This is a genomic window from Stenotrophomonas sp. Steno-C17 (genome assembly GCF_056393165.1).
The window spans coordinates 54,650-102,838 of the sequence record NZ_JBWJPD010000017.1 but is presented as its reverse complement, the minus strand read 5'-3'; the positions used below and the strand labels follow the sequence as shown (position 1 = coordinate 102,838).

At 67.6% G+C, this 48,189-nt stretch carries 41 protein-coding genes and 1 riboswitch (1 of these 42 running past the window's edge); of the genes, 19 read left to right on the top strand and 22 right to left on the bottom strand.

What is annotated here, in order from left to right; all coding sequences use genetic code 11:
• Nucleotides 1-13 precede the first annotated feature (13 nt).
• From AC06FA_RS15355 to arfB, 5 genes are all read right to left on the bottom strand, one after another.
• Nucleotides 14-1,270 carry an MFS transporter gene (locus AC06FA_RS15355; RefSeq protein WP_478069069.1) on the bottom strand — a complete coding sequence of 419 codons (1,257 nt, stop codon included), beginning with the start codon at nt 1,268-1,270 and terminating at the stop codon, nt 14-16.
• 119 nt (nt 1,271-1,389) lie between these two features.
• Nucleotides 1,390-2,016 (bottom strand): signal peptidase I, encoded by a 627-nt coding sequence (lepB, locus tag AC06FA_RS15350; protein ID WP_478069068.1) that lies wholly within the window; start codon nt 2,014-2,016, stop codon nt 1,390-1,392.
• Between the two features lie 167 nt (nt 2,017-2,183).
• Complete coding sequence (gene dcp / locus AC06FA_RS15345) at nt 2,184-4,340, bottom strand: peptidyl-dipeptidase Dcp (protein ID WP_478069067.1); 2,157 nt, start codon at nt 4,338-4,340, stop codon at nt 2,184-2,186.
• A 111-nt stretch (nt 4,341-4,451) separates the two neighbouring features.
• Nucleotides 4,452-5,054, bottom strand: coding sequence for a lysophospholipid acyltransferase family protein (locus tag AC06FA_RS15340; RefSeq protein ID WP_478069066.1), 603 nt, complete (start codon nt 5,052-5,054; stop codon nt 4,452-4,454).
• A gap of 4 nt (nt 5,055-5,058) precedes the next feature.
• Nucleotides 5,059-5,490 carry an alternative ribosome rescue aminoacyl-tRNA hydrolase ArfB gene (gene arfB / locus AC06FA_RS15335; protein WP_478069065.1) on the bottom strand — a complete coding sequence of 144 codons (432 nt, stop codon included), beginning with the start codon at nt 5,488-5,490 and terminating at the stop codon, nt 5,059-5,061.
• A 134-nt stretch (nt 5,491-5,624) separates the two neighbouring features.
• On the opposite strand from arfB, the gene AC06FA_RS15330 reads away from it, so the two are divergent.
• Nucleotides 5,625-6,152 carry a DUF2059 domain-containing protein gene (locus AC06FA_RS15330; RefSeq protein ID WP_478069064.1) on the top strand — a complete coding sequence of 176 codons (528 nt, stop codon included), beginning with the start codon at nt 5,625-5,627 and terminating at the stop codon, nt 6,150-6,152.
• Between the two features lie 58 nt (nt 6,153-6,210).
• Here the strand turns inward: AC06FA_RS15330 and AC06FA_RS15325 are convergent, their stop codons facing one another.
• Nucleotides 6,211-6,936, bottom strand: coding sequence for a pseudouridine synthase (locus tag AC06FA_RS15325; protein WP_478069063.1), 726 nt, complete (start codon nt 6,934-6,936; stop codon nt 6,211-6,213).
• An 85-nt stretch (nt 6,937-7,021) separates the two neighbouring features.
• The gene (locus AC06FA_RS15320) at nt 7,022-7,603 is read right to left on the bottom strand and encodes an O-methyltransferase (protein WP_478069062.1); all 582 of its coding nucleotides are present in this window, start codon (nt 7,601-7,603) and stop codon (nt 7,022-7,024) included.
• Between the two features lie 231 nt (nt 7,604-7,834).
• Between AC06FA_RS15320 and AC06FA_RS15315 the strand changes: the two genes are divergently transcribed.
• From AC06FA_RS15315 to AC06FA_RS15300, 4 genes are read left to right on the top strand one after another with little or no spacing between them, the layout of a single operon-like run.
• Nucleotides 7,835-8,446, top strand: coding sequence for a PIG-L deacetylase family protein (locus AC06FA_RS15315; RefSeq protein WP_478069061.1), 612 nt, complete (start codon nt 7,835-7,837; stop codon nt 8,444-8,446).
• Nucleotides 8,446-9,585: a glycosyltransferase family 2 protein gene (locus tag AC06FA_RS15310; RefSeq protein WP_478069060.1), complete on the top strand. Its 1,140-nt coding sequence runs from the start codon at nt 8,446-8,448 to the stop codon at nt 9,583-9,585. The genes AC06FA_RS15315 and AC06FA_RS15310 overlap by 1 nt, the downstream gene beginning before the upstream one ends.
• Nucleotides 9,572-10,177 (top strand): LbetaH domain-containing protein, encoded by a 606-nt coding sequence (locus AC06FA_RS15305; RefSeq protein ID WP_478069059.1) that lies wholly within the window; start codon nt 9,572-9,574, stop codon nt 10,175-10,177. The genes AC06FA_RS15310 and AC06FA_RS15305 overlap by 14 nt, the downstream gene beginning before the upstream one ends.
• 5 nt (nt 10,178-10,182) lie before the next feature.
• Nucleotides 10,183-10,968: a YaiO family outer membrane beta-barrel protein gene (locus tag AC06FA_RS15300; RefSeq protein WP_478069058.1), complete on the top strand. Its 786-nt coding sequence runs from the start codon at nt 10,183-10,185 to the stop codon at nt 10,966-10,968.
• 53 nt (nt 10,969-11,021) lie between these two features.
• Here AC06FA_RS15300 and ubiB read toward each other — a convergent pair whose 3' ends face one another.
• Nucleotides 11,022-12,677, bottom strand: coding sequence for a ubiquinone biosynthesis regulatory protein kinase UbiB (gene ubiB / locus AC06FA_RS15295; protein ID WP_478069057.1), 1,656 nt, complete (start codon nt 12,675-12,677; stop codon nt 11,022-11,024).
• Nucleotides 12,674-13,309, bottom strand: coding sequence for a ubiquinone biosynthesis accessory factor UbiJ (locus tag AC06FA_RS15290; RefSeq protein ID WP_478069056.1), 636 nt, complete (start codon nt 13,307-13,309; stop codon nt 12,674-12,676). Before AC06FA_RS15290 ends, ubiB begins: the two co-directional genes overlap by 4 nt.
• Nucleotides 13,310-13,700: 391 nt before the next feature.
• Between AC06FA_RS15290 and ddlA the strand changes: the two genes are divergently transcribed.
• A complete protein-coding gene (gene ddlA / locus AC06FA_RS15285; protein ID WP_478069055.1) occupies nt 13,701-14,750 on the top strand; it encodes a D-alanine--D-alanine ligase in 1,050 nt (349 codons plus the stop codon).
• A gap of 126 nt (nt 14,751-14,876) precedes the next feature.
• On the opposite strand, the gene AC06FA_RS15280 is transcribed toward ddlA, so the two are convergent.
• The 3 genes from AC06FA_RS15280 to oleC all read right to left on the bottom strand — a co-directional run bounded on the left by AC06FA_RS15280 (nt 14,877) and on the right by oleC (nt 17,795).
• A complete protein-coding gene (locus AC06FA_RS15280; protein ID WP_107231440.1) occupies nt 14,877-15,032 on the bottom strand; it encodes a DUF1328 domain-containing protein in 156 nt (51 codons plus the stop codon).
• Nucleotides 15,033-15,153: 121 nt separating this feature from the next.
• On the bottom strand, nt 15,154-16,140 hold the full coding sequence (oleD, locus tag AC06FA_RS15275) for a 2-alkyl-3-oxoalkanoate reductase (protein WP_478069054.1): 987 nt from the start codon (nt 16,138-16,140) through the stop codon (nt 15,154-15,156).
• Nucleotides 16,137-17,795, bottom strand: a complete 1,659-nt coding sequence (gene oleC, locus AC06FA_RS15270) for an olefin beta-lactone synthetase (RefSeq protein ID WP_478069053.1) — start codon at nt 17,793-17,795, stop codon at nt 16,137-16,139. The genes oleD and oleC overlap by 4 nt, the downstream gene beginning before the upstream one ends.
• 103 nt (nt 17,796-17,898) lie before the next feature.
• Here oleC and AC06FA_RS15265 point away from each other — a divergent pair, with 103 nt between their 5' ends.
• Nucleotides 17,899-18,270, top strand: coding sequence for a YkgJ family cysteine cluster protein (locus tag AC06FA_RS15265; RefSeq protein WP_199933841.1), 372 nt, complete (start codon nt 17,899-17,901; stop codon nt 18,268-18,270).
• Nucleotides 18,271-18,371: 101 nt separating this feature from the next.
• Here AC06FA_RS15265 and AC06FA_RS15260 read toward each other — a convergent pair whose 3' ends face one another.
• The 5 genes from AC06FA_RS15260 to AC06FA_RS15240 all read right to left on the bottom strand — a co-directional run bounded on the left by AC06FA_RS15260 (nt 18,372) and on the right by AC06FA_RS15240 (nt 25,053).
• Nucleotides 18,372-19,259 carry an alpha/beta fold hydrolase gene (locus AC06FA_RS15260; RefSeq protein WP_478069052.1) on the bottom strand — a complete coding sequence of 296 codons (888 nt, stop codon included), beginning with the start codon at nt 19,257-19,259 and terminating at the stop codon, nt 18,372-18,374.
• Between the two features lie 25 nt (nt 19,260-19,284).
• Nucleotides 19,285-20,403, bottom strand: a complete 1,119-nt coding sequence (gene fic / locus AC06FA_RS15255) for a protein adenylyltransferase Fic (RefSeq protein ID WP_478069051.1) — start codon at nt 20,401-20,403, stop codon at nt 19,285-19,287.
• Nucleotides 20,404-20,564: 161 nt separating this feature from the next.
• A complete protein-coding gene (locus tag AC06FA_RS15250) occupies nt 20,565-21,581 on the bottom strand; it encodes a 3-oxoacyl-ACP synthase III (RefSeq protein ID WP_108748081.1) in 1,017 nt (338 codons plus the stop codon).
• Nucleotides 21,582-21,683: 102 nt separating this feature from the next.
• The gene (locus AC06FA_RS15245) at nt 21,684-22,001 is read right to left on the bottom strand and encodes a DUF4156 domain-containing protein (RefSeq protein ID WP_478069050.1); all 318 of its coding nucleotides are present in this window, start codon (nt 21,999-22,001) and stop codon (nt 21,684-21,686) included.
• Nucleotides 22,002-22,203: 202 nt separating this feature from the next.
• Nucleotides 22,204-25,053, bottom strand: a complete 2,850-nt coding sequence (locus tag AC06FA_RS15240; RefSeq protein ID WP_478069049.1) for a M16 family metallopeptidase — start codon at nt 25,051-25,053, stop codon at nt 22,204-22,206.
• A gap of 394 nt (nt 25,054-25,447) precedes the next feature.
• On the opposite strand from AC06FA_RS15240, the gene AC06FA_RS15235 reads away from it, so the two are divergent.
• Both AC06FA_RS15235 and AC06FA_RS15230 read left to right on the top strand, forming a co-directional pair.
• Entirely contained in the window at nt 25,448-25,924 is a 477-nt protein-coding gene (locus AC06FA_RS15235) for an XAC0231 family protein (RefSeq protein WP_478069048.1), read from the top strand.
• Nucleotides 25,925-25,993: 69 nt separating this feature from the next.
• A complete protein-coding gene (locus AC06FA_RS15230) occupies nt 25,994-26,473 on the top strand; it encodes a tRNA (cytidine(34)-2'-O)-methyltransferase (protein ID WP_478069047.1) in 480 nt (159 codons plus the stop codon).
• A 499-nt stretch (nt 26,474-26,972) separates the two neighbouring features.
• On the opposite strand, the gene AC06FA_RS15225 is transcribed toward AC06FA_RS15230, so the two are convergent.
• Nucleotides 26,973-28,136, bottom strand: a complete 1,164-nt coding sequence (locus AC06FA_RS15225) for an acyl-CoA dehydrogenase family protein (RefSeq protein WP_478069046.1) — start codon at nt 28,134-28,136, stop codon at nt 26,973-26,975.
• A gap of 223 nt (nt 28,137-28,359) precedes the next feature.
• On the opposite strand from AC06FA_RS15225, the gene AC06FA_RS15220 reads away from it, so the two are divergent.
• Both AC06FA_RS15220 and AC06FA_RS15215 read left to right on the top strand, forming a co-directional pair.
• Nucleotides 28,360-30,036: an electron transfer flavoprotein-ubiquinone oxidoreductase gene (locus tag AC06FA_RS15220; RefSeq protein WP_478069045.1), complete on the top strand. Its 1,677-nt coding sequence runs from the start codon at nt 28,360-28,362 to the stop codon at nt 30,034-30,036.
• A 65-nt stretch (nt 30,037-30,101) separates the two neighbouring features.
• Complete coding sequence (locus AC06FA_RS15215; RefSeq protein ID WP_478069044.1) at nt 30,102-30,500, top strand: c-type cytochrome; 399 nt, start codon at nt 30,102-30,104, stop codon at nt 30,498-30,500.
• Between the two features lie 11 nt (nt 30,501-30,511).
• On the opposite strand, the gene AC06FA_RS15210 is transcribed toward AC06FA_RS15215, so the two are convergent.
• Complete coding sequence (locus tag AC06FA_RS15210) at nt 30,512-34,129, bottom strand: ATP-binding protein (RefSeq protein WP_478069043.1); 3,618 nt, start codon at nt 34,127-34,129, stop codon at nt 30,512-30,514.
• Nucleotides 34,130-34,204: 75 nt separating this feature from the next.
• Here AC06FA_RS15210 and AC06FA_RS15205 point away from each other — a divergent pair, with 75 nt between their 5' ends.
• From AC06FA_RS15205 to AC06FA_RS15190, 4 genes are all read left to right on the top strand, one after another.
• Complete coding sequence (locus AC06FA_RS15205; RefSeq protein ID WP_108748073.1) at nt 34,205-34,843, top strand: response regulator; 639 nt, start codon at nt 34,205-34,207, stop codon at nt 34,841-34,843.
• 359 nt (nt 34,844-35,202) lie between these two features.
• Nucleotides 35,203-35,985, top strand: a complete 783-nt coding sequence (locus AC06FA_RS15200) for a hypothetical protein (protein WP_478069042.1) — start codon at nt 35,203-35,205, stop codon at nt 35,983-35,985.
• A gap of 104 nt (nt 35,986-36,089) precedes the next feature.
• A complete protein-coding gene (locus AC06FA_RS15195) occupies nt 36,090-38,087 on the top strand; it encodes an XVIPCD domain-containing protein (RefSeq protein ID WP_478069041.1) in 1,998 nt (665 codons plus the stop codon).
• 279 nt (nt 38,088-38,366) lie between these two features.
• Nucleotides 38,367-38,729 (top strand): glycine zipper 2TM domain-containing protein, encoded by a 363-nt coding sequence (locus AC06FA_RS15190; protein WP_478069040.1) that lies wholly within the window; start codon nt 38,367-38,369, stop codon nt 38,727-38,729.
• Nucleotides 38,730-38,784: 55 nt separating this feature from the next.
• Here the strand turns inward: AC06FA_RS15190 and AC06FA_RS15185 are convergent, their stop codons facing one another.
• Both AC06FA_RS15185 and AC06FA_RS15180 read right to left on the bottom strand, forming a co-directional pair.
• Nucleotides 38,785-40,758, bottom strand: a complete 1,974-nt coding sequence (locus AC06FA_RS15185; RefSeq protein ID WP_478069039.1) for a BCCT family transporter — start codon at nt 40,756-40,758, stop codon at nt 38,785-38,787.
• A 62-nt stretch (nt 40,759-40,820) separates the two neighbouring features.
• A complete protein-coding gene (locus AC06FA_RS15180; protein WP_478069038.1) occupies nt 40,821-41,921 on the bottom strand; it encodes a hypothetical protein in 1,101 nt (366 codons plus the stop codon).
• A gap of 157 nt (nt 41,922-42,078) precedes the next feature.
• Between AC06FA_RS15180 and AC06FA_RS15175 the strand changes: the two genes are divergently transcribed.
• The 3 genes from AC06FA_RS15175 to pnuC all read left to right on the top strand — a co-directional run bounded on the left by AC06FA_RS15175 (nt 42,079) and on the right by pnuC (nt 46,292).
• Nucleotides 42,079-43,206, top strand: a complete 1,128-nt coding sequence (locus tag AC06FA_RS15175; protein ID WP_478069037.1) for a phosphotransferase enzyme family protein — start codon at nt 42,079-42,081, stop codon at nt 43,204-43,206.
• 156 nt (nt 43,207-43,362) lie between these two features.
• A riboswitch (TPP riboswitch) is annotated at nt 43,363-43,458 on the top strand.
• 72 nt (nt 43,459-43,530) lie between these two features.
• Nucleotides 43,531-45,711, top strand: coding sequence for a TonB-dependent receptor (locus AC06FA_RS15170; RefSeq protein ID WP_478069036.1), 2,181 nt, complete (start codon nt 43,531-43,533; stop codon nt 45,709-45,711).
• Between the two features lie 8 nt (nt 45,712-45,719).
• Entirely contained in the window at nt 45,720-46,292 is a 573-nt protein-coding gene (gene pnuC, locus AC06FA_RS15165) for a nicotinamide riboside transporter PnuC (protein WP_478069035.1), read from the top strand.
• A 105-nt stretch (nt 46,293-46,397) separates the two neighbouring features.
• Here pnuC and AC06FA_RS15160 read toward each other — a convergent pair whose 3' ends face one another.
• Complete coding sequence (locus AC06FA_RS15160; protein WP_478069034.1) at nt 46,398-47,372, bottom strand: Dyp-type peroxidase; 975 nt, start codon at nt 47,370-47,372, stop codon at nt 46,398-46,400.
• A 158-nt stretch (nt 47,373-47,530) separates the two neighbouring features.
• Here AC06FA_RS15160 and AC06FA_RS15155 point away from each other — a divergent pair, with 158 nt between their 5' ends.
• Nucleotides 47,531-48,189, top strand: partial view of a DUF6624 domain-containing protein gene (locus tag AC06FA_RS15155; RefSeq protein WP_478069033.1) — the 5' portion only. 262 nt of this gene lie beyond the right edge of the window; 659 of the gene's 921 nt are visible here — the first part of the coding sequence; the start codon lies at nt 47,531-47,533; its stop codon lies beyond the right edge, outside the window.

Here is a 48,189-nt window from a genome sequence, read left to right as displayed (position 1 = left end):
GCCCGGCGGGGGTTCAGGCGGTCACCGGCTGCGGGGCGCGCTGCTGCAGCGCCCAGATGATGCCGCCACCGAGCAGGGTCAGCACACCGGTGAACAGGCATACGCCCAGCCAGTCCCACGCGGCATAGGCCAGCCCGCCCACGGCGCCCAGCACGCTGCTGCCCAGGTAGTAGGCGAACAGGTACAGCGCCGACGCTTCGGCACGCATCGACCCGGCACGGCTGCCGACCCAGCTGCTGGCTACCGAATGCCCGCCGAAGAAGCCAAAGGTCACCAGCGCGATGCCCAGCGCCATGGTGGTCAACCACGGCAGCATCAGCAGCACGATGCCGGCCCCGATCAGCGCAAAGGAAATCGTCAGGATGCGGCCACGCCCGTGCCGCATCGCCAGTTGCCCCATCCATGCGGAGCTGAAGGTGCCCACCAGGTACACGCTGAAGATCAGCCCGACCACGGTCTGGCTCAGGTGATAGGGCGGCGCCAGCAGGTGATAGCCCAGGTAGTTGTAGAGGGTGACGAACACGCCCATCAGCACGAACGAGGTGGCGAACAGCCACGGCAGGCCGGGGTCGGCAAACAGCGTGCGCCAGCGCGACGGCAACTGGCGCAGGCCACCACGGCGCGCCTGGAAGTGCCGCGACGCCGGCAGTTGCAGCCACAGCAGCACGGTGCTCGCCACCGCAATGATCGACACCGCGCCGATGCCCCAGCGCCAGCCCCAGTGGTCGGCGATGATGCCGGCCAGCAGGCGCCCGCTCATGCCGCCGATGGCATTGCCGCCGATGTACAGGCCCATCGCCAGGCCCAGCGCGCGGCTGTCCATCTCCTCCACCAGATAGGTCATGGCCACCGCCGGCACACCGCTCAGGGCCAGGCCCAGCAGGGTGCGCAGCACCAGCATCGTGGTCCAGTCATCCACCAGCGCGGTGCACAGCGACAGCAGCGCCGACGCCATCAGGGCCACGATCATCAGCGGCCGGCGGCCGACCGCATCGGACAGCAGGCCGGCCAGCAGCATGGCCACCGCCAGCGTGCCGGTACTCAACGACAGCGACATCGCGCTGCCGGCGGCTGACACGCCGAAGTGGCGGCTGAACTCGGGCAGCAACGGCTGCACTGTGTACAGCAGGCCGAAGGTGGAAAAACCGGCCAGGAACAGCGCCACCGCGGTACGGCGGAACGCCGGGGTGCCCTGCTGGATGCGGGTGTCAGTGCCGGAATCGGGGGTACGGGGGCGGGCGTGGGTGGCCGCCGCGGTTTCGCCAGTCATGGGATCGTGTGGCCGTGGGGCGGCCAGGGTGGGAGTCAGGCGGCCAGCGTAGGTCGCCTTATCCAGTCGATCCATAACCTGATAGGTCAGGATTGATATGCAGAACGTATCAATTCAGTTTACAGGCGCAGCCACTCGAAGCCATCGCCGCGACGGTAGTACACCGAAACGGCGCGCCCGTAGAGGGCATCGGCATCGACGAAGCCGAAGAAGCGGCCATCGAAACTGTTGCCGCGGTGGTCACCCAGTACCAGCACCTTGCCGGCCGGCACCTGCAGGTCGGCAATATCCGGGCCACCGCCCATGTCCAGGTCCAGCTGGGCCTGGCGCGGACCGAAGGCTTCGGTATCGGCCAGGCCGGCCATCTGCAACGGCTGGCCGTTGATGGTCAGGTGGCCACTGTGCAGCTGCACGCGGTCACCGGCCACGGCCACCACGCGCTTGATCAGGCGGGTACCGTCGGCCGGCGAATCGAACACGGCCACTTCGCCGCGCTGCGGCGTGCCGGTGGCCAGCAGCTGCTGGTGGGTGAAGGGCAGGCGCAGGCCGTAGGCGCGCATGTCCACCACCACGCGGTCGCCGGGCTGCAGGGTGGGCTGCATCGAACCGCTGGGCACCACGTAGTGGTTGGCCAGGGTGTCGCGGGCGGCGGCCAGCAGGCCCAGCATCACCAGCAGCGGCAGGGCTTCTTTCTTCAGCCAAAGCAGTGCGCGTTGGGAAAAGGGAGGGCGGGCGACAGCATCCATGACAGGCTCCGGGTGGGTGGTAGCTGGATCAGACCACAGACCGGCGGCAGAGGTTCCCGGTTGGGTCGGGCAAGGGGGTCAGAGCCCTTTCCGCAGTGCGGAAAGGGATCCGACCCCGGTGCGGCGCAATGAAAAACGGCGGGGTTGCCCCCGCCGTTTTCGCTCTTTTATTTCAGCCCGCGGAACTTCAGCAGCGGTTCCACCGACGGGTCCTTGCCGCGGAAATCGCGGTACAGGGTGGACAGTTCCACGCTGTTGCCGCGCGACAGGATCTTGTCGCGGAACTCCTGGCCGTTGGCCGCGGTCAGGCCACCGTGTTCGGTGAACCACTGGAACGCGTCGTGGTCCAGCACCTCGGCCCAGAAGTAGGCGTAGTAGCCGGCCGAATAGCCGCCGCCCCAGATGTGGTCGAAGTAGGTGGTGCGGTAACGCGGCGGCACTTGGGGCAGGTCCACCTTGAACTTCTTCAGTGCGCTGGCTTCAAAGGCGCCCACATCCTGCAGCGGGGCATCGGCCTTCTGGGTGTGCCAGGCCAGGTCCAGCAGCGCCGCCGACAGGTATTCGGTGGTCGCGTAGCCCTGGTTGAAGCTGCGTGCCTTCAGGATCTTGTCCACCAGTTCCTGCGGCATCGGCTCGCCGGTCTTGTAGTTCTTGGCGTAGTTGGCGAACACCTTCGGGTCCAGCGCCCAGTGTTCGTTGAACTGCGAGGGGAACTCGACGAAATCGCGCGAGGTGGCGGTGCCGGCGATCGACGGGTACTTCACGTTGGAGAACATGCCATGCAGCGCGTGGCCGAACTCATGGAACAGCGTGGTGACGTCGTCGAAGCTGAGCAGCGCCGGCTGGCCGGCGGCCGGCTTGGTGAAGTTGCAGACGTTGTAGACCACCGGCTTGGCACCGGTCAGGCCGTCCTGTTCAACGAACACGTCCATCCAGGCGCCGCCGGACTTGGTGTCACGCTTGAAGTAGTCGGTGTAGAACAGGGCCAGCGAGGTGCCGTCCTTGTCGAACACTTCGTACACCTTCATGTCCGGGTTGTAGGTCGGAATGTCGGTGCGCGGCTTGAAGGTGATGCCGTACAGCTGGGTGGCGGCGTAGAAGACGCCGTTCTGCAGCACGTTGTCCAGTTCGAAGTACGGCTTGATCTGCGATTCGTCCAGATCGTACTTGGCCTTGCGCACCTGTTCGGCGTAGAAGTCCCAGTCCGAAGCGGCCAGCTTGAAGCCGCCGTTCTGCGCGTCGATCACCTTCTGGATGTCGGCCGCTTCCTCACGCGCCTTGGCGGTGGCCGCCGGCACGGTGTCGGTCAGCAGCTTCAGCGCCGCGGCCGGGGTCTTGGCCATCTGGTCGCCCAGGTTGTAATCGGCGTAGGTGTCGAAGCCCAGCAGCTTGGCCTTCTGCGCACGCAGCTGGGCCAGGCGCTGCACGGTCTGCCGGGTGTCGTTGGCATCGCCGCGCTCGGCACGGGTTTCCGAAGCCTTCAGCACGGCGGCGCGCTGGTCGCGATCGCTCAGCGAACCCAGCACCGGCTGCTGCGTGGTGTTCTGCAGCGGCAGCAGGAACTTGCCGTCCAGCTTGCGGGCGCTGGCGTCGGTGGCGGCGGTGTTGATCGCGTTCTCGTCCAGACCGGCCAGCTTGGCCTTGTCGTCCACCACGACGGCGGCGGCAGCGGTGGCCGCGACCAGGCGGGTGTGGAACTGGGTGGACAGCGTGGTCTCTTCCACGTTCAGCTTGCGCAGGCTGGCCTTGTCGGCGTCGGACAGCTGGGCGCCAGCGCGCACCAGGTTGTCGTAGTAATGCTCGACCAGGCGCTTCTGCACCGGGTCCAGTTCCAGCGTGTCGCGCTGGTCGTACAGCGACTTCACGCGCGCGAACAGCTTCGGATCAAGGTTGATCTCGTCCTGGTGCGCGGCCAGCTTCGGTGCGATCTCTTCCTGGATCTTCTGGCGCGCATCGGTGCCATCGGCCTGGACCAGGCCAAAGAAGATGCGCGACACGCGGGTGAGGGTTTCACCGCTGCGCTCCATCGCCACCAGGGTGTTGTCGAAGGTGGCCGGCTCGGGGTTGTCGGCGATCTTGCGCACGTCGGCCAGGTGCTGGCGCATGCCTTCTTCGAAGGCCGGCAGGTAATCGCTGTCCTTGATCTTGTCGAACTGCGGCGCCTGGAACGGCAGCGTGCTGGCGCTCAGCAGCGGGTTGGTGGAGGCATCGGCCGGCTGCTGGGCCGGGGTCTGCTGGGCTTCGGACACGGGGGTGGACTCCTTGCCGGAACAGGCCGCCAGCGCCAGGCTGATGGCGGCGGCCAGGACTACGGTACGCGACATGTAGAACGCTCCTTGGGCGGGCGGTAGGGAATGACAGCCCTCCACCCTACTCCTGTCGCGGCCGCCCGGCATGTGCCGGACGTGGCGTGTAAGCGGCCGCTGCGGGGCGTTTCAGACCGTGCCGCGGGTCTTGCCCATCCACGGGCGGTAGAACTCACGGATCGCCGCCATGTCAGCGGCATCATCGCCGGTGGGGGTGAACAGCGGGCCGATGCCGATGGTCTTTTCCGGGTAGTGGAAATAGGCCGCCAGGATCGGTACGTCGGCCATCCGCGCGATCTTCAGGAAACCGGCCTTCCAGTCCTTCACCGCCTTGCGGGTGCCCTCGGGGGTGATGGCGAACCACATTTTTTCGTTGTTGCGCAGCAGGTCCACCGCCTGGCCGACGGTGCCCTGCGGCGAACTGCGGTCCAGCGGGATCACCCCCAGCCGGTGCAGCAGCGGGCCCAGCGGCCACCAGAACAGCGAGGCCTTGCCCAGCACCTTCACCTTCATGCCCAGTGCGATCTTGGCCGCCATGCCCCACAGCCCGTCCCAGTTGGACGAATGCGGCGCGATAATGAAGACCAGGCGCGGAATGTCCGGCAGCGTGCCGGTCACCTTCCAGCCGCCCAGGCGCAGGGTGCAGCGCGCCAGCCAGCGCAGGAAGGCGTTGGGTTTGACCTGCGGCATGCTCGGCGGCACGGCCGGCAGCAACGGCGTCGGGTTGTTCAAGCAATCACTCCCAGTCACGTGATGAGCGCGCGCGCTTGATCTGCGCGCGCCCGCGTTTGGCGTCCAGACGACGCAGTTTCGACCCGAGGCTCGGCTTGGTGGCCTTGCGTGGTTTGGGCACGCTCAGCCCGGCCTGGATGAAGGCCGCCAGCCGCTCGCGCGCATCCTCGCGATTGCGATCCTGGGTGCGGAACCGTTGCGCATCGATGACCAGCACGCCTTCGCCGGTCATGCGCCGGTCGCGCCGGGCCAGCAGGCGCGTGCGCAACGGCTCGGGCAACGTGGGCGAGTTGGCCACATCGAAACGCAGTTCCACCGCAGTGGACACCTTGTTGACGTTCTGGCCGCCGGCACCACTGGCGCGCACGAACCGCTCGACGATCTCGCCGTCGGGGATTTCAAGCTGCGCGCTGATGGTGACCGGTCCCATGCCCATGCGCGCATTGTAGCCGTACCAGCGTTGCCGTGGCCGCCATCGCGTGGCGTATGCCGCCGATCAGGTACCGAACACGCCGCCTTCGCCTGCGCAGCAGGTATGCTGGGGCTTCCATGTACCGCAGGAAGCTTCGCATGACCCGCCTTGTCCCCGCCCTGCCCGCGCGCCTGCGCCGCGCTGCCCTGCTGCTGGCCCTGGCCGCGTGCAGCAGCCCGGTCTGGGCGGCGCCGCCGACCGACAGCGACATCAACCGCCTGCTGGCCGCCTCGCGCGCGCAGACCATGCTCGATGCGGCCCTGCCGCAGATCGAGGCGATGCAGCAGCAGCAGTTCCAGCAGGCCACCGCGCAGCGCCAACTGACCGCCCAGCAGCAGGAACAGCTGCAGCGCATCCAGGCGCGCACCACCCAGACCCTGCGCCAGGCGCTGTCGTGGCAGCAGCTGCGCCCAATGTATGTCGATCTCTACAAGAAGACCTTCAGCAAGGAAGACGTGCTGGCCATGGCCGAGTTCTACGAGAGCCCGGCCGGCCAGAGCCTGCTGGACAAGACCCCGGCGCTGATGCAGAACGTGATGGTGGCCATCCAGACCCGCATGCAGCCGCTCATCACCGATCTGCAGAAAGACCTGGAAGCGATCGTGAACGAGCCGGAAAAGAAATAATCCCGTCGGGGTCGGATCCCTTTCCCAACGGGAAAGGGCTCTAACCCCGGCGTTACCTTCAGACCACCTGCCAGCCGAACAGGTCCAGCGCCTTCTGGAATCCGGCATCCACCGGTGCACGCACATCCAGCACGCCGCCGTCGGGGTGCGGGAAACGCAGTCGTTCGGCGTGCAGCAGCATGCGATGCACGCCCTGCATGCGGAAATTGCGGTTGTGGCGCCCATCACCATGGCTGGTGTCGCCAATCAGGTGGTGTGACAGGTGCTTCAGGTGCCGGCGGATCTGCCGGAAGCGACCGGTCAGCGGCTGGCAGCGCAGCAGCGCGTAACGCGAACTGGCGAATTCCCCCACCGGCACCGACAGCTCGCCGGTAGCCAGACGCTGGAAATCGGTCACCGCCGGCTTCTTCACCGGCTTGCCGGGCCCGCCATCCAGATCGTGGTCCACCTGCCAGGCCTCCTCGGCGGGCCAGCCACGGCAGATGGCCAGGTAATCCTTGCTCACCTCACCGCCCATCAGCGCCTTGCCCAGCACGCTGGCGGTGTCGCGGTCGAAGGCCAGCAGCAGGCAGCCGCTGGTGGCGCGGTCCAGGCGGTGCACCAGGAAGATCGGGCGGCCCAGCTGCTCGCGCAGGCGGTCGGCCAGGAAATCATCTTCGCCGCGGGCCAGCTTGCTGTCATGGACCATCAGCCCGGCCGGCTTGTTGACCACGGCCAGGCGTTCGTCCAGGTGCAGCAGCTGCAGGGGGGCGGTTTCGGGGGCGGATTCGGTATCGGTACTCACCGCCCGATTATACGGGGGCCCCGCATGGGGTCGGATCCCTCTCCGTAGGAGAGGGCTCTGACCCCGGGTATGGGACACGCAGCCGTCAGCCGTTGCGCACCGCCAGCAGTTCGCCATTGCCCACCGGCACCAGGCTGGTACTGAAGTCCGCATCGGCCTCCAGCAACGCGCACAGCGGCTGCATCTGTGCGGCATGCGAGGTGGCGTTGTCCACCACCAGCAGGCCGCCGGGGCGCAGCACGCGGCGCAGCTGCGGCCACCAGCCGGCGTACTGTTCGCGGTCCGAATCGAGGAACAGCAGGTCCACGCTGGCGTCGTCCGCCGCTGCCAGCCAGACCCCGGCATCGCCCTGCACCAGGGTGATGCGCTCGGCCAGGCCACTAAGGGCGAAATTCGCGCGTGCCATCGCCACCTTGTCGGCGGCGTATTCCAGCGTGGTCACGTGGCCATTGATGGCGGCGGCGGCCTCGGCCAGCCACAGCGTGGAATAGCCGTTGGAGGTACCGATTTCCAGCACGCGCCGGGCCTGGCCGAACCGCACCAGCACCGACAGCAGTTCGCCGGTATCGGCGGTGATGTTGAGCATGCGCCGGCCACGCTCGCTTTCGCGCGCATCGTTGTCGGCGCCGTGGCGCGCCAGTGCGTCCTTCAGTGCTGCCAGATCCATATCGCGTCCTGCACGGCGTGCCGCATTCGGCACGATCGGACGATTGTCGCGCGAACCACACCATCGCCGCGAGTGGCGTCATCCACGCGCTGGCTGGCATTGCAGCGTGATCCTGCGCGCTTTTCGGAAATGTTGCATGGATCACCTGCGACAGCACTGCGATAGTCCCGGCCCTCTCGGCGCACGCCCCGGCACACGCGCCTGTTTCCCGAATCCTGCAAGGACCCCGCCATGCCCCTGGATATTCTGGCGATCGGCGCCCACCCCGATGACATTGAACTGGGCTGCGGCGGCAGCCTGGCCAAACTGGCCGGTGACGGCGCGCGCATCCACGCGCTGGTGCTGAGCCGCGGTGGCCGCGGCTGCCACGATGGCGCTGACCGCAGCGGCGAATCGCATCGCGCCCTGCAGCAGCTGGGCGCCCTGCATGTGCAGCAGTGCGACTTCCCCGATACCTGCTTCCCGGCCTGCCGCAACGAACTGATCGCGACCATCGAGCGTGCCTGCGCTGCCGTGGCACCCCAGCGCGTCTACACCATGTGCGGGCAGGACCATCACCAGGACCATCGCACCGTGCATGAGTGCTCGATCATCGCCTGCCGCGGCGTGGGCCAGGTGCTGTGCTACGAAAGCCCCAGCACGCTGCCGCAGTTCGCGCCGCAGGTGTTCGAGGACATCAGCGCACAGCTGGAGCAGAAGATCCTGGCGCTGCGCGAACACGCCAGCCAGGGCGAGCGCCAGTACATGCAGGAAGGGCACCTGCGCTGCCACGCGCAGTTCCGCGGCCAGCAGATCGGCATCGGTCCCTGCGAAGGCTTCCTGGCCCACCGGATGGTGCTGTGATGAAAACCCTGTTGTTCCTGGCCATGTGTGCGTTCATCGCGGTGCGGTTGCTGGTGCACGCCGCGCGCCGGCCCAGCCAGCAACTGCGCAGCATCGACGCCATCGTGCCTGCCTACAACGAAGCGCCGTGCCTGGCGCGTTCGCTCACCGACCTGCTGCACAACCGCTACGTGGCGCGGGTGATCTGCGTGAATGACGGCTCCACCGATGCCACCGCGCAGGTGCTGGACGACCTGCAGGCGCGCTGGCCCGGGCGCCTGGTGGCGGTACACCAGGCCAACACCGGCAAGGGCGGTGCGCTGATGCACGGCCTGCAGCATGTCACTGCCGAACAGGTGTTCCTGACCGATGCCGATACCCGCATCGACCCGAACGGCGATGGCCTGGGCCATCTGCTGGCCGAGATCGAGCACGGCGCCGATGCCGTGGGCGGCGTGCCTTCCTCGTGCCTGCGCGGCGCCGGCTTCCTGCCGCATGTGCGGGCCAGCCTGAAGCTGCCGATGATCGTGATCAAGCGCAGCTTCCAGCAGTGGTTGGGCGGCGCACCGTTCATCGTGTCGGGGTCGTGCGGGCTGTTCCGCACCGCCGTGCTGCGCAAGGTCGGGTTTTCCGATCGCACCCGGGTGGAAGACCTGGACATGTCGTGGTCGCTGGTGGCGCAGGGCTTCCGCGTGCGGCAGAGCATCCGCTGCGTGGTCTACCCGCAGGAATGCAACACGCTGCGCGAGGAATGGCGGCGCTGGCGGCGCTGGATCGTGGGCTATGCGGTCTGCATGCGCCTGCACCGCGGCCTGCTGCTCAGCCGCTTCGGCGTGTTCAGCATCCTGCCGATGATCCTGCTGGCGTTGCTGGGCGTGGCTGCCTCGCTGCATGTCTGGTTCGGTGCGGCGCAGGTGCAGGGGCCCGGCGGGCTGATGCTGGCGGTGATGCCGCTGGTCTGGATCGGCATCGTGATGTTGCTGGCGGTGATCAGCGCGGTGCACCACCGCAGTGCCTGGCTGGTGCCCGCCGCCGCGTTTTCCATGCTGTACGTGCTGCTGGCCTATGCGATCTGGCTGGTGCACGGGTTGAAGGGACTGTGCACCGGGCGCGAGCCGGCACGCGACAAGCCGACCAGGTACCCGCATGTGGTGGAATGACCTGCAGGCGATGGAAGCGGCACTGGCCACGCTGGTGCCTGCCATCGATCCGCGTGCGCAGGTGTCAGCGCGGGCAACGCTGCGGGGTGCGGTGCGCATCGGCGCCGGCAGCCGCATCTGCGATGGCGCGCATGTCCAGGGCCCGGTACTGATCGGTCGCGACTGCCTGATCGGCAACCACGCGCTGCTGCGCGGGCCACTGCAGATCGGCGATGGCACGCGCATCGGCTTTGCCAGCGAACTGAAGCACGCGCTGATCGGCCAGCAGGTCAGCATCGGCCCGCAGTGCTTCATCGGCGACAGCCGCATTGATGACCACGCCTACCTGGGCGCGCTGGTACGCACCAGCAACCACCGCCTGGATGGCGCCCACATCCGCGTGCATATGGGCGGCGAAGTACACGACAGCCAACGCGACAAGCTGGGTGCCTGGATCGGCGCACGCGCCGCGCTGGGCGTCGGCGTGATCATCCTGCCCGGGCGCATCGTCGCTGCGGGCAGCCAGTTCGGCCCACGCATCACCGTGGAACGAAACCTGCCGGCGGGCCGCTACCGGCTGGCGCAGCAACTGCATTCCCAACCCCTGGAGTAACCACCATGCGATTGATCTTCCGTGGCGCACTGCCGTGCGCCCTGCTGCTGGCCGTGTCCAGCGCCCATGCCGGTATCGACCGGGTTGCGCTGCAACTGGACCACGCCGACTACACCGATGGCTTCGGCCACCGCGATGTGCAGACCCTGGACGTGGCCGGGCGCACTGGCGACAGCCGCTGGCAGCTGGGCCTGGCCCATGGCGAGCGTGACTACGGCAGTGCCCGCTTCGGCGGCAACCGGGTGCAGGGCGCGCTGCACCACACCTGGTCGCCACGGTTCTCCACCCGCACCGCGGCCATGGCGTCCAACGACGATCCGGTGTTCGTGAACCGGCAGATCCAGCAGGACCTGCAGTGGAAAGTGGCGCCGCAGACCGTGCTGAGCGTGGGCGGCAAGTACGCCGAGTACCATGCCGGCGCCTATGTCAGTGGCTGGTCCGTGGGCGCGTCGCATTACTTCCCGCGCGTCACCGCGTCGCTGCGGCACGAGCGTCATCGCCAGTCCAATGGCCCCGATGGTCATGGCACCACCGTGTCGCTGCGCTTGAAGGACCGCAGCGGGCGGGGTTCCACCCAGCTGTGGCTGGGCCAGGGCACCTCGGGGTATACCGCCGACTCCGATCCGCTGCTGCTGCGCGAACACGACTCCAAGCGGGTCTTCCTGCGCCGCAACCAGCCGCTGGGCCAGCATCTGATGCTGGAAGCCGGGCTGGGCAAGACGTGGCATTCAACGCGTCTGGATCGATTCCAGAGCGTGCAGTCGCACCTGGGCCTGGGCTACCACTGGTAGCCGCGGAATGGGCTGGCAGCGTCCTGCGCTGCCAGCCACTCAACCGGGTCGGCTCAACGCCACCAGGCGCGGGCCAGCGCGAACGCGCCCAAGGCGGCAGCGCCCAGGCTGAGCATGGGCACATCGCCCCAGTACCAGCCGGGCGGCTGCAGTACATACAACAGCGCGGCAATGGCCAGCAGGCCCACGCCGGTGATCGCGCCGACCGCGCGCTTCTGCAGCTTCTGCAGGCTGGCATCCAGCGCCACCAGATCGCGCGAGCGCATGGCCAGTTCGTGGCGGCCTTCCACCTGCTGGCTCAGCCAGGCATGCACCAGGCGCGGCATGTCCGGCGCGTGGGTCATGATTTCCGGCAGGCGCTTGCCGATCTCGCGCACCACCCTGCGCGGGCTGTAACGCTCGCGCAGGATCTTCGCCAGCACCGGCTTGGCCACCGCCCAGATGTCGATCTGCGGGTCCAGCTGGCGGCCCACGCCTTCGATGTTCAGCAGGGTCTTCTGCAGCAGGATCAGCTGTGGCTGCAGGGTCAGCTGGTAGCGCTGGGCGACCCGGAACAGCTTCAGCAGCACCTCGGCCAGCGAAATCTGCGACAGCGGCCGGGTGAAGTACGGTTCGCACACCGAACGCACCGCCGCTTCCAGATCATCGATGCGCACGTTGTCCGGCATCCAGCGCGCCTGCACGTGCAGTTCGGCAATGCGACGGTAATCGCGGTTGAAGATGGCCATGAAGTTCTCGGCCAGGTAGTACTGATCTTCCTGCGAGAGCTGGCCCATGATGCCGAAGTCCAGCGCGATGAAGCGCGGGTTGTCGCGGCGCGCCGGATCGGTGTCGACCCAGATGTTGCCGGCGTGCGCATCGGCGTGGAAGAAGTTGTCGCGGAACACCTGGGTGTAGAACACCCGCACGCCCTTGGCAGCCAGCGCCTTGCGGTCGATGCCGGCCTGGTCCAGGGCGACGATGTCGTCGGACGGAATGCCCCACACGCGCTCCAGGGTCAGCGCGCGTTCGGCGGTGTGGCTCCAGATCACTTCCGGTACGTACAGGTCGTCGCTGTTTTCCCAGAAGCGGCGCAGCACGCTGGCGTTGGCGCCTTCGCGCTGCAGGTCCAGCTCGGCGGCCAGGGTGTTTTCCACCTCGGCCACCACTTCACGCGGGCGGATCTTGTCGGCACGGGGGTGGGTGCGTTCGACCAGGCTGGCCAGCGAGTTCAACAGCGCGATGTCGGCGTCGATCTGCTTCTCGATGCCCGGGCGCAGCACCTTCACCACCACCTGGCGGCCATCGGCCAGGGTGGCCGCGTGCACCTGCGCGATCGAGGCCGAGGCCAGCGGCTCGGTATCGAAGCTGGCGAAGGCCTCGCTGACCGGCAGGCCCAGCGCTTCTTCCACGATGCGGCGCGCGGTATCGCCGTCGAACGGCTTGACCCGGTCCTGCAGCAGGGTCAGTTCGGCGGCCACGTCCGGCGGGACCAGGTCGCGGCGGGTGGACAGGATCTGGCCGAACTTGACGAAGATCGGGCCCAGGTCCTGCAGGGCCAGGCGCAGGCGCGCGCCACGCGACTGCGCGGCAATGGCGGCCGGTGCACGCGGCACGAAGGGTTTGGCCAGGCGCAGCCAGCGCTCGGCCGGGGTGCCCTGCAGCAGGTCGTCCAGTCGGTAACGCAGAATGACCCGGCCGATGCGGTTGGCCCGCAGCAGCGCCTTCATGCGGCACCCCGCAGTCGCTGCACGCGCACCTGCAATCGTTCAACGTCGTCGCGCAGCACGTCCACGTCATCGTGGAAGGCGTCCAGTTCGCCGCGCGGCACCACATCACGCGATTCTTCGGTAACGAATTCGGCGGCACTGTGGGCCAGGTCGATCGCGCCCTGGCGGGCGTGCTGCAGGGCGCCGCGCAGGGTGTTGGCCACCTGCACGCCCAGCACGTCGCCGAACACGCTTACGAACGGCTGCTGCCAGTCTGGATCGAAACCCTTGGCCAGCTGCTGCAGGCGGCGCGCCAGTTCGGCATCGCCGGCCACGCGCACGCGGCCCTTGCCGTGGTCGTCGCTGCGCCGTGCGTTGGCCAGCAGCGGCAGCTGTGCCAGCACACCGGCCAGGCTGCTGCGCACGGCCAGGTCGGCTTCCTGCGCGTCGACCGGGCCGACCCGCAGCTGGTCGCCTTCCACGCTGATGCGCATTGCCAGCGACGGGGCTTCCAGGGTCAGGTCGATGTGCCGGCCGTGCAGGCTGGCCAGGGCGTGGCGGGTGTCCGGATCCAGCGCCAGGGCGCGGTTCAGGGCGATCTGCAGGGCGCGGCCAGCGACCGGCTTGAGGGACTTGAGCAGGGAAAGAGCCATGTGCGCATTCTACCTGCGCAGGTGGCGGGCTTGGGCCGGGCTGCCGCCCGCCCCCCCTTTGTAGAGTCGAGCCATGCTCGACTGAAGAAGCAACGTCAACAGCGGGCATTCCAGGGGATGGCGGGGTGGGTCCGGTTGCGGGGGACGGCGCAAGTACGTCCATGTAGCCTTGGCCGCGGCATCCATGCCGCGGACACCCCCGCAACCGGACCCACCCCGCCTCTGACAGTCTGCTGCGATCTATCGGAACAAGCAGGGTCGGATCCCGTTGCTTCGCAACGGGCTCTGACCCCTGGCTGGATGAGTCCAAGGGGATTCATCTGTGCCTCACCTGGCCGGCGCGGGAAGGTTCATGCTGTGGGTCCTTGTTGCACAGGACATCGCATTGCCCATGGCACGTACCCGGGTTGGCATCATTTTCGGCGGCACGTCGTCCGAACACGAAGTGTCGCTGCAGTCGGCGAAGAACATCCTTGATGCGCTGGATCGACAGCGCTACGAACCGGTGCTGGTCGGCATCGACAAGCAGGGGCAGTGGCATCTGCTGCAGCCCGATGCGTTCCTGCTCAATGCCGATGATCCGGCGCGGATCGCGCTGCGCCCGACCGGCGCCACCTCGGCGCTGCAGCCGGGTGCTGCACTGGCGCAGATCGATGTGGTGCTGCCCATCGTGCATGGCCCGCTGGGTGAAGACGGCGCGTTGCAGGGCCTGCTGCGCATGGCCGGCCTGCCGTTCGTGGGCTCGCCGGTACTGGGCTCGGCGGCGGCGATGGACAAGGACGTGGCCAAGCGCCTGCTGCGCGATGCCGGTCTGCCGGTGGCACCGTGGGTGTGCATCCGTCGCCACCAGGCCTCGCAGGTGGATGTGGCCGCGCTGATCGCGCAGTTGCGGCTGCCGCTGTTCGTGAAGCCGGCCAACCAGGGTTCGTCGGTGGGCGTGAGCAAGGTGAAGGATGCGGAGGGCTTCGCCGCGGCGCTGGCACTGGCGCTGCGCCACGATCACAAGGTGCTGGTGGAATCAGCGGTGGCCGGCCGCGAGATTGAATGTGCCGTATTGGGCAACGAGCAACCGCAGGCCAGTGTGTGTGGCGAGGTCGTGGTGCACGACGAGTTCTACGCCTACGACACCAAGTATCTGAACGCCGCAGGGGCCGATGTGGTGGTGCCGGCGGCCATTGATGCCGACAGCCAGGCGCGTATCCAGCAGATCGCGCTGCAGGCGTACCAGGCGCTGGAATGCGCCGGCATGGCGCGGGTGGATGTGTTCCTGGGGGCTGATGGGAAGATCACCATCAACGAGATCAATACCCTGCCCGGCTTCACCCGCATCAGCATGTATCCCAAGCTGTGGGGTGCCAGCGGGTTGGGCTACACCGCGCTGATCACGCGGTTGATCGAACTGGCGCTGGAACGGCACGCGGCGGACAAGGCGCTGGTGTAACCCGGGGAACCCGCATGGCGTGCGACATGCGGGGCCTGCTTCTGTAGAGTCGAGCTTGCTCGACTGCTGTTGGAACAGTCGAGCATGGCTCGACTCTACAGGTGCGTCAGTCGAGCAAGCTCGACTCTACCCGCGCTTGCGGAACATCGAGATCACCGCAAGGATCAGGAACACGACGAACAGGATCCAGGCGATGTTGCTGGCGGCGCCGGCAATGCCGGAGAAGCCGAGCACGGCGGCGATGATGGCGATGACGAAGAAAATAACGGCGTAGTGCAGCATGGCGCTCCTCGCGATGGGTCGGGCCGTGGATGGCGTGGGTCCATCCTCCCGATCCGGCGGTGTGCAACCGGTGACGGCCACCTCTGCGCGCGATGAAGCCTTCAGCGCCGTGAGGCCGCCGTCACGATGCGGCGTGCAGGCGGCGCAGCCCTTCTTCGATGCTGACCTGCGGCACGTAACCGAAATCGCGGCGCGCCGGTTCCATGCTGTACCAGTGCGGCGTGCACAGCTGCTCGGCCAGGAAACGGGTCAACGGCGGTTCGCCGGGCAGGCGCAGCAACGGCCACAGGCGCTCGCACACCGCACCGATGCGGTAGGCCGTCTTGAAGCTGAGGGTCTTGTCCACGGCCGGGGCATTCACCGCCGCCAGCAGTTTGTTCAACAGCTCGCGCATCGGCAGCGGTTCGCCGTTGGAAATGAAGTAGGCCTTGCCGGCACAGGCCGCGCCCGGGGCCAGCGCTTCGAAGGCAAGGAAATGAGCCAGCGCAGCGTTGTCGATGTAGGTGGTATCGACCTTGTTGCTGCCATCGCCGACCAGGCGCAGGCGGCCCTGCCGGGCACGCTGGGCCAGCCGCGGCACCAGCTGCAGATCCCCCGGGCCCCAGATCAGCCGCGGGCGCAGCGCCACGGTGGCCAGGCGCGCATCGTTGGCGGCCAGCACGCGCTGTTCGGCAATCGCCTTGGTGGCCGCATACGGGGCCTGGAAGTTTTCGCCGTAGGGCACTTCGTCGGCGCCCAGCCCTTCCACCGGGTGGGTGGCGCGATGGGTCACGCTGGGCGTGGAGGTGTAGACCAGGCGACCCACGCCATGCGCGCGGCAGGCGGCGATCACGTTGTCGGTGCCCACCACGTTGGCCTGGTGGTAGCTGTCATAGCTGCCCCACGCGCCCGCCTTCGCCCCGTTGTGGAACACCGCATCCACCCCGGCCACCGCATGCAGCACGGCCTGCGGGTCGGCCAGGTCACCCCGGATCTGGCCCACGCCCATCGCCTGCAGCGCCGGGTAGTGGCCACGGTTGAGCGCCAGGACCTGGTGGCCGCGCTCCAGCAGGCCGCGGCACAGGGCCTGGCCGAGGAAACCACCACCACCGGTGACCAGAATCTTCATGCACGCTTCTCCAATGCAGCGCTGGCCCAGACGGCCAGCTTTTCACGGCCGATCTTGGCGTTGTGTCGGATGTCCACGGGGAAGCCCGGATGGACCAGGAAGTGCTGCACGCCGGCAGCGGGCAGGTGCGTGGCTGCGTGCGTGCGCAGCGCCTCCTGCAGGGCCGCGCCATCGCGGGTGCCGCGCTGCAGTTCCACGCACAGCACCGGCACCTGTGCACCGGCCGGGCCCACGCCCACCAGTGCGGTGCGGGCCACGCCGGGCAGCGTGTTGAACACCGGCTCCACCTGTTCGGTGTACAGCGGCCCGCGCGCGGTTTCCACGCGGTGGGTCTTGCGCCCACAGAACCACAGTCGGCCCTGCGCATCGAAGTAACCGACATCGCCCATGCGGTGCACGATGCGGGTGCTGCCATCGGCCAGGGTTTCGGCAATCTTTGCCGCCGCCGTTGCCTGCGGGCGGTTGAAGTAGCTGTCGGTGGCGGTCGGCCCGGCTACGGTGATCTCGCCCACTTCACCCACGCCCAGCACGCGCGCCTGCGACCAGTCGGGCAGCGGGGCGTCATCGATGGCGATGATGCGCACTTCGTTGGGTGCCACCACGCTGCCCACGCAGGTACCGGCACCGGCCTCGGTAGCAGCACGGGTACGTTCCAGTTCACGGCCTTCCACCACGGCCACCGGCAGGCATTCGGTCGCGCCATACGGCGTCCAGAACTGCGCTTCGTCGGGCAGCAGGCGGCGGATGGTGGCCACCACGTCCGGCGGTACCGGCGCACCGGCCGAGGTGACCCGGGTGACCGACGGCAGCGGCCGGCCATGGCGGGCCAGCACGCGCATCAAGGCCGGCGAACCGAACAGCTGGGTCACGCCGAAACGCTGGATGGCATCGTGCAGCCGCGCCGGGTCGGCCTGCGCCGGCCGGGTCGGGTCCATGTCCGGAATGACCGAGGTCAGCCCCAGCGCCGGGTCGAACAGCGCGAACGGCGGGAAGGTCGGCAGGTCGACCCCGCCCGCTTCCATGCCGAACGCTTTGCCCAGCAGCGCGATCTGGCCGACGAAATGGCGGTGGCGGTAGACCACGCCCTTGGGCACGCCGGTGGAGCCACTGGTGAACAGGATCGCCGCCGTGTCCTCGCCGTCGGTCGCGGCCAGCATCGGGCCGCTGGCGGCGCCGGCACGCTCCAGCGCGGCCAGGGTGGTGCCGCCCCAGCCCAGGCGCTGGCCCACGGTCACCAGGCGGGTGGCCGATGGTGCCCAGCGCAGCGCCAGACGGGCCACGTGGGCCAGGGGAATGCCGATGAAGGCCTCCGGCTGCGCTTCGTCCAGGCACTGCTTCAGCGCGCGCTTGTCGATGCCCGGATCCACCAGCACCGGCACCGCGCCCAGCTTGAACAGGGCGAACATCAGCAGGAAGAACTCCGGCGAGGGCCGCACCATCACCACCGTGCGCACCCCGCGGCCGATCCCGTAGCCGGCCAGGCCGGCGGCCATGGCGTCGCTGCGGGCATCCAGTTGGCGGTAGTCCAGGGTCACGTCATAGGCGGCCATGCCGTTGCCGGCGCCACGGCGGCCGGGGCAGCGGATGGCGATCTGGTCGGGGCGTTCACGGGCCAGTTCCGGCAGCCGCGCCGCAATATTGCAGGGTCGGTTCATCCGTTCATTGTCGCCGCTTACGGAATTTCTTGCGCGGCGGCCCACTTCGTGGAAAATCCGCAGCCTCGTCCCCCATTCCACTGCCGCCCGAGGCGGCTTGACCATGCAACATCCCTGCATGACCTGCGGCGCCTGCTGCACCCAGTACCGCGTGGCCTTTCACTGGATGGAATCGGACGAGGTCACCCCTGGCGGGGTACCGCACCAACTGACCGAAACGCTGGACCCGCACCGCCTGTGCATGCGCGGCACCCATTCCAAGCCGGTGCGCTGCGTGGCGCTGGATGCGCAGATCGGCGTGTATTCACGCTGCACCATCCACCCCAACCGGCCCAGCGTGTGCCGCGAGGTCGATGCGTCGTGGGAGTACGGCAAGGCCAGCCCGCAGTGCGACAAGGCGCGCATCGCCTATGGCCTGGACCCGCTGACCCCGGCGGACTGGGAAGGCAGCGACGGCAGCCCGATCGCGGCCTGAGGCCCGGGGTCGGATCCGTTTCGAAGAAACGGCTCTGACCCCGTGTCGCACAGAGAGGGTCAGAGCCCTCTCTGCGAGAGGGATCCGACCCCGCACCCCGATCAGACCGGGTTGGCGTCCAGGAAGGCGCGGATTTCCGGCACCAGCACTTCGTGCTTGTCTTCCAGCACGTAGTGGTTGGCATCTTCGAACGCATGCACCTGGGCAGCCGGCAGCGCAGCCTGAAAGCCCTTCAGGAAGTGGTGGTCGAACACGATGTCACGCAGGCCCCAGCCGATGAAGGCCGGGCGGTCGGCGAAGGACGGCAGCGCCTGGCCGGCGCGCTCAAGCAGCGACCAGCCCTTGTCGGCCGGCGACAGCGGAATGTCCTGCATGAAGCGGATCGTGCTGATGCGGTTGGCATAGCTGTTGTACGGCGCCACGTAGGCACGGCGCACGTCGGCCGGCATCTTCCGCTCCACGCCCAGCCACGAGGCACCGGAGGAGAACGCGTTGAAGGTGCGGATGATCCACTCGCCGATCTTCCAGTGCCGGCCCAGCGCGATCTGCCACGGCATTTTCTTCGCTGCCGGCAGCGGGAAGGCGGCGGTGTTGAGCACCACCAGGCGCTTCACCTGGTCGTGGTGCGACAGCGCCCAACCGAAGCCGATCATGCCGCCCCAGTCGTGCACGGCCAGGGTGACCGGGCCGGTGATGCCCAGGTGCTTCAGCAGCGCATCCAGGTCATCCACGCGCGACTGCAGGGTGTACTCGTAACGGCTGTCGTCGGGCTTGTCCGACAGGCCCATGCCGATATGGTCCGGCACGATGCAGCGGTACCTGTCCGACAGGCCGGCCACCAGCGTGCGCCAGTAATAGCTCCACGACGGGTTGCCGTGCACCATCACCACCACCTCGCCATCGCGCGGGCCTTCGTCGAGATAGCTCATCGACAGGCCGGGGCGAACCTCGAAACGCTGCGGGTGGGCGGGGTAACCGGGAAGATTCATGGGCCAGTTCTTCAGTAGGTGAACATCACTGCGCGCGCACAGGCGGCAGTACGTAACGTTGCGGGGTATGCGAATTGTCGGACAGCAGGCGCAGATAGGCAGGATGCAGGAACAGTTTCTCCTTGCCCATGCGTTGTTCCTGCAGCATGCCCACGTCCACCAGCTCACGCAGGTAGCGTGCTGCGGTTTCGCGGCGGGCAATGCCGGCATCCACCAGGTTCTGGATACGGCAGTAGGGCTGGCTGAACAGTACGTCGATCAGCTCGCGGCTGTAGATCTTGGGCCGCTGGATGCGCACCCACTCGCAGGCCTGCTCGTGCAGTTGGCGGATGGCATCGATCTTCGCGCCGGTCCAGCGCGCGGTATCGGCCACCGCATCCAGCATGTAGGCGATCCAGGCCGCCCAATCACCTTCGCGGGTGACCGCCAGCAGCAGCCGGTAATAGGCCGCCTTGCGTTCGATGATGTAGCGCGACAGGTAAAGCACCGGCAGATCGAGCAGATTCTGTTCCACCAGCATCAGCAGGTTCAGCACGCGCCCGGTTCGGCCGTTGCCATCGGTGAACGGATGGATCGCCTCGAACTGGTAGTGCGCCACGGCCATGCGGATGAGCGGATCGATATCCCGTTCATCGTGGATGAAGCGTTCCCAGTTGGCCAGCTTTTCGCGCAGCAGGGTCTCGCCGACAGGCGGCGTATAGATCACTTCGGCGGTCTGCTGGTTGACCAGCGCCGTGCCTGGCACGCGCCGCACCTGCATCTGCGCATCCTTGATGCGGCTGCAGACCCGTTCGGCGGTGTCGGTGCAGAGCGGCCGTTCCACCAATGACTGGAACCCTTCCTGCAACGCACTGCGATAGCGCAGCGCTTCGCGGGTGGCCGGGTCAGCACCGTGCTGCTGGTCGGCGAACCGGAACAGTTCGTCAGTGCTGGTGACGATGTTCTCGATTTCCGAACTGGCCTGCGCTTCGAGCAACGGGATGGTGTTGATCAGCACCGCCGGGTTGGGCAGGTGGCCGGTGGCCTGGCGCAACGACGCCAGTGCCTTGTGCGCTTCGATGCAGGCCTTCAGCAACGGCCGGGTTTCGAGCTCGGCGACAGGCGGCAGCGGCGGCAGGTCGTTATAGGGCGTCTGGGCATCCATACAGCCGCTCATGTCGATGGAATCGACATGATGCCGCCGACATGTCGAAAAATTAATGAATTTCGCACATGAACGCCTCCGAGGGCGCGTTCACGTTGCTCGGATCGCGCCATTGCGGCGCGATCCCAGGCCAGACCCGTCAAGCGACAGGCCAAGCGGTCTTACCAGACCACTTCGGCCATCGAACAGTTCAGGCCCGAACCGATGCCCAGAAGCGCGATGCGATCGCCCTTCTTCAGCTTGCCCAGCTGCTTCAGCTTGCTCAGCACGATCGGCACCGAGGCCGGACCGATGTTGCCGTGCTCGCCGAAGATGGTCATCACCTTCTTCGGGTCGATGCCGAAGTTCTTGATGAACGCAGCGGTGTGCGGCTGGCTGACCTGGTGGATGACGAACTGGTCCAGTTCCTCCACGGCCCAGCCCAGGGCGATCTTGGCGGCGGCAAAGGTCTTCTGCGCCAGCTTGATGCCTTCGATCAGCAGCAGGCGGGTGTCGGTCACCATGCGGTCCAGGTTGCCCAGGCACAGCTGGTTCCACTCGGTGGCCGAGCGGGTCACGCCACCCTTGTAGCGCGGCGCGTCGGGCACCAGTTCCGAGCGCGCCATGACCATGGCAGCGGCACCGGAGCCGGTGGTGAGCGCGGCCAGTTCGTTGCGGAAATCGTCGGCGGTGACGTCCGGGGCGGTCATCCGCTCCAGGGTCTTTTCGTACACCAGGTTGGCGGTTTCGCCATCGACCACCAGGGCGTAGTCGATGTCACCGCGCTCGAGCATGCGCGCGGCGATATCCATGCCGTTGATGAAGGCCAGACACGCGTTGGCCACGTCGAAGGTCATGCATTCGTCGCTGACGCCCAGGTTGCCCGACACGATGGAGGCGGTGGACGGCTCCAGGTAGTCGCGGCTGACCGAGGTGTTGACCAGCAGGCCGACCTGGCCGGCGGTGATGCCGGCATCTTCCAGCGCCTTGCGGCCGGCCATGGTGGCCGCGTCGGAGGCCAGCACACCGGTGTCCCACAGGCGGCGCGCGTGGATGCCGGCGATATCGCCCAGCACGTCGGTGCGGATACCCAGGCGGTCCAGGGTGGGCTGCAGGCGGTCGTTGATTTCCTTGGTCGTCAACGTATGCGGCGCGTCGACGTGTGCGAGGCCGGCGATCGAGACATTCTTGAAGAGCATCGAGGTTAGCGCCAAGGCTCAGGCAAAAGGGGGCGCTATTCTATAACCCCCGCGCCTTCACCGCATCTTTACGAATTCAGCCTTCCCCGTATGGTGAAGGATTCAGCGCGGCGGGCACTGGAAGGCGGCGAAGCGCTGGCTGCCATCGGCCGGGGCGGCGGCGGCCTGCACGGCATTGGCGCCGGCACTGGGGGCCTCGTTGCGGGCCAGGGTTTCCAGCTCTTCCTGCACGCGCAGCGGGTTGCGGTTGTAGAAGCCGACCTTGCTCTTGACCGTCACCACGACCTCGCCCTTGGTGATGCAGGCAGCCGGAACCGGGCCTGCCGGCAGCACGCGGGTCGCCTTGCCGGCCGGTTCGATCGGCACCCAGGTGCAGGCGGTGACGGTGAGCAGCAGGGAGGAAAGCAGCAGAACGCGCATGGGCAGATCCTGGAAGGGTATGGGGGGATTCTGCCTGAACAGCCTGAATCGGGGGTAGCCGGTGATGGGGTCAGATCCCCCGGTAGCGCCGGGCCGTGCCCGGCGAGCGCGCAGCGCGGCATCGCTGGCCGCCGAAAAAACGCCGGGCATGGCCCGGCGCTACCTCGGGAGGCCTGCCCGCCGTGGCGGGCAGGCACACCCCTTACTTCTTCACCGGGTTGCCTTCGGCATCGATCACGGTCACCTCGCCCAGGTTCAGCGCGCGCACGGCGGCCTCGGTCTGCTTCAGGTCACCCACCACCACCCAGGTCAGCGCCTGCGGCTTCAGCGTGGCGGCGGCCTGCTGCACCTGCGCCGGGGTCATCGCTTCGATCTCGGCCTTGCGGCGCAGCACATAGTCGTCGGGGCGCTTGAACTGCACGATGTTGCCGATGGTCGAGGCCACCGCATCTGCGGTTTCGTAGGCACCGGGCAGGCTGAGGGTCTGGATGTTGCGGATGCGGTTCACCTCGGCGTCGGTGGCCGGCTTGCTGCCATCGGCGAACCCGGCGATTTCCTTGCGCATTTCCGCCAGTGCCGGGCCGGTCTTGTCGATCTGCACCGGCGCCATCGCCATCCACGGGCGCTGGCCCACGGTGTTGCTGGCCATGGTGCGGGCGCCGTAGGACCAGTGCTTGTCCTCGCGCAGGTTCATGTTCAGGCGAGAGGTGAAGTCGCCACCGATCACGCCGTTGGCGATGTCGAAGCGGGTCGAACCGGCATCGCTGGACGGCGGCACCACCTGGCCGGCGAACAGGTTGGCCTGCACTGCGCCCGGCTGGTCGATCAGGAACACGCGCGGCGCGCTGGGCAGGGCCACGGCGGTGGTGGCCTTGACCGTGGGCGCATCACCGCTGGCCTTCCAGTCGCCCAGCTGCTTGTCCAGCAGCGGCACGATCTCGGCCAGGGTGGTGTCACCCACCACGATCAGGGTGCCGTCCTGCGGGCGCAGCCAGTCGCGGTGGAAGTCGACCAGGTCTTCGCGGGCCAGGCTGGCGATGGCCGCTTCGTCACCGCTGCCGGTGAACGGAATGGCATAGGGGTGGCCCTTGCCGTACAGCAGCGGCGGCAGCACGCGCAGGGCGACCGCATTGGGGTTCACCTTCTCCTGCTTGATGCCGGCGATCCACGAGGCCTTCACCCGGTCGATCTCGCCCTGCTCGAAGCGCGGTTCGCGCAGCAGGCTGGCATACAGCGCCAGCGACGGCACCAGGTTTTCCTTCAGCGCCGACAGTTCAACGTCCACCGAATCCAGGCCGGCCGAGGCATCCAGGTTGGCGCCCAGCGCGTCGGCGGCTTCGGCGAAGGCCAGCGAACCCAGCTTGCCGGCGCCTTCGGTCATCAGGCTCATGGTGAAGTTGGCGGTGCCCGGCTTGCGCCCCTGGTCGGCGGTAAAGCCGCCCGGGAACTGGTAGCTGAACTGCACCACCGGAATCTCGTGGCGCTCGGCCAGCACGACCTGGGTGCCGTTCTTCAGCGTGGCGCGCTGCAGCGCCGGGAACTTCAACTGCGGGAATTCACGGGTCTGCGGCACGCCGGCCTTGCGGTCGACCTGCTCGGGCAGGGTGCTGTACTTGCTGTCCACCGCCGGCACGTTGAACGGCTTCGGCGTCTGCGACGCCTCTTCCTTCAGCGCCACGCGCTCACCCGGTTCGACTACCAGGGTGTGGCTGCCGGTGTCCAGCCACTGCGCGCCCAGGCGCTTCAGATCGGCGGCGGTGGCCTTGTCGATGTTGGCCAGCGAGGTGCGGAAGCAACCCGGGTCGCCGGTGTAGACGGTGCATTCGGCCAGCGCGTCGGCCTTGCCGCCGAAGCCGCCAATGCGTTCGATGCCGCGGATGAAACCGGCGCGGAAGCCGGTCTTGGCGCGGGCCAGCTCATCGGCGGTCGGGCCGTCCTTGAGCAGGCGTTCGATTTCCTCGTCGATGATCTTCTCGATCCGGGCCGGGTCCTGGCCCTGCTTCACCGTCGCCATCACCATGAAGTTCGAGCCCAGCTGCGAGGCATAGGCGCCGGCGCTGATGTTGTCCACCAGCTTGTCCTGGTGCTGCAGGCGCTGGCTCAGGCGCGACGACTTGGCACCGCCCAGCACTTCGGCCAGCAGCTGCAGCTGGTCGATGTCGGCGGTGCCGACCTGGGCTACGTTCCAGGCACGGTAGATGCGCGCCTGCGGCACCTTGTCGGTCATCACTTCGCGGGTGTCGGTGGCACGCTTGGCCACGTCCACCTTCGGCTGCGCCATGGTCGGGCCGGCCGGGATGCTGCCGAAGTAGCGCGCCACCTTTTCCTTGGCGGTGGCCAGGTCGATGTCGCCGGCCAGCACCAGCACCGCGTTGTTCGGGCCATACCAGGTACGGAACCAGGTCTTCACATCATCCAGCGACGCCGCGTTGAGGTCGTTCATCGACCCGATCACGCTGTGGTGGTACGGGTGGCCGGCCGGGTACAGCGCGCGGTTGAGCTTTTCCCAGACCTGGCCGTAGGGCTGGTTCTCGCCCTGGCGCTTCTCGTTCTGCACCACGCCACGCTGCTCATCCAGCGCGGCCTGGTCGATCGCGCCCACCAGATGGCCCATGCGGTCGGACTCCATCCACAGCGCCATGTCCAGCGCGGTGGTCGGCACGTTCTCGAAGTAGTTGGTGCGGTCGGTGTTGGTGGTGCCGTTCTGGCCCGTGGCACCCACCTGCTTGAACGGCTCGAAGTATTCGCCGTCGTGGTTTTCGCTGCTCTGGAACATCAGATGTTCAAACAGATGGGCGAAGCCGGTGCGGCCCGCCGGCTCGTCCTTGCTGCCCACGTGGTACCAGACGTTCACCGCCACGATCGGCGCCTTGCGGTCGGTATGCACGATCACGCGCAGGCCATTGGGCAGGGTGAACTGCTCGAAGGGAATGTCCACCTTCGCCGGCGCGGTCGGCTTGGCCGCCAGGGCGGTGGTCGGCGCAAGCGTGCCGAGGGCGGTGCTGAGGGCAACGGCGAGCAGCGCGGTGCGCGGGCGCAGGGCGAAAGACATTTCCAGATCCTTGGTCACGTTGGTGAATGCCGATCCTAGCGTGTGTCCCGCCTGCCCGGTATCGGCCAGCAGTCACTGCGCAGGAAGCGTCAGGCAGCCCCGCCGCGGCGGTCACGTAACGCACGCCCATGCGTCCGGACAGTGTCCACGGCGTGCAGAACGGACAGGTGTCCGCCCTGCGGACACCCTGCAGATCGTAAAAAACCCTTTGGAATCAACGCGAAAAAGTTGGCACGGCGATTGCTGTGTAGTTCCTGCGCCGGGAAGGGCTTCAGATCAAAACTGACTGAACGCTGAACACAAGAAGAAAATCGCAAATTCTTCTTGCATGCCCAGAACTGGTGTACTACCTTACTACCACACCACCGCCCAACAACACTAAACAGGCCCCGTCATGAACGCCAAGACCATTGCCATCGCCATCGCCCTGATCGCCGGCACCGCGGTTGTTTCGTCGGTGCAGGCCTCCGAATCCATCACCACCCTGGACACCGTGCAGGTGCGCCCGGCCGCCGACCAACTGGCCCAGCAGGCCTGGGAACAGGCCAGCGGCATTCCCACCCTGGCGGCCGTGCAGGTTCGCCCCAGCGCCGACCAGCTGGCCGAACGCGACGGCTACGTCGCCGCCCCGGTCGCTGCGGCCCTGCCGATCACGACGCTGGCAGCCGTGGAAGTGCGCCCCAGCCTGGAGCAGCGCATCGCCCTGGCCGCCGAACTGGAAGCCGAGCGCTACGCCGCCACCCTGGCTGCCGCTGCCACCTCGGTGGCCAACCAGGTGATCACCAACCTGCCGACCCTGCAGGTTCGCCCGAGCGCCGCCGACCTGCAGGCCCTGGCCAGCGAAACCGCCCAGGTGCTGCTGCGCCCGTAAGCGGTGCCGCCCTGCCCCGCGCAGGGCGTGCGCCGTAAAGGCGGCAGCGGCGGCAGGTACACTGCACCGATGAATGCCGCGCCCCAGTTCCACGTGATCCTGTTCCAACCGGAAATCCCGCCCAACACGGGCAATGTGATCCGGCTCTGTGCCAACACCGGCGCGCAGCTGCACCTGGTCGAACCACTCGGGTTCGCACTGGAAGACAAGCAGCTCAAGCGCGCCGGGCTGGACTACCACGAGTATTCGCGCCTGCAGGTGCACCCCGACCTGGACACCGCGCTGGCGCGCATTGCACCGAAACGGCTGTTCGCGCTCAGTACCCGGGCCAGCGTGCGCTACGACAGCGTGGCGTTTGCAGACGGCGATGCGTTCCTGTTCGGCCCGGAAAGCCGTGGCCTGCCGCAGGATGTGCTCGATGCCCTGCCCGACGGCCAGCGCCTGCGCCTGCCGATGCAGCCGGGCAACCGCAGCCTCAACCTGTCCAACACCGTGGCCGTACTGATGTACGAAGCCTGGCGCCAGCACGGCTTCGCCGGCGGCGCGTAACGCGCGCCTGGTAGGTGCGGACCTTGGTCCGCACACACGCGTGGTCGCGCGCGGAGGGCCTGTGCCAACCAAGGTTGGCACCTACCAGTGAATGGCTGCGGCCCACGTCTGGCGGGTGCGGAACTCCTCTGGTAGGTGCGGACCTTGGTCCGCACCAATGCCTGGTCGCGCGCGGAGGGTCTGTGACAACCAAGGTTGGCACCTACCCATGAATGGCTGCGGCCCACGTCTGGCGCGTGCGGAACTCCTCTGGTAGGTGCGGACCTTGGTCCGCACCAATGCCTGGTCGCGCGCGGAGGGTCTGTGCCAACCAAGGTTGGCACCTACCAATGAATGGCTGCGGCCCACGTCTGGCGGGTGCGGAACTCCTCTGGTAGGTGCGGACCTTGGTCCGCACCAATGCCTGGTCGCGCGCGGAAGGGTCTGTGCCAACCAAGGTTGGCACCTACCAGCAACGTCGCCACCTGCCCCGTAGATCCACGCCATGCGTGGATGACGGTCAGAACGCGTTGATGCCGGTCAGCTCTCGACCAATCACCAGCTGGTGCACGGTCTCGGTGCCTTCATAGGTAATCACCGATTCCAGGTTCAGCGCATGCCGGATCGCCACGTGCTCGGTGGTGATGCCGGCGCCGCCCAGCAGGTCCCGGCATTCGCGGGCGATATCAATCGCCATGCGGCAGTTGTTCCACTTGGCCAGGCTGACCTGCTGCGGCTGCAACTGGCCGGCTTCCTTCAGCCGCCCCAGCTGCAGGGCCAGCAGCTGCGCGGTGGTGATGCGGCGCGCCATCTCGGCCAGCTTGATCTGTGCGCTCTGGGTGGCCGCCAGCGGGCGACCGAACAGCACGCGTTCCTTGGCGTAGCCCAGGGCTTCATCCAGACAGGCAATGGCCGAGCCGATCGGGCCCCAGCTGATGCCGAAGCGGGCCTGGGTCAGGCAGCCCAGCGGACCCTTCAGCCCCTTCACGTTGGGCAGGCGATGGCTGTCGGGCACGCGCACATCGTCGAAGAACAGCGCACCGGTCAGCGAGGCGCGCAGGCTCATCTTGTGCTTGATTTCCTGGCTGGTGAAACCGGCCATGCCCTTCTCCAGCACGAAGCCCTGGATACCGTCCTCGGTCTGCGCCCAGACGATGGCCAGATCGGCTACCGGGCCGCTGGTGATCCACATCTTGCTGCCGCTGATGCGCCAGTCGCCGCCGTCGCGTACCGCGCGGGTCTTCATCGCGGCCGGGTCCGAGCCGCCATGCGCTTCGGTCAGGCCGAAGCAGCCGATCAGTTCGCCGCGCGCCATCGCCGGCAACCACTGCCGCCGCTGTTCCTCGCTGCCGTAGGCGTAGATGGGGTACATGCACAGTGAGCTCTGCACGGAAACGAAGCTGCGCAGGCCCGAATCGCCGCGCTCCAGTTCCTGGCAGATCAGGCCGTAGCTGACCGCGCCCAGATCGCCGCCGCCGTATTCGGACGGCAGGGTCGCGCCCAGCAGGCCCAGTGCGGCGATCTCCGGCACCAGTTCGTCGGGGAAGCGCGCCTGGTCGAAGGCATCGCCGATGATCGGCAGCACCCGCTCATTGGTGAAACGGGCCACGCTGTCCTGCACTGCGCGCTCTTCCTCGCTGAGCAGGGAACGGACATCGAACAGATCGTACGGATGCAAAGCCATGGCACTCACGCGCAGTCAGGACCTGGCCATTGTCGGTCATCCGGCGCCCGGACATTACGCTGCAACGCAGCAAACGTGGCGTGAACGGCGCTGATCTAGCTCGATCACGCGCGGCCCGGTACCCTGACACATTCAAACAAGCGTTTCGCACGTGGTTGCACGCGCGATTCCCAGGCACCGCCGGTGGCCCCGATGCCGGCACTACCCACGAGTCATGCATTCGATGAGCGCTGAAGCCAACGCCCTGCCCCCGCGTGAAGTAATGGAGTTCGACGTGGTGATCGTCGGCGCCGGTCCTGCCGGCCTGGCCACCGCCATCCGCCTGCGCCAGCGCGCGATCGAGGCCGGCCGTGAACTGTCGGTCTGTGTGCTGGAAAAGGGCTCCGAGCCCGGCGCGCACGTGCTGTCGGGGGCGGTGATGGACCCGCGCGCGCTGACCGAGCTGTTCCCGGACTGGGCCGAGCGCGGCGCACCGCTGAAGCAGAAGGTCACCCGCGACGAGTTCCTGTTCCTCAGCGAGACCGGTTCGCGCAGCACGCCCAACGCGCTGCTGCCGGAATGCTTCCACAACGAAGGCAACTACATCATCAGCCTGGGCGAAGTGACCCGCTGGCTGGCGCAGCAGGCCGAAGCGCTGGAAGTGGCGATCTTCCCCGGCTTCGCCGCCGCCGAGGTGCTGTACGGCGACAACGGGGAAGTGATCGGCGTGGCCACCGGCGACATGGGCATCGAGAAGGACGGCAGCATCGGTCCGGCCTTCGAGCGCGGCATGGCCCTGCATGCCAAGTACACGATCTTCGGCGAAGGCGCGCGCGGCCACCTCGGCCGCCAGCTGATCGCGCGCTTCAAGCTGGACGAAGGCAAGGACCCGCAGGCCTACGGCATCGGCATCAAGGAACTGTGGCAGATCGACCCGGCCAAGCATGAGCCGGGCCTGGTGGTGCACGCCGCCGGCTGGCCGCTGGACAACGACACCTACGGCGGCGCGTTCCTGTACCACGCCGACGGCGGCAAGGTCGCCATCGGCTACGTGGTCGGCCTGGACTACAAGAACCCCTGGCTGAGCCCGTTCGAGGAGTTCCAGCGCTTCAAGACCCACCCGCAGATCCGCAAGCACCTGGAAGCCGGCACCCGCATCGGCTACGGCGCCCGCGCCATCACCGCCGGTGGCCTGATGTCGCTGCCGAAGACGGTGTTCCCCGGCGGCGCGCTGGTCGGCTGCGAAGCCGGCTACCTCAACGTCAGCCGCATCAAGGGCAGCCACGCCGCGATCAAGACCGGCATGCTGTGCGCCGATGCGGCCTTCGACGCGCTGGCTGCCGACCGCCAGCACGATGAGCTGACCGCCTACCCGCAGGCCTTTGAAGCCAGCTGGCTGTTCACCGAGCTGCAGCAGGCCAAGAACTTCAAGCAGTGGTTCAAGAAGGGCCAGACCGTGGCCACCCTGATGACCGGCATCGAACAGTGGCTGCTGCCCAAGCTGGGCGTGCGCAACCCGCCGTGGACGCTGCGCCACAGCACCCCGGACCATGCCTGCCTGGAACCGGCGTCCAAGCACACCCGCATCGCCTATCCCAAGCCCGATGGCGTGCTGACCTTCGACCGTCTCAGCTCGGTGTTCCTGAGCAGCACCAACCACGACGAGAACCAGCCCAGCCACCTGACCCTGAAGGACGCCAGCATTCCGGTGAAGGTGAACCTGGCCGAGTACGCCGGCCCGGAGGCGCGCTACTGCCCGGCCGGCGTGTACGAGTTCGTTGGCGAAGCCGACAACGCGCGGCTGCAGATCAACGCGCAGAACTGCGTGCACTGCAAGACCTGCGATATCAAGGACCCGACCCAGAACATCGTCTGGGTGACCCCGCAGGGCGGCGGCGGCCCGAACTACTCGGGCATGTAAGCGCCCGCGGCTGCGACGGCATGTCGCAGCCCGCGTCCACGCAGGGGCCGGTATGCTGCCGGCCCATGCGCGCAAACGTTCTGCCGGTTGTATTCGCCGTGGCCCTGGCGGCCACCGCCTGCCAGCGCCCCCCGGCCGCGCCGGCCAGCCCCGAACAGGCGCGCCAGCAGGCCATGCAGCGCGCGTTTGAACTGTGCGCCGGCTGCCACACGGTGAAGGCCGGGGGCATCCATCGCTTCGGCCCCAACCTGCACCGGGTGATCGGCCGGCGTGCTGGCAGCCTGCCCGACTACGGCTATTCCGACGCCATGCGCCGGGCCGATTTCGTCTGGAGTGCGCAGACGCTCGACACGTTCCTGCAGTCACCCAGCCACATGGTGCCCGGCACACGCATGTACAACGCGTTTCCCAGCCCGGAACGGCGTGCGCTGGTGATCGCCTACCTGCAGGAGCATGCCCAGTAACAGCGCGCGGCTCACTGCGCCAGCCGCTGCAACTGCCGCTGCAGCTGCGCCACGAACTCGCCCACCTGCTGCAGCAGCGGGCCCAGGGCCGCGTCGTCGCCCTGCTGCAGCTGCTCTTCCAGCGCGGTGGCGCGCGCCGCCAGACCCTGCGCGCCCACCGCGCCCAGCGCCCCGCCCATGCGGTGCAGGTGCTGCACCAGCTGGGCGCGGTCGCCATCGCGCAGCGCCGCGTGCAGATCGGCCATGTCGGTGGCGCTGGCCGCCAGCAGACTGTCACGCAGCTGCGTGGCCACCTGCAACGAACCGAAGCGCTGCTGCAGCGCGGCCAGGTCTGGCAGGGCCAGCGTGGCATCGAGCGGATCTCCGTGCGCCTGCCCGGCCGCCGCCAGCTCCGCCACATCCAGCCCGGCGGCCTGGGGCAGCCAACGCAGCAGCGCCTGCCGCAGTGTTGCCAGCGACAACGGCTTGGCCAGCACGTCATCCATGCCCGCCTCGCGGCAGCGTCGCGCGTCATCGTCCAGCACGCTGGCGGTCAGTGCCAGCACCGGCAGGCGTGGCCGCTCGCCCTCGCTGCGGCTCTCGCGCTCGCGCAGCAGACGGGCGAAGGCGAACCCATCCATCACCGGCATGCGGCAATCGGTGATCACCAGGTCGAAGGCCTCTTCGGAAAGCCGATCCAGTGCCTGCTGCCCGTCGCCCACCAGAACGTGCGGCACGCCCAGTTGCTGCAGCCGCCAGGCCATCATCGCCTGGTTGGTCGGGTGGTCTTCCACCACCAGCACGCGCACGGCGCGCAGCGCAGGTGGCAACAGCGCCGTCTGTTCCTGCTCGGCCAGCAACGCGGCCACGTCTTCGGCGCGCGCCTCGACCAGCGCAACCCGCACTTCCACCCGGGTGCCCTCGCCCAGCACGCTGTGCAGGCTCAGTTCGCCGCCCATCTTGTGCACCAGTCGCCGGCAGATGCTCAGCCCCAGCCCGGTGCCACCATGCTCGCGCTGGATATAGGCACCGGCCTGGGTGAACGGCGCGAACAGGTGCGGAATCTGGTCCTCGGCAATGCCGATGCCGGTATCGGACACGATCAGCCGCAGCGGCTGGCTGCCGTCTTCGGCGGTGGCACCCAGCACGTCCAGCTGCAGCCGCACACTGCCGCGCGGGGTGAACTTGATCGCATTGCTGAGCAGGTTGAAGACGATCTGGCGCAGGCGCACGCCGTCGACCTCGTGCGCCTGCGCCAGCCGTGGATCGATCTCCACCTGCAGTTCCAGGCCGCGCGCGGTGGCCTGCGGCGACAGCAACCGGCAGACACTTTCCAGCAACGGGCGCACCGGCATCGGCACCGGCGCCAGGCGCAGCGCGCCGGCCTCGATGCGTGAATAATCCAGGATGTCGTCCAGGATCTGCCGCAGCATCTGCGCCGAATCCTCGATCACCGTGATGATGCGCTGCTGCTCCTCGTCCAGCGGCGAATGCGACAGCACTTCCAGCATGCCCAGCACGCCGCTCATGGGCGTGCGGATCTCGTGGCTCATCGTGGCCAGGAAGCGCGATTTGGCATCGGCCGCCTGTTCGGCTTCGACCTTGGCGGCGGCCAGCGCGTCGGCCTGCGCGCGTGCTTCGCTCACATCCACCCAGTAACCGCTCCAGGTCACCGCGCCGGCTTCGGCGGAATACGGATGGGCCTGGCTGCGCACCCAGCGTGGCTTGTCATCGTCGGTGTGCACGCGGAATTCGAACGACAGGGGCGCGAAGTGGCGTGCGGCCTGCGCGGTGGCCTGCAGTATCTCGGCCAGGTCATCGGCGTTGATGCGGTCCAGCAGTGCCGTCGCGTTGTCCACGGCCAGCTGCCGCGGAATGCCGAACAGCGCCTGCACGTCGCCGGCGATGAACGGGAAGGTGAGCGTGCCGTCGGGCGCACGGCGGGCCTGGTAGACGATGGCCGGCAGATTGTCGGTCACTTCGGCCAGACGCTGTTCCACATGGCGGCGCCCGGCTACTTCGCGGCGCAGTCGCCAATGCCCCAACCCGTGCACGGTGGCGCCGGTCAACAGCACCAGCAGCAGGGGAATGATCCAGCGCAGCACGCCCCGCCACTGCATGCCCTGGCGATACTCCACCGCCAGCCAGTCGCCACGCAGGGCCTCGCGCTCGCGCGGGGTCATCTGCAGCAGCAGGCGGTCGAAGGTGGTGGCCAGGGCGGCATGACGGTGGTTCACGGCCAGCGCCAGCTGGTCGTTGAAGCCGGCCGGCGCGGCAATCTGCAGGCGCGCCGGGAAACGGTTGCGCAGCATGTGGTCGACCACCGCCAGGTTGCCCACGTAGGCATCGGCCTCACCATCTGCCAACCGCTGCAGGGCCTGTTCGGTGCTTCGCGCCGGAATGATGCGGGCCTGCGGCGCCTGCTGCAGCACGTAGCCCCGCAGGCGCTCGGGGTCGGACAACAGCACGCGCTTTCCCTGCAGGTCAGACAGGCCCAGCAGCACCGGGCTGCCCTGCGCCGTCACGATCACGTTGGGCACGCTGATGAAGGGCTGGCTGAACACCCAGTCCGGCCCCAGGTACTGCGAATCCACGGGAATACCGATCACCGCCTGCAGGTCGCCGCGCTTGGCCTTGGCCCGCACCTCGAACCAGTCGTGGCTGGGCTCGATCTGCAGATTGGCCCCGGCCTGCACCAGCAGGTGCAGGTACTCACCGGCCAACCCGGTGGGCTGCGCATGCGCATCGGCGAAGGACAGCGGCGGCGCATTCGGCGGGAAGCCGATCTTCAGGGCCTCCTGCAGCACGCGCTTTTCGGCCTGGCTGAGGGCCAGCTGGGCCGACGCCGACCATTGCAGCGGCGGCAGCCAGCGCTGCATCAGGGCGTCCTGCTGCGAGGGGCTGCTGGCGGCCAGCGCCATGTCCAGCGCTTCGGCCAGCGGCTGCTTGCCGTTGGGCACACCGAAATGCAGGCGCTCGGGCGGCAGATCGCTGGGACGCAGCAACACCACCCCCTCCAGCTGCTCCATCGCGATCAGCTCGGTGGCGACATAGGCATTGCCGATGAACACGTCGGCTTTGTCGTCTCTGACCATTTCCAGCGCCGCTTGCGTGTTGATTGCGACAAGCTGTCGTGCACGCGGGAACCGCGCACGCACCTGCGGACCGGTCATGAAATCCTGTTCGATCACCACGCGCAGGCCGTCCAGATCCGGCGCCTGCGACGCGCGCAGATCGCCCGGCCGGCCCACCATCGCCAGCGGCGCCTCGGCATAGGCGCGGGTGTAGACCATGCAACGGGTCCGCTCGGCGCTCAGGGCGATGTTCATCACCACGTCGATCTCGCCACGGCACGCCGCATCCAGCACCGCGTTCCAATCCGGATAGCGCCGGTACTGCAACGTTACGCCCAGTTGACGGGCCAGAAGCGACAGGTAATCTGGCCCCAGCCCGACCAGCTCCCCCTTCTGCTGGAACTCGTAGGGCGGCCAGCCACTGTCATACTGGCCAACAACCACCACCGGGTGCGCGGCCAGGAACTGGCGCTGCAACGGGGTGATCGGCAAAGGCCCGGGACGGGCCTGGGCCAGCAGCGACAGGCCCAGCAGCCCCAGCAACAGGACCCACCTACCAACAGCGCCGTTCCGCATCTGCGACGATCTCCCTTGAACCCGCCAGAGACCGCGCTGCTCGCGGCCGGCACTGCCCGAAGGCCATACTAGAGCATGACCTTGCGCATCATCATCGCAGACGACCACCCCGTGGTCCGCATCGGAACCCGCGCCGTCATCGAATCCAGCGGCGTGGGCCGGGTGGTTGGCGAAGCCGACAATGCCCAGGCCCTGATCGCCCTGCTGGCCAGCCAGCCCTGCGACCTGCTGGTGACCGACTATTCCATGCCCGGCAGCGCGCAGGCCGATGGCTTTGCCATGATCGGCATGATCCGCCGCCGCTACCCCGACCTGCCCGTGCTGCTGCTCAGCGTGTCCAACAACCTGGCCATCCTGCGCATGGTGCTGGACAGCGGCGTACTGGGCCTGGTGGACAAGAGCTCATCGATGGAGGAACTTCCGCAGGCGATCCAGGCGGTCTATCGCGGCCAGTCCTATATCAGCCGCAGCCTGCGCGAGCGCGTGGAAGAGGCCGGCAGCTGGCGCATGCGCGAAGGCGATGGCAAGCCGCTGTCGCCGCGCGAAGTGGAAGTGCTGCGCCTGCTCGGCACCGGCATGACCGTGAAGGAAATCTCGCTGCAGCTGCACAAGAGCGTCAGCACCATCAGCCGGCAGAAAGGCGACGCCATGCTGAAGCTGGGCCTGAAGGGCGACGCCGAACTGTTCGACTACCTGCGCGACGGCAAAATCTGAGAACCAATTCACGGTTTCGCCGTGAACGCCGCCGGTCGCCCCTGTGATCGCCCGCACAGCTGTGCCATCATCCGCGCCGGTGGGCTCTCCCATGCGAGGTCGAAGGAATCGACCGGCCCATCACCACGCTGCCCGTCTTCGGGTGGCGCGCATTCTGCGTTGGCCATCCGGCCCGACGCCCGCACACCATGGAGAGGCGCATGACCCATTCCCCCCGATTCCGTCCGGCCCCTGCCCGCCCGCGATTGCGCATGGCGTTGGCTGGCCTGGCCGTTTCGCTGCTGGCCAGCGCTTGCACTCCCTCGACCTCGACCGCGTCACCCCAGGGCGCCGCCGCGCCACGACAGGAAGTTGCCCCCATGCAGAACTCCGCTACCGCCGCCGCGACCCCCGCCGCTGTCGCCACCCCGCCCGATGCCGGCAGCGTGCTGTACTTCATCTACCAGGTGGACGGCGATGGTGCCGTGTCCTACGAAGTGGCCAACGGCGCCGTGGCGACCTTCTGGTTCGGCCACAGCTATGAAGTGGCCGGTACCCGTTACTACACCGGCTTCGCCTGGAACACGCCGCAGAAGTTCGGCAAGCCCGGCGAAGACGACGTGGGCCCCGAAAGCCGCGTCACGCTGTCCGAAGCCACCTTCACCCTGAGCGGTGACAAGCCCGACCGCCCCTGGGTGTTGAAGGGCGTGGAGCCGTGGATCGGTGCGATCGGCGCCTATGGCAGCGCGCCGGACGTGGACACCAAGCGCAAGCCGGTGGAACACCGTACCGCCGCCGGCAAGCTGGTGCTGGCCGTGCCCACCCGCAGCTTCAGCAACGGCACCAGCGTGGAAGGCTACGAGATCCTGGTGTTCAACCCGGACTACGAGAATTCCGAAGATGGCCAGGTCTGGGCCAGCGCCGGCACGGTGAACACCGGCGAAGACAATTCGGCTGCCTGCGACGAGGGTGCGGTCATGCCCTGCATCAGCAACCAGGGCACGCTCAGCTTCAGCGCCGTGCCCGGCAGCGATCTGCCGGCCATCACCGTGGCCGCGACCGGCACCACCATCGACGCGCCGGGGCAGACCCGTGCACTGGGCGCCGCTGACGCGCGCCGCTATCACTACGACGCTGCCCGCAAGGCCTACGTCGCTCCGTAATCGATTCACGCAGTACCTGTTGACCGACATGTTGATGACTCATGGATGAGTCCGGTTGGCGAAACGCGGCAGTGGCCGCTCCATCAACCCCAGAGGAAAACGTCATGGCACAACGTGACTACAGCAGACAGGAAGTTCTCGACATCATCGAACAGGTGGCGCAGCGCAAGGGCATTCCCAGCGAGGACTTCCTGCGCTTTGCCCATATCGAGACCGGCGGCCAGTTCGACGAACGCGCGCACAACAACCGCACCGACGCCAAGGGCCTGTTCCAGTTCCTGCCGTCGTCGGCACGCCAGTACGGCCTGAGCGGGCACGAGTACGACCCGACCCGCAACACCGAAGCGGCCGCGGACATGTTCCAGCGCAACCTGGCCGACATGGAAAAGCGCCACGCGCGCACCGGCCACCCGTACCTGTCCGGTGAAGCATCGCCCACCGGCCTGGACCTGTACCTGGCGCACCAGCAGGGTGCGGCCGGTTACGGTTCCATCCAGACCGCCATCGCCACCGGCACCTTCGGCGTGGTGCGTGATGGCCACGGCAACCCGATCGACATGCGCCCGCGCATCATGGGCCAGATCGGCAGCGACATCGAAGCGCTGACCGGCCACACCCGTGCGGAAATGCGCACGATGAACGACAAGGACCTGGCCAGCACCTTCGCCCAGTACTACGACCGCAAGTACGACGGCATCAGCATTCCGGAAAAGAACATCGCCGCGATCAGCGCCGATGCGCCGGCGCGCAGTGCACCGGTGCAGGCTGCTGCGGGCCCGACCCAGAGCGTGCCGGCGCCCACCGCCGCCACCGTGTCGGCTGCAGCCGCTGCCAACCAGGACAAGCCGGGCATCGCCCTGACCGCCGCTTACGATGCTGGCGTGAAGTACGACGATGTGAAGTACGCGATCAACATCGCGTCCAGCCAGTACTACCGTGGCAACGGCATTACCGGCAAGAATGTGGACCAGGGCTACGTGGACTGCTCCGGCTGGGTCGGCACGATGCTGAACAAGACCCAGGACGAGATCAACCAGAAGGCCGGCCACGCCGTCTATGGCGATGCCGACAAGATCAAGCTGGGCTTCGCCGGTTCCGGCGGCATCGTGCAGCAGGCCTACAAGGATTCGGGCGTGCTGCTGCAGCGCGACGACATCCTGAAGCCGGGCGCGCTGCAGGAAGGCATGGTGATCGGCCTGGATACGGCCAAGACCAAGCACGAGCACTGGAACGGCATCGACCACATCGTGATGGTGGTGCGCGATCCCAACACCGACAAGCTGCTGATCAGCCAGTCCACCGGCAAGCTGGGCGTGCACACCATGCCGGTGGAGGACTACCTGAAGCAGGTGGAAAACCATCCGAACTGGAAGCTGTTCGCCTCCGACCCACTGCACAAGGCGCGCGACCTGCTGGAAAACCGCAGCCAGACCCAGCAGCACGAACAGGGCAAGGACGTGCCCGCGCAGACCACCGCCAGCGCCCCGCGCAGCGAGATCCATCGCAATGGCGACCACAGCGAAGGCGTGCGCAAGGCGCAGGAACAGCTGGGCCACCTGGGCTACGTGGGCGCCGACGGCAAGCCGCTGTTCGAGGACGGCAAGTTCGGCCGCAACACCGAAGCAGCGGTGCGCCAGTTCCAGAAGGACAACGGCCTGGCCACGGACGGCATCATCGGTCCGAAGACGCTCGATGCCATCCACGATGCGCGCGAACGTCCGCTGCTGAACGACGAACGCCACCCGCGCAACCCGATGTACAACCAGGCCGTGCACGGTCTGGAGCAGTTGCCGCCGGGTACGTTCAAGGATCGCCACGCGCTGGAAGCCACCGCCGCCACGCTCACCCGCGACGCCCACGCCGCCGGCCTGCAGCGCATCGATTCGGTGGTGCCCAGCATGAACGGTGAGCGTCTGTTCGCCGTGCAGGGCGCGATGGGCGACCCGGCTGCGGTGCGCGCCTCGGTCGATGCCAAGGCGGCCAGCGAACAGAGCGTGGCCCTGAGCAGCGGCGCGGTGCAGGGCGCACCGAACGTGCTGCAGCAGCAGGACGATCAGCAGCAGGAACAGGTGCGCCAGAACCAGCGCGCGATGGGGCACTGAGGCCAGCGTTGCCGGCTGTGGGTCAGGGCCCTTTCCTGCGGAAAGGGATCTGACCCTGGGGTCGGATCCCGTCCGCAGGACGGGCTCCGACCCTTCTGTTCAGCGTTGTCCTTTCAGGCGGGCTTCATGGCGCATGACGCTAGATGAATGCGCACGCCGACCGGGTGGCCCACGCAATGTTCCGGCAATGTCCGAAGCCCAGCGTGGTACCTGCGGCAGCCACGGCGCCCCGGCGCCTTCCCTGCCCCGCGTGGCATGCCCCCAACTGGAGACCCGAACATGCTCAATACGTCCTCACTCAGCTTCCGCAGCCTCGGCCTCGCCCTGGCGCTGCTGGCCGGCCTGGCCGTGGTTGGCGATGCCAGCGCGCTGTCGCGCAAGGACAAGCGCACCGTGGTCGGTGCCGTGGTGGGCGGCGTGGCCGGTCACCTGATCTCCAACGGCGACCCCACCGCCACCGTCGGCGGTGCCGTGGCCGGTGGTGCGATCGGCAACCTGACCACCAAGGACCGCCACGACGACCGTCGTTACGACCGCCGCTATGACCGCCGTCATGGCTACGACCGCGGCCACGACCGCCGTTACTACCGCCACGATGATCGCCGCTATCGCCACGACCGCGGTCGCCACCGCGGCTGGTAAGTACCACCGGCAATACCCGGAACGCCGGCCGCACTGACGGCCGCCGTTCTGCTGTTCAGCGCACGTGGTCCAGGAACTGCCGGTGGCGTGCGTACTGGTCCAGCACATCGTGGATCAGCTGCACCCGGGTCCAGCCCATCACGTCGTAGTCCTGCCCGCCCTCGCGCAGGTACACCTCGGCGCGGAAGTAACGCCCGGCCTTCGCCGCACGGCGCGGGTCCTGCAGGGTGAAGCTGGGCGGCTCGTACGGCTGCGGCCGCACCGAGTAGAAGAAGTCCATTTCCTGGCCATGGCCCACCTGCAGCCACGCGCGGCCGTCCTCGCCCAGGGTCACTTCGACCTCCAGTTCCTGCCGGCGCAGTTCACCGGCCACATCCTGCAGGGCCGGCATCACCTGCTGGTCGATGAAGCGCAGCACCTCGGCCTGCACCGGGTTGTGCGCCAGCAGACGCAGGCGTGCCCGCCAGTCGTCACTGGTGCCCGGCAGGATGCGTGCGTCGCGGATGATCGAGCGCTTGGTGGCATCCAGGCGCATCGCCTTCAGCAGCCCCCAGCACATCAGGATCATCACCAGGGTGAAGGGGAACGCGCTGGCGATCGTCGCCGCCTGCAGCGATTCCAGGCCACCGGCAAACAGCAGCGCCACCGCCAGCGCGCCCACCAGCAACGCCCAGAAGATGCGCTGCCACAGCGGTGATTCCTCCTCGCCCCTGGAGGTGAGCATGTCGATCACCAGTGCTCCCGAATCGGCCGAGGTGACGAAGAACAACCCCACCAGCAGCACCGCCAGGCACGAGGTTGCCAGCGTCCACGGCAGGTGGCGCAGGAACTCGAACAGGGCCATGGAACTGTCTGCAGAAACCGTCTGCACCAGCTCCTGTACGCCCTCGGTGCGCACCATGAACAACGCGGTGTTGCCGTAGATGGTCATCCACAGGAAGGTGAAGCCCAGCGGCACCAGCAGCACGCCCACCACGAATTCGCGCACGGTGCGGCCACGCGAGATGCGCGCGATGAACATGCCCACAAACGGCGACCAGGCGATCCACCAGCCCCAGTAGAACAGGGTCCAGCCACCCAGCCAGCCGGTGGGCTCGTAGGCGTACAGGTTGAAGGTCATCGAGAACAGCTGCGACACGTACATGCCGGTGTTCTGCACCAGCACCTGCAACAGGTGCACGGTGGGCCCGCAGACCAGCACGAAGGCCAGCAGCGCGGCGGCCAGGATCATGTTCAATTCCGACAACCTGCGCACGCCGCTGTCCAGGCCAGCCACCACCGAACCGGTCGCCACCAGGGTGATCACCGCGATCAGCACCACCTGCACCAGCGTGCTCACTTCCAGCCCGAACAGGTAATTCAGGCCGGAGTTGATCTGCATCACGCCCAGCCCCAGCGAGGTGGCCAGGCCGAAGATGGTGCCCAGCGCGGCGAAGGTATCCACGGTGTGGCCGATCGGCCCGTGGATTCGTTCACCGATGAGCGGATACAGCGCCGAGCGCACGCGCAGCGGCAGGTTGTGGCGGAAGCCGAAGTACGCCAGGGCCAGCGCCACCACCGCGTAGATCGCCCAGGCATGCACGCCCCAGTGGAAGAAGGTGATGCGCATGGCCTGGCGCGCCGCTGCGGCCGATTCCGGCGTGCCGGTGGGCGGCGTGGCGTAATGCATGATGGGTTCGGCCACGCCGAAGAACATCAAACCGATGCCCATGCCGGCGGCGAACAGCATCGCGAACCACGAGGCATAGCTGTAATCGGGGCGGCTGTGGTCCGGGCCCAGTTTGATGCGGCCATAGCCGCTGACGGCCACGCCCACCACGAACACCAGGAAGCCGGCCACGGCCAGGATGGTGAACCAGCCGGCATCGTTGGCGGTCCAGTTCTTGGCGGCGGTGAACCAGCGCGTGGCCAGGTCCGGCGCGAAGATGGCCAGGGCCAGCAGGGCGATGACGATCGCCGCCGTGGGAATGAATACCTGCGGCAGGATGCGCTGCCTGACGGGGGTGGGGTGCGGAGCGGAGCTCGGCATGTCGTCCTCCGTGAACGGAATTGCGTGGAAGGAATACGCGGCGGACCGCGATGAAGGGCGTCCTAGAAGTAGAAACCGATATTGAGGTTCAGGCGGGAGTGCCAGCGTGAGGGCCCGTGCGGGTCCAGGCCGATGCCATCGCCGCCGGCGAACCACATGTTCTTTCCGGCGATCCAGTCGATGTAGGTCAGCATGCTGCCCTTGCCCAGGCTGCAGCCGATGACGTTCTGCCACGACGAGCGCATGCCGGGCTGGCGCTGCAGCGGGCGGGTCATGCTCAGGTTGTTGTAGCAGGTAATGTCATCCAGCCACCGCTGTTCGCCGAACGAATAGGCCACGTTCATGCTGGGCACATCGGCCTTGCGGGCAATGTCGAATGGCGCCTGGAACGCCGACAAGGCGATGGTCGCGCCGGGAACCCCGTAGTGGTAGCGCGCCCACTGCAGCTGCGTGGTCCAGCCATCGCGCGCCCATTGCGCATGCACGGCCATGCCGTGGTGGTCATGATGGCGGCGCGTTTCCACGTTCTGCACCGAACCGCTGAACGCCGAGGCTCCCAGCAGCAGGGTTCCGCCGTGCCACTCACGGTCGTGTTCATAGCGCAGGTTCACCCGATCGCGCTCGCGATAGGGACGCTCCGGGGTGCGCGCTACATCGAACGAATAGCGGTCGTAGCGCGCCGCGTCGCCGTACTCATCACCGGCAAACCAGCCGACATGCCAGAGATGGTGGCCGCTGCGATGCTGCAGCACCAGGCCGGGATCGTAGTCATCCTCGATGCCCAGGTAGTAGCCGGCGCCGAACCAGAAGCTCTGCGATACCGTGGGCAGCAGGCCGAACGGCACCTGCTGGATACCCGCACGCAAATCGGTGTCTTCGTTGAACTGCCAGCCCGCATAGGCGTGGTGGACCGCATCGAAGCCGTCATACCAGCGGTACTGCGCCGAGAAGAACAGCGGCCCGGCACCGGCATCGATGTCGGCACGCAGCAGTTCCAGCTGCAGGCCGCTGGTGGGGCCGTAGTCCAACCACCCATAGTTGAAGCGGACGGCGCCGCCTGCGTCGAACCACGGTTCCGCATCGGGATCGTGGGGCTGTGCCAGCGTCGGGCCGGCCGAGGCACACGCCAGTGCGCCTAGAAAAATCGGGAAAAAACATCGCACGGGTATGTTCCGGTGCCTCCCTGTTTCTGGAACGGAAGCCTGCCAGTGTAACCGGCACGTTATGGTGCCCTCTTCACCGGGCCAGCGCAGGAACGCGATGCGGGCGCTACCATGAGCGCGCTGTGCTGCTGCCCACCCGATCTGCGAACGCGCCACCATGACCGATACTTCCCACCGCGTGCAGGGCCTGAACAACGATGAGGTCGCGGCCGACTGGCCGGCGATTTCCGCGCAGGACCTGGCCTGGTTGGGGCAGCGCTACACGCAGCTGGGCAGCACGGCCACGCTGCAATGGCACAGCCCGCGTCCGCTGTCGGCGGCGGCGATCGCCCGTGGCGAACACGGCGCCGTCTTCATCAAACGCCACCACCACAGCGTGCGCAGCGCCGCCGTGCTGCAGGAAGAACACCGTTTCATTGCCCACTTGGCGGCGCGCGAGGTACCGGTGGTGCAGGTGCTTGCTGCAGACGACGGGCAGACCGCGCTGGAGCACGGGCGCTGGACCTATGAACTGCACGCGGTGGGCGCCGGCTCGGACCTCTATCGCGATGCGCCCTCGTGGACCCTGCTGACCGACATCGCACAGGCGCAGGAAGCCGGCCGCATGCTGGCCCGGCTGCACCGTGCCGCAGCCGATTACCACGCGCCACAGCGCGGTACCCATATCCTGGTGGCACGCGACGATCTGATCCGCGCCCACGATCCCATCGCCGCGCTGCAGGCCAGCCTGCCCGATCGCCCCGGCTTGGCCCGCTACCTGGCGCGCATTCCCTGGCAGGCGCAGCTGCGCGAGCACGTGCTGCCCTGGCATGCCGGCCTGGCCGAGAAGCTGCAGCACGAACCGCGGCTGTGGGCGCACAACGACTGGCACGTCTCCAACCTGCTGTGGAACAGCGACGGGCAGATCGCCACCGTGCTGGATTTCGGCCTGGCCTCGCCCACCAGCGCACTGTTCGACCTGGCCACGGCCATCGAGCGCAATGCGGTGGCCTGGCTGGAACTGCAACGCGGCGCCGACGCGGTGCGCAGCGATATCGCCCTGGCCCTGCTGGCCGGCTACCGCCAAGTGCTGCCGCTGTCGGCCGAGCGCGTGCATCTGCTGGCCGACCTGCTGCCGATGGTGCATTTCGACTTCGCACTGTCCGAAGTGGAGTACTTCGAAGGCATCACCGGCTCCACCGCCAATGCCGACGTGGCCTGGCAGCCGTTCATGCTCGGCCACCCGGCCTGGTTCCACAGCGCGGCCGGACAGGGCCTGCTGCAGGCGTTGCACGCCGCTGCATAGCGGCCTACAGCCCTGGGGTCAGAGCCCTTTCCTGCGGAATAGGATCTGACCCTTCCATACGCCGCCCCGGGGTCGGATCCCTTTCCACGGGAAAGGGCTCTGACCCCCTGCCCCGTGCCCGGGCTCGCAAATCCGTACGGTTTGTAGTGAAATGGTCACCTGAAGCGGGGGTGCCTGGATCTGCCAGGCTGAGAGAGTCCCTTGGAACCTGATCCGGTTTGCACCGGCGTAGGGAGCTTTGAGCAGCGGTTGCACCCCCGTTCCCTGGGCCGGTGCGTCCGCGCGCCGTCGCTTCGTCTCCCTTGCTGTCAGAAGACGAACCGAATGAACCGCTGCCTGCGCCCCACCCTGCTCGCTCTGGCCCTGTGTGCCGCCCTGCCGCTGCATGCCAGCGAGGCCGCCACCGATGCCGCCTACACCTCCGATCGCTCGCCCACCGATCTGGCCGCCGTGCGCGTGCAGGCCGGCAAACCTGCTTCTGCCAGTTCGCGCGCCAATGCCTTCGGCGGTGGCAGCTGGAAGGACACCCCGGCATCGGTGAACGTGCTCGACCGCAGCTACCTGGAACAACGCCAGGTGCGTTCGCTGTCCGAGCTGGCCAGCAACGATGCGTCGCTGGGCGATGCCTATGCACCGGTGGGCTACTACCAGAACGTGGCCATTCGTGGCTTCGCGCTGGATGCGGCCACCGGCTACCGCTTCAACGGCCTGTCGATGGCCGGCGAACAGCGGCTGGCGCTGGAGAACGTGGAATCGGTGGAAATCCTGAAGGGCGAAGCCGGCCTGGCCGCCGGCGTGATGGCCCCCGGCGGCATCATCAACTACGTGGGCAAGCGCCCGGCCGAAGTGCGCACGGTCACCCTGGGCACCGATTCGGAAGGCTCCCGCTACGCCGCCGTGGACGTGGGCCACTGGCTGACCCCGCGCTTCGGCGTGCGCTTCAACGCCGCCTGGGACGCCAGCGAGTCGTACATCGAGCACCTCGATGGCCGCCGCAACTTCTATTCGCTGGCCGCCGACTGGCTGATCGGTGAGCGCGGCAAGCTGGAAGTGGACGCCAACTACCAGACCAGTTCGCAGCGCTCGGCATCGGGCTACCAGCTGCTGGGTGCCAGCGAGCTGCCGCGCGGCGTGGACCGCGACCACCTGCTGGGCTACCAGCCGTGGCAGATGCCGGTGGGCATTGCCAGCACCAACATCACCGTGCAGCACACCTACGACTTCAGCAGCGCCTGGCAGTCGCGCGTGGCGCTGGGCCACAGCCGCACGGTGATCGATGACAACGTGGCCTTCGCCTACGGCTGCTACTACGCCGCGCAGTGCGCCGACGGCAGCGTGCCAGGCAACTACTTCGCGCCCAACGGCGACTACGACGTCTACGATTACCGCAGCCCCGACGACACCCGCCGCAACCAGCAGGCCCGTGCCGAACTGCGCGGCCGCTTCAGCACCGGCAGCGTGGGCCACGAGCTGAGCCTGGGCGGCGAGACCTACCGCCGCACCGTGGACCGCCGCCCCAGCGTGAACGAGTACGTGGGCACCACCAACTACCACGACGGCCAGGTACCGGTGTTCGATCCTTCGCCGTTGCAGCCGGGCCCGTCCGCACGCCGCCTGGACAGCCGCCAGAACGCGTTCTTCGCGCTGGACCGGCTCAGCTTCGGCGACGATTGGCAGTGGCTGGCCGGTGGCCGCTACGTGCGCCTGGACGAACGCGCCTACGACAAGCGCGGCAACCCGCAGCGGCACAGCCGCCTGTCGCGCTTCCTGCCGCAGACCGCACTGGTGTGGAAAGCCACCGACCAGCTGAACGCCTACGCCAGCTACGTGCGCGGCATTTCGCTGGGGCAGGAAGCGCCGTTCTGGACCAGCAACGCCGACACCTTCCTGCCGGCGGTGGAATCGCGCCAGCTGGAAGCGGGGGTGAAGTACGCGCCGAACGAGGCGCTGAGCGTGGGCGCGGCGGTGTTCCGCATCAGCCAGCCCTACCAGTACGCCAAGCCGGACGACAGCGATGTGGGCTTCACCTTCGTGCAGGAAGGCCAGCAGACCCACACCGGGCTGGAGCTGACCGCCAACGGCCAGCTGACCGATGCGCTGCAGGTGGTGGCCAGCGCCAGCGTGCTGCGCGCCCGCGCACGGGATGCCGGTACGCCCGCCTATGAAGGCCACCAGCTGGTGAACGTGCCGAAGGTGCGCGCCAGCGTGCACCTGGCCTACGCACTGCCGTTCGTGCAGGGCCTGCAGGTGACCGGGGGCTGGCGCTATGCATCGGCCAACGTGGCGCGTGCCGATGGCGCGGTGCGTGCACCGGACTATTCGGTGTTCGACGCCGGCCTGCGCTTCCAGCACCGCCTGCACGAACGTGCGGTGACCTGGAACCTGTCGGTGGACAACGTGTTCAACCGCTTCTACTGGCGTGACACCGGCAGCAGCGCCGGTGATTACTACCTGTTCCCCGGTGCGCCGCGACAGGCCCGCCTGTCGGTGTCGTTCGCGCTGTGAACGGAGCCGTGCTCGAGTGGACCGCCGCGCTGTGCAGCGTGCTGGGCGTCTGGCTGATGGCCCGGCGCCGGCTGTCGGCGTGGCCGGTCGGGCTGCTGTCGGTGGCGCTGTACGGGCTGGTGTTCGCCGAAGCCAAGCTGTATTCGGACACCCTGCTGCAGGTGATCTTCGGCGGTTTCCTGGTCTATGGCTGGTTGAACTGGCGCCAGCATGCCGCCGATGAAGGCAGCATCCGCATCGTGCCGCTGGCGCGCGGCACGCTGCTGCGCGACCTGGCCATCGGCGTATGCGGCGGCGTGGCGCTGGGCGCGGTCATGCACAGCTTCACCGACGCCGCACTGCCGTGGCTGGATGCCCTGCTGACCGGCCTCAGCCTGGTCGGCCAGTGGTGGCAGGCGCGCCGGCATGCGGCGTGCTGGTGGGTGTGGATCGCCGTGGACGTGGTGTACGTGGGCACGTACCTGTTCAAGTCGCTGCACGTGACCGCCGCGCTGTACGTGTTCTTCCTGGGCCTGGCGGTGTTCGGCCTGCGCGCGTGGCAGGCCGCCGCGCGCGCGCCGCAGGTCGCCTCGGCCCGGTAGAGTCGAGCTTGCTCGACTGCGCAGGTGCGCCGGGCCGCGCGGGTTCATCCACGCATGGCGTGGATCTACGAGTGCGCCGCGGGTTCATCCACGCATGGCGTGGATCTATTCAGCCAGGTCGGCCAGCACCTTGCGCGAGGGCGCGAAGAAGGTGACGCCGGTGACCGCCGTCGAGAAATCCAGGATGCGATCGTGCAGCGGCGCCGGATTGCCGATGAACATGCGTTCCAGCATCTGCTCGATCACCCACAGCCGGCGCGTGTAGCCGATGAAGTAGGTGCCGTACTCATTGTGGCCCGGGCGCGCGAACGGCATGTTGTCGCGCAGGATCTCGTGCTCGCCGTCGGCATCCTCGATGGTGCACAGCGTCTTGTGCGACTTCTGCGCATCGGCCGGTGCATCGTCCAGTTCCATGTTGTCGTGCTTGGTGCGGCCGATGATGGCTTCCTGCGCTTCGGTCTTCTGCGCGCGCCAGGCCTGCAGGTTGTGCAGGTACTTCTGCACCACCACGTAGCTGCCACCGGCATGTTCGGGGTCTTCATCGCCGACGATGGTGGCCTCCGGCAACGACAGCCCTTCCGGGTTGGCCGTGCCATCAACAAAGTCGAGCAGGTCGCGGCCATCGAAATAACGGAAGCCGGCCACTTCATCTACCGTTTCCACCGCATCGCCGAAGGCCAGCAGCAGGTTGCGCTCGAACGCCACGATCAGGTCCTGGGTGCGCGCACGGATGTGGTACAGCAGGTCGCCGGGGGTGGCCACCGCGGTGTGGGTGGCGCCCTGGATCTCACGGAATGGCTTCAACTCGCGCGGCGGCGTGCTGCCCACCAGCGGTGCCCACACGCGATGGCCGATGGCCACGTTGCAGGTGAACGTGCGCTCGATCTCGCGGATGGCGGTGTTCTTGATCAGATCATCGGTACTGCCCAGCACCTGCCGCACCGTGGCGATGGAATCGGCATCGTCCTTCACCTTCAGCACCAGGAAGGCCGCGCAATGGGTCAACGGCGCGGTGATCTGCTGCGGCTCGTTGTCCAGCGTGTGATTCAGGGCGGTGATCGGGGCGGGCTGGGAATTCATGGAACATCCTGCTGGCTTGAGGCGGCGATCATAGCCGAACCAACACCACCACGATGCCAGCCTGGGTAGAGTCGAGCTTGCTCGACTGCCGTTCGCGCGGCGCGGCCCCGATTTCATCTGGCAAGATGTCTGGACCACGCTTCAGGGAGGACAGCACGATGGCATCCATCCGCACACGCAGACACGCTCCGGTACTGTTCGCACTACTGCTCGGCGCGACCTGCACCGGCCATTCGGCAGAGACCGGTACGTTCTTCAGCGCGCTGCAGCAGTACCAGGGCGACAACTTCAAAGGCTGCGCCGCTACGCTCGGCGCGATGTATCAGCAAGGCACCCGCTTTCCTGATGCGGGCGAACTGCTGCTGGTCGAGTGCACGGCGGCCGCTGGCGACCACGCCGCTGCGATGGCCTACGTCGCTTCGCTGGTTGAGCAGGACCGGCTGCCCGTCGATGATCTGCTGCACAAGGACCGTCCTGGCCTGAACGCGCTGCGCGCTGATCCGGGCTGGGAGCGTGTGTTGGCACGCGTGGAAGCGACGCAGACGCAGCGGGACGCGCAGTTGGACGTAGCGTTGCGCAACGAACTGCTGGAGCGCGAGGCCCGCGACCAGGCCGAGCAGCACGCCGCCATTGCGACCGGGGGCGACGAGGCCTTCAAGCGCATCGGCCCGTTGGCCAAGGCCAATGCGGAGTGGTTGAAATCGGTGATCGCCGAGAAGGGATGGCCGACACGATCAAAGGTGGGCCGCGATGGCGCCAAGGCAGCATGGCTGCTGGTGCAGCACGCTGACCAGGATCCTGCCTTCCAGGCAGACGT

Excerpts from the sequence above, each read along its gene's own strand:
- AC06FA_RS15265 (WP_199933841.1), top strand. The coding sequence starts at position 17,899 with ATGCAACATCCCTGCATGACCTGCGGCGCCTGCTGCACCCAGTACCGC.
- oleC (WP_478069053.1), bottom strand. The coding sequence starts at position 17,795 with ATGAACCGACCCTGCAATATTGCGGCGCGGCTGCCGGAACTGGCCCGT.
- AC06FA_RS15330 (WP_478069064.1), top strand. The coding sequence starts at position 5,625 with ATGACCCGCCTTGTCCCCGCCCTGCCCGCGCGCCTGCGCCGCGCTGCC.
- AC06FA_RS15240 (WP_478069049.1), bottom strand. The coding sequence starts at position 25,053 with ATGTCTTTCGCCCTGCGCCCGCGCACCGCGCTGCTCGCCGTTGCCCTC.
- AC06FA_RS15215 (WP_478069044.1), top strand. The coding sequence starts at position 30,102 with ATGCGCGCAAACGTTCTGCCGGTTGTATTCGCCGTGGCCCTGGCGGCC.
- AC06FA_RS15305 (WP_478069059.1), top strand. The coding sequence starts at position 9,572 with ATGTGGTGGAATGACCTGCAGGCGATGGAAGCGGCACTGGCCACGCTG.
- AC06FA_RS15235 (WP_478069048.1), top strand. The coding sequence starts at position 25,448 with ATGAACGCCAAGACCATTGCCATCGCCATCGCCCTGATCGCCGGCACC.
- AC06FA_RS15315 (WP_478069061.1), top strand. The coding sequence starts at position 7,835 with ATGCCCCTGGATATTCTGGCGATCGGCGCCCACCCCGATGACATTGAA.
- AC06FA_RS15175 (WP_478069037.1), top strand. The coding sequence starts at position 42,079 with ATGACCGATACTTCCCACCGCGTGCAGGGCCTGAACAACGATGAGGTC.
- AC06FA_RS15230 (WP_478069047.1), top strand. The coding sequence starts at position 25,994 with ATGAATGCCGCGCCCCAGTTCCACGTGATCCTGTTCCAACCGGAAATC.
- AC06FA_RS15245 (WP_478069050.1), bottom strand. The coding sequence starts at position 22,001 with ATGCGCGTTCTGCTGCTTTCCTCCCTGCTGCTCACCGTCACCGCCTGC.
- AC06FA_RS15250 (WP_108748081.1), bottom strand. The coding sequence starts at position 21,581 with ATGCTCTTCAAGAATGTCTCGATCGCCGGCCTCGCACACGTCGACGCG.
- AC06FA_RS15300 (WP_478069058.1), top strand. The coding sequence starts at position 10,183 with ATGCGATTGATCTTCCGTGGCGCACTGCCGTGCGCCCTGCTGCTGGCC.
- fic (WP_478069051.1), bottom strand. The coding sequence starts at position 20,403 with ATGGATGCCCAGACGCCCTATAACGACCTGCCGCCGCTGCCGCCTGTC.
- AC06FA_RS15220 (WP_478069045.1), top strand. The coding sequence starts at position 28,360 with ATGAGCGCTGAAGCCAACGCCCTGCCCCCGCGTGAAGTAATGGAGTTC.
- AC06FA_RS15310 (WP_478069060.1), top strand. The coding sequence starts at position 8,446 with ATGAAAACCCTGTTGTTCCTGGCCATGTGTGCGTTCATCGCGGTGCGG.
- AC06FA_RS15185 (WP_478069039.1), bottom strand. The coding sequence starts at position 40,758 with ATGCCGAGCTCCGCTCCGCACCCCACCCCCGTCAGGCAGCGCATCCTG.
- AC06FA_RS15290 (WP_478069056.1), bottom strand. The coding sequence starts at position 13,309 with ATGGCTCTTTCCCTGCTCAAGTCCCTCAAGCCGGTCGCTGGCCGCGCC.
- AC06FA_RS15355 (WP_478069069.1), bottom strand. The coding sequence starts at position 1,270 with ATGACTGGCGAAACCGCGGCGGCCACCCACGCCCGCCCCCGTACCCCC.
- AC06FA_RS15200 (WP_478069042.1), top strand. The coding sequence starts at position 35,203 with ATGCAGAACTCCGCTACCGCCGCCGCGACCCCCGCCGCTGTCGCCACC.
- ddlA (WP_478069055.1), top strand. The coding sequence starts at position 13,701 with ATGGCACGTACCCGGGTTGGCATCATTTTCGGCGGCACGTCGTCCGAA.
- lepB (WP_478069068.1), bottom strand. The coding sequence starts at position 2,016 with ATGGATGCTGTCGCCCGCCCTCCCTTTTCCCAACGCGCACTGCTTTGG.
- oleD (WP_478069054.1), bottom strand. The coding sequence starts at position 16,140 with ATGAAGATTCTGGTCACCGGTGGTGGTGGTTTCCTCGGCCAGGCCCTG.
- AC06FA_RS15225 (WP_478069046.1), bottom strand. The coding sequence starts at position 28,136 with ATGGCTTTGCATCCGTACGATCTGTTCGATGTCCGTTCCCTGCTCAGC.
- AC06FA_RS15190 (WP_478069040.1), top strand. The coding sequence starts at position 38,367 with ATGCTCAATACGTCCTCACTCAGCTTCCGCAGCCTCGGCCTCGCCCTG.
- ubiB (WP_478069057.1), bottom strand. The coding sequence starts at position 12,677 with ATGAAGGCGCTGCTGCGGGCCAACCGCATCGGCCGGGTCATTCTGCGT.
- arfB (WP_478069065.1), bottom strand. The coding sequence starts at position 5,490 with ATGGGCATGGGACCGGTCACCATCAGCGCGCAGCTTGAAATCCCCGAC.
- AC06FA_RS15280 (WP_107231440.1), bottom strand. The coding sequence starts at position 15,032 with ATGCTGCACTACGCCGTTATTTTCTTCGTCATCGCCATCATCGCCGCC.
- AC06FA_RS15205 (WP_108748073.1), top strand. The coding sequence starts at position 34,205 with ATGACCTTGCGCATCATCATCGCAGACGACCACCCCGTGGTCCGCATC.
- AC06FA_RS15160 (WP_478069034.1), bottom strand. The coding sequence starts at position 47,372 with ATGAATTCCCAGCCCGCCCCGATCACCGCCCTGAATCACACGCTGGAC.
- AC06FA_RS15260 (WP_478069052.1), bottom strand. The coding sequence starts at position 19,259 with ATGAATCTTCCCGGTTACCCCGCCCACCCGCAGCGTTTCGAGGTTCGC.
- AC06FA_RS15170 (WP_478069036.1), top strand. The coding sequence starts at position 43,531 with ATGAACCGCTGCCTGCGCCCCACCCTGCTCGCTCTGGCCCTGTGTGCC.
- dcp (WP_478069067.1), bottom strand. The coding sequence starts at position 4,340 with ATGTCGCGTACCGTAGTCCTGGCCGCCGCCATCAGCCTGGCGCTGGCG.
- AC06FA_RS15320 (WP_478069062.1), bottom strand. The coding sequence starts at position 7,603 with ATGGATCTGGCAGCACTGAAGGACGCACTGGCGCGCCACGGCGCCGAC.
- AC06FA_RS15195 (WP_478069041.1), top strand. The coding sequence starts at position 36,090 with ATGGCACAACGTGACTACAGCAGACAGGAAGTTCTCGACATCATCGAA.
- AC06FA_RS15210 (WP_478069043.1), bottom strand. The coding sequence starts at position 34,129 with ATGCGGAACGGCGCTGTTGGTAGGTGGGTCCTGTTGCTGGGGCTGCTG.